Annotated in this window: 70 protein-coding genes, 3 tRNA genes and 1 pseudogene; 33 read left to right on the top strand and 41 right to left on the bottom strand. The window is 45.5% G+C overall.

The annotated features are described in order from the left end of the window. The first annotated feature begins 345 nt into the window (after window positions 1-345). The 3 genes from AACX38_RS06260 to AACX38_RS06250 are packed head-to-tail and all read left to right on the top strand — an operon-like array spanning window position 346 to window position 2,819. Window positions 346-1,683, top strand: a complete 1,338-nt coding sequence (locus tag AACX38_RS06260; RefSeq protein WP_228863785.1) for a cytochrome ubiquinol oxidase subunit I — start codon at window positions 346-348, stop codon at window positions 1,681-1,683. Next, window positions 1,673-2,680, top strand: a complete 1,008-nt coding sequence (gene cydB, locus AACX38_RS06255) for a cytochrome d ubiquinol oxidase subunit II (protein WP_228863784.1) — start codon at window positions 1,673-1,675, stop codon at window positions 2,678-2,680. The genes AACX38_RS06260 and cydB overlap by 11 nt, the downstream gene beginning before the upstream one ends. Then, window positions 2,637-2,819 (top strand): DUF2474 domain-containing protein, encoded by a 183-nt coding sequence (locus AACX38_RS06250; RefSeq protein ID WP_193757190.1) that lies wholly within the window; start codon window positions 2,637-2,639, stop codon window positions 2,817-2,819. Before cydB ends, AACX38_RS06250 begins: the two co-directional genes overlap by 44 nt. A gap of 209 nt (window positions 2,820-3,028) precedes the next feature. Here the strand turns inward: AACX38_RS06250 and phoH are convergent, their stop codons facing one another. Next, window positions 3,029-3,826 (bottom strand): phosphate starvation-inducible protein PhoH, encoded by a 798-nt coding sequence (gene phoH / locus AACX38_RS06245; RefSeq protein WP_228863783.1) that lies wholly within the window; start codon window positions 3,824-3,826, stop codon window positions 3,029-3,031. Window positions 3,827-4,222: 396 nt separating this feature from the next. After that, the gene (locus AACX38_RS06240) at window positions 4,223-5,203 is read right to left on the bottom strand and encodes an endonuclease (protein ID WP_370630605.1); all 981 of its coding nucleotides are present in this window, start codon (window positions 5,201-5,203) and stop codon (window positions 4,223-4,225) included. Between the two features lie 281 nt (window positions 5,204-5,484). On the opposite strand from AACX38_RS06240, the gene AACX38_RS06235 reads away from it, so the two are divergent. Then, entirely contained in the window at window positions 5,485-5,673 is a 189-nt protein-coding gene (locus AACX38_RS06235; protein WP_099111435.1) for a hypothetical protein, read from the top strand. Window positions 5,674-5,814: 141 nt separating this feature from the next. Here AACX38_RS06235 and AACX38_RS06230 read toward each other — a convergent pair whose 3' ends face one another. From AACX38_RS06230 to adiA, 5 genes are all read right to left on the bottom strand, one after another. Beyond that, a complete protein-coding gene (locus AACX38_RS06230) occupies window positions 5,815-6,204 on the bottom strand; it encodes a nuclear transport factor 2 family protein (RefSeq protein ID WP_228863781.1) in 390 nt (129 codons plus the stop codon). Between the two features lie 113 nt (window positions 6,205-6,317). Then, on the bottom strand, window positions 6,318-6,755 hold the full coding sequence (locus AACX38_RS06225; RefSeq protein WP_099111437.1) for a universal stress protein: 438 nt from the start codon (window positions 6,753-6,755) through the stop codon (window positions 6,318-6,320). Window positions 6,756-6,927: 172 nt separating this feature from the next. Beyond that, window positions 6,928-7,356, bottom strand: coding sequence for a universal stress protein (locus tag AACX38_RS06220; RefSeq protein ID WP_099111438.1), 429 nt, complete (start codon window positions 7,354-7,356; stop codon window positions 6,928-6,930). A gap of 271 nt (window positions 7,357-7,627) precedes the next feature. After that, the gene (gene adiC, locus AACX38_RS06215) at window positions 7,628-8,956 is read right to left on the bottom strand and encodes an arginine/agmatine antiporter (protein WP_099121996.1); all 1,329 of its coding nucleotides are present in this window, start codon (window positions 8,954-8,956) and stop codon (window positions 7,628-7,630) included. A gap of 3 nt (window positions 8,957-8,959) precedes the next feature. Then, window positions 8,960-11,242, bottom strand: a complete 2,283-nt coding sequence (gene adiA, locus AACX38_RS06210) for an arginine decarboxylase (protein WP_228863780.1) — start codon at window positions 11,240-11,242, stop codon at window positions 8,960-8,962. Window positions 11,243-11,687: 445 nt separating this feature from the next. Here adiA and AACX38_RS06205 point away from each other — a divergent pair, with 445 nt between their 5' ends. The 11 genes from AACX38_RS06205 (at window position 11,688) to AACX38_RS06155 (ending at window position 19,225) form a co-directional block, all read left to right on the top strand. Further along, window positions 11,688-12,296: a histidine phosphatase family protein gene (locus tag AACX38_RS06205; RefSeq protein WP_228863779.1), complete on the top strand. Its 609-nt coding sequence runs from the start codon at window positions 11,688-11,690 to the stop codon at window positions 12,294-12,296. Window positions 12,297-12,489: 193 nt separating this feature from the next. After that, window positions 12,490-13,275 (top strand): thioesterase II family protein, encoded by a 786-nt coding sequence (locus AACX38_RS06200; protein WP_228863778.1) that lies wholly within the window; start codon window positions 12,490-12,492, stop codon window positions 13,273-13,275. A 110-nt stretch (window positions 13,276-13,385) separates the two neighbouring features. Then, window positions 13,386-13,760 (top strand): hypothetical protein, encoded by a 375-nt coding sequence (locus tag AACX38_RS06195; RefSeq protein WP_228863777.1) that lies wholly within the window; start codon window positions 13,386-13,388, stop codon window positions 13,758-13,760. Between the two features lie 134 nt (window positions 13,761-13,894). Further along, window positions 13,895-14,296, top strand: coding sequence for a GFA family protein (locus AACX38_RS06190; RefSeq protein ID WP_228863776.1), 402 nt, complete (start codon window positions 13,895-13,897; stop codon window positions 14,294-14,296). A gap of 320 nt (window positions 14,297-14,616) precedes the next feature. Then, window positions 14,617-15,258 (top strand): UvrY/SirA/GacA family response regulator transcription factor, encoded by a 642-nt coding sequence (gene uvrY, locus AACX38_RS06185; protein ID WP_228863775.1) that lies wholly within the window; start codon window positions 14,617-14,619, stop codon window positions 15,256-15,258. Between the two features lie 46 nt (window positions 15,259-15,304). Further along, the gene (uvrC, locus tag AACX38_RS06180; protein ID WP_228863774.1) at window positions 15,305-17,137 is read left to right on the top strand and encodes an excinuclease ABC subunit UvrC; all 1,833 of its coding nucleotides are present in this window, start codon (window positions 15,305-15,307) and stop codon (window positions 17,135-17,137) included. Between the two features lie 56 nt (window positions 17,138-17,193). Next, a complete protein-coding gene (gene pgsA, locus AACX38_RS06175; RefSeq protein WP_228863773.1) occupies window positions 17,194-17,742 on the top strand; it encodes a CDP-diacylglycerol--glycerol-3-phosphate 3-phosphatidyltransferase in 549 nt (182 codons plus the stop codon). A 142-nt stretch (window positions 17,743-17,884) separates the two neighbouring features. Beyond that, a tRNA-Gly gene (locus tag AACX38_RS06170) sits at window positions 17,885-17,960 on the top strand. Between the two features lie 4 nt (window positions 17,961-17,964). Then, window positions 17,965-18,038 (top strand) — tRNA-Cys (locus AACX38_RS06165). A gap of 6 nt (window positions 18,039-18,044) precedes the next feature. Continuing rightward, a tRNA-Leu gene (locus AACX38_RS06160) sits at window positions 18,045-18,131 on the top strand. Window positions 18,132-18,526: 395 nt separating this feature from the next. Next, window positions 18,527-19,225: a hypothetical protein gene (locus tag AACX38_RS06155; RefSeq protein WP_228863772.1), complete on the top strand. Its 699-nt coding sequence runs from the start codon at window positions 18,527-18,529 to the stop codon at window positions 19,223-19,225. A gap of 60 nt (window positions 19,226-19,285) precedes the next feature. Here the strand turns inward: AACX38_RS06155 and AACX38_RS06150 are convergent, their stop codons facing one another. Both AACX38_RS06150 and AACX38_RS06145 read right to left on the bottom strand, forming a co-directional pair. Beyond that, complete coding sequence (locus tag AACX38_RS06150; RefSeq protein ID WP_228863771.1) at window positions 19,286-19,537, bottom strand: ogr/Delta-like zinc finger family protein; 252 nt, start codon at window positions 19,535-19,537, stop codon at window positions 19,286-19,288. Between the two features lie 58 nt (window positions 19,538-19,595). Next, window positions 19,596-20,705, bottom strand: a complete 1,110-nt coding sequence (locus AACX38_RS06145; RefSeq protein WP_228863789.1) for a phage late control D family protein — start codon at window positions 20,703-20,705, stop codon at window positions 19,596-19,598. 161 nt (window positions 20,706-20,866) lie between these two features. On the opposite strand from AACX38_RS06145, the gene AACX38_RS06140 reads away from it, so the two are divergent. From AACX38_RS06140 to AACX38_RS06115, 6 genes are read left to right on the top strand one after another with little or no spacing between them, the layout of a single operon-like run. Then, window positions 20,867-22,042, top strand: a complete 1,176-nt coding sequence (locus AACX38_RS06140) for a phage tail sheath subtilisin-like domain-containing protein (protein ID WP_228863770.1) — start codon at window positions 20,867-20,869, stop codon at window positions 22,040-22,042. A gap of 12 nt (window positions 22,043-22,054) precedes the next feature. Further along, entirely contained in the window at window positions 22,055-22,567 is a 513-nt protein-coding gene (locus AACX38_RS06135) for a phage major tail tube protein (RefSeq protein ID WP_228863769.1), read from the top strand. A gap of 43 nt (window positions 22,568-22,610) precedes the next feature. Beyond that, window positions 22,611-22,916, top strand: a complete 306-nt coding sequence (locus AACX38_RS06130; RefSeq protein WP_228863768.1) for a phage tail assembly protein — start codon at window positions 22,611-22,613, stop codon at window positions 22,914-22,916. Further along, window positions 22,916-23,065, top strand: a complete 150-nt coding sequence (locus tag AACX38_RS06125) for a GpE family phage tail protein (RefSeq protein WP_339385663.1) — start codon at window positions 22,916-22,918, stop codon at window positions 23,063-23,065. The genes AACX38_RS06130 and AACX38_RS06125 overlap by 1 nt, the downstream gene beginning before the upstream one ends. Further along, window positions 23,062-26,001 carry a phage tail tape measure protein gene (locus AACX38_RS06120; RefSeq protein WP_228863767.1) on the top strand — a complete coding sequence of 980 codons (2,940 nt, stop codon included), beginning with the start codon at window positions 23,062-23,064 and terminating at the stop codon, window positions 25,999-26,001. Before AACX38_RS06125 ends, AACX38_RS06120 begins: the two co-directional genes overlap by 4 nt. A gap of 4 nt (window positions 26,002-26,005) precedes the next feature. After that, window positions 26,006-26,452 carry a phage tail protein gene (locus AACX38_RS06115; protein WP_228863766.1) on the top strand — a complete coding sequence of 149 codons (447 nt, stop codon included), beginning with the start codon at window positions 26,006-26,008 and terminating at the stop codon, window positions 26,450-26,452. Window positions 26,453-26,471: 19 nt separating this feature from the next. Here the strand turns inward: AACX38_RS06115 and AACX38_RS20735 are convergent. Next, window positions 26,472-26,534 (bottom strand): annotated as a pseudogene (locus AACX38_RS20735) (phage tail protein); the annotation flags it as partial. A 234-nt stretch (window positions 26,535-26,768) separates the two neighbouring features. Here AACX38_RS20735 and AACX38_RS06110 point away from each other — a divergent pair. Then, window positions 26,769-27,494: a Thoeris anti-defense Tad2 family protein gene (locus tag AACX38_RS06110; protein ID WP_228863765.1), complete on the top strand. Its 726-nt coding sequence runs from the start codon at window positions 26,769-26,771 to the stop codon at window positions 27,492-27,494. A 37-nt stretch (window positions 27,495-27,531) separates the two neighbouring features. Here the strand turns inward: AACX38_RS06110 and AACX38_RS06105 are convergent, their stop codons facing one another. From AACX38_RS06105 to AACX38_RS06030, 16 genes are all read right to left on the bottom strand, one after another. Further along, on the bottom strand, window positions 27,532-27,954 hold the full coding sequence (locus tag AACX38_RS06105; protein WP_228863764.1) for a tail fiber assembly protein: 423 nt from the start codon (window positions 27,952-27,954) through the stop codon (window positions 27,532-27,534). A gap of 1 nt (window position 27,955) precedes the next feature. After that, window positions 27,956-29,599 carry a phage tail protein gene (locus tag AACX38_RS06100; RefSeq protein ID WP_228863763.1) on the bottom strand — a complete coding sequence of 548 codons (1,644 nt, stop codon included), beginning with the start codon at window positions 29,597-29,599 and terminating at the stop codon, window positions 27,956-27,958. Continuing rightward, entirely contained in the window at window positions 29,596-30,204 is a 609-nt protein-coding gene (locus tag AACX38_RS06095) for a phage tail protein I (RefSeq protein ID WP_228863762.1), read from the bottom strand. The genes AACX38_RS06100 and AACX38_RS06095 overlap by 4 nt, the downstream gene beginning before the upstream one ends. Beyond that, a complete protein-coding gene (locus tag AACX38_RS06090; protein ID WP_228863761.1) occupies window positions 30,197-31,105 on the bottom strand; it encodes a baseplate assembly protein in 909 nt (302 codons plus the stop codon). Before AACX38_RS06090 ends, AACX38_RS06095 begins: the two co-directional genes overlap by 8 nt. A gap of 4 nt (window positions 31,106-31,109) precedes the next feature. Then, the gene (locus AACX38_RS06085; RefSeq protein ID WP_228863760.1) at window positions 31,110-31,451 is read right to left on the bottom strand and encodes a GPW/gp25 family protein; all 342 of its coding nucleotides are present in this window, start codon (window positions 31,449-31,451) and stop codon (window positions 31,110-31,112) included. Beyond that, window positions 31,451-32,080 carry a phage baseplate assembly protein V gene (locus AACX38_RS06080; RefSeq protein ID WP_228863759.1) on the bottom strand — a complete coding sequence of 210 codons (630 nt, stop codon included), beginning with the start codon at window positions 32,078-32,080 and terminating at the stop codon, window positions 31,451-31,453. Before AACX38_RS06080 ends, AACX38_RS06085 begins: the two co-directional genes overlap by 1 nt. Before the next feature lies 1 nt (window position 32,081). After that, complete coding sequence (locus AACX38_RS06075) at window positions 32,082-32,717, bottom strand: phage virion morphogenesis protein (protein ID WP_228863758.1); 636 nt, start codon at window positions 32,715-32,717, stop codon at window positions 32,082-32,084. Continuing rightward, complete coding sequence (locus tag AACX38_RS06070) at window positions 32,714-33,169, bottom strand: phage tail protein (RefSeq protein ID WP_228863757.1); 456 nt, start codon at window positions 33,167-33,169, stop codon at window positions 32,714-32,716. The genes AACX38_RS06075 and AACX38_RS06070 overlap by 4 nt, the downstream gene beginning before the upstream one ends. Window positions 33,170-33,172: 3 nt before the next feature. Next, window positions 33,173-33,622, bottom strand: coding sequence for a lysis protein (locus AACX38_RS06065; protein WP_228863756.1), 450 nt, complete (start codon window positions 33,620-33,622; stop codon window positions 33,173-33,175). Then, window positions 33,619-34,020: a structural protein gene (locus AACX38_RS06060; RefSeq protein ID WP_228863755.1), complete on the bottom strand. Its 402-nt coding sequence runs from the start codon at window positions 34,018-34,020 to the stop codon at window positions 33,619-33,621. The genes AACX38_RS06065 and AACX38_RS06060 overlap by 4 nt, the downstream gene beginning before the upstream one ends. Beyond that, window positions 34,013-34,336, bottom strand: coding sequence for a phage holin, lambda family (locus tag AACX38_RS06055; RefSeq protein ID WP_209028769.1), 324 nt, complete (start codon window positions 34,334-34,336; stop codon window positions 34,013-34,015). The genes AACX38_RS06060 and AACX38_RS06055 overlap by 8 nt, the downstream gene beginning before the upstream one ends. 8 nt (window positions 34,337-34,344) lie before the next feature. Next, on the bottom strand, window positions 34,345-34,545 hold the full coding sequence (locus tag AACX38_RS06050) for a tail protein X (protein ID WP_228857953.1): 201 nt from the start codon (window positions 34,543-34,545) through the stop codon (window positions 34,345-34,347). After that, window positions 34,545-35,036, bottom strand: a complete 492-nt coding sequence (locus AACX38_RS06045) for a head completion/stabilization protein (RefSeq protein ID WP_228863754.1) — start codon at window positions 35,034-35,036, stop codon at window positions 34,545-34,547. The genes AACX38_RS06050 and AACX38_RS06045 overlap by 1 nt, the downstream gene beginning before the upstream one ends. Before the next feature lie 99 nt (window positions 35,037-35,135). Continuing rightward, a complete protein-coding gene (gpM, locus tag AACX38_RS06040) occupies window positions 35,136-35,894 on the bottom strand; it encodes a phage terminase small subunit (RefSeq protein WP_228863753.1) in 759 nt (252 codons plus the stop codon). Between the two features lie 50 nt (window positions 35,895-35,944). After that, a complete protein-coding gene (locus tag AACX38_RS06035) occupies window positions 35,945-37,000 on the bottom strand; it encodes a phage major capsid protein, P2 family (RefSeq protein WP_228863752.1) in 1,056 nt (351 codons plus the stop codon). 25 nt (window positions 37,001-37,025) lie between these two features. Beyond that, a complete protein-coding gene (locus tag AACX38_RS06030; RefSeq protein WP_228863751.1) occupies window positions 37,026-38,027 on the bottom strand; it encodes a GPO family capsid scaffolding protein in 1,002 nt (333 codons plus the stop codon). Between AACX38_RS06030 and AACX38_RS06025 the strand changes: the two genes are divergently transcribed. Then, a complete protein-coding gene (locus AACX38_RS06025; RefSeq protein WP_228863750.1) occupies window positions 38,012-39,727 on the top strand; it encodes a terminase large subunit domain-containing protein in 1,716 nt (571 codons plus the stop codon). The genes AACX38_RS06030 and AACX38_RS06025 overlap by 16 nt on opposite strands. A gap of 116 nt (window positions 39,728-39,843) precedes the next feature. After that, window positions 39,844-40,788 carry a phage portal protein gene (locus AACX38_RS06020; RefSeq protein WP_370630604.1) on the top strand — a complete coding sequence of 315 codons (945 nt, stop codon included), beginning with the start codon at window positions 39,844-39,846 and terminating at the stop codon, window positions 40,786-40,788. A 391-nt stretch (window positions 40,789-41,179) separates the two neighbouring features. Here the strand turns inward: AACX38_RS06020 and AACX38_RS06015 are convergent, their stop codons facing one another. The 9 genes from AACX38_RS06015 to AACX38_RS05975 all read right to left on the bottom strand — a co-directional run bounded on the left by AACX38_RS06015 (window position 41,180) and on the right by AACX38_RS05975 (window position 47,307). Beyond that, window positions 41,180-41,653 (bottom strand): hypothetical protein, encoded by a 474-nt coding sequence (locus tag AACX38_RS06015; protein WP_228863749.1) that lies wholly within the window; start codon window positions 41,651-41,653, stop codon window positions 41,180-41,182. Window positions 41,654-42,351: 698 nt separating this feature from the next. Beyond that, entirely contained in the window at window positions 42,352-42,555 is a 204-nt protein-coding gene (locus AACX38_RS06010; RefSeq protein WP_228863748.1) for a hypothetical protein, read from the bottom strand. Between the two features lie 18 nt (window positions 42,556-42,573). After that, window positions 42,574-43,518, bottom strand: a complete 945-nt coding sequence (locus AACX38_RS06005) for a terminase large subunit domain-containing protein (RefSeq protein ID WP_228863747.1) — start codon at window positions 43,516-43,518, stop codon at window positions 42,574-42,576. Next, on the bottom strand, window positions 43,515-45,557 hold the full coding sequence (locus tag AACX38_RS06000; protein ID WP_228863788.1) for a replication endonuclease: 2,043 nt from the start codon (window positions 45,555-45,557) through the stop codon (window positions 43,515-43,517). The genes AACX38_RS06005 and AACX38_RS06000 overlap by 4 nt, the downstream gene beginning before the upstream one ends. Window positions 45,558-45,628: 71 nt before the next feature. Continuing rightward, window positions 45,629-46,072, bottom strand: coding sequence for a hypothetical protein (locus tag AACX38_RS05995; protein ID WP_228863746.1), 444 nt, complete (start codon window positions 46,070-46,072; stop codon window positions 45,629-45,631). A gap of 1 nt (window position 46,073) precedes the next feature. Further along, complete coding sequence (locus AACX38_RS05990) at window positions 46,074-46,295, bottom strand: TraR/DksA family transcriptional regulator (protein ID WP_228863745.1); 222 nt, start codon at window positions 46,293-46,295, stop codon at window positions 46,074-46,076. After that, entirely contained in the window at window positions 46,288-46,482 is a 195-nt protein-coding gene (locus AACX38_RS05985) for a DUF2732 family protein (protein ID WP_228863744.1), read from the bottom strand. Before AACX38_RS05985 ends, AACX38_RS05990 begins: the two co-directional genes overlap by 8 nt. A gap of 76 nt (window positions 46,483-46,558) precedes the next feature. Beyond that, window positions 46,559-46,927, bottom strand: coding sequence for a DUF5347 family protein (locus AACX38_RS05980; RefSeq protein ID WP_228863743.1), 369 nt, complete (start codon window positions 46,925-46,927; stop codon window positions 46,559-46,561). Window positions 46,928-47,070: 143 nt separating this feature from the next. Next, window positions 47,071-47,307: a hypothetical protein gene (locus AACX38_RS05975; RefSeq protein WP_228863742.1), complete on the bottom strand. Its 237-nt coding sequence runs from the start codon at window positions 47,305-47,307 to the stop codon at window positions 47,071-47,073. Window positions 47,308-47,450: 143 nt separating this feature from the next. Here AACX38_RS05975 and AACX38_RS05970 point away from each other — a divergent pair, with 143 nt between their 5' ends. After that, on the top strand, window positions 47,451-47,657 hold the full coding sequence (locus AACX38_RS05970; RefSeq protein ID WP_228863741.1) for a hypothetical protein: 207 nt from the start codon (window positions 47,451-47,453) through the stop codon (window positions 47,655-47,657). Here AACX38_RS05970 and AACX38_RS05965 read toward each other — a convergent pair. Both AACX38_RS05965 and AACX38_RS05960 read right to left on the bottom strand, forming a co-directional pair. Beyond that, window positions 47,608-48,129 (bottom strand): hypothetical protein, encoded by a 522-nt coding sequence (locus AACX38_RS05965; protein ID WP_228863740.1) that lies wholly within the window; start codon window positions 48,127-48,129, stop codon window positions 47,608-47,610. The genes AACX38_RS05970 and AACX38_RS05965 overlap by 50 nt on opposite strands. Window positions 48,130-48,159: 30 nt before the next feature. Further along, the gene (locus AACX38_RS05960) at window positions 48,160-48,363 is read right to left on the bottom strand and encodes a DNA-binding protein (RefSeq protein ID WP_228863739.1); all 204 of its coding nucleotides are present in this window, start codon (window positions 48,361-48,363) and stop codon (window positions 48,160-48,162) included. A gap of 288 nt (window positions 48,364-48,651) precedes the next feature. Between AACX38_RS05960 and AACX38_RS05955 the strand changes: the two genes are divergently transcribed. From AACX38_RS05955 to AACX38_RS05940, 4 genes are read left to right on the top strand one after another with little or no spacing between them, the layout of a single operon-like run. After that, window positions 48,652-48,993 carry a helix-turn-helix domain-containing protein gene (locus AACX38_RS05955; protein ID WP_255712015.1) on the top strand — a complete coding sequence of 114 codons (342 nt, stop codon included), beginning with the start codon at window positions 48,652-48,654 and terminating at the stop codon, window positions 48,991-48,993. Beyond that, complete coding sequence (locus AACX38_RS05950; protein WP_228863737.1) at window positions 48,986-49,336, top strand: helix-turn-helix domain-containing protein; 351 nt, start codon at window positions 48,986-48,988, stop codon at window positions 49,334-49,336. The genes AACX38_RS05955 and AACX38_RS05950 overlap by 8 nt, the downstream gene beginning before the upstream one ends. Continuing rightward, the gene (locus AACX38_RS05945; protein WP_228863736.1) at window positions 49,302-49,952 is read left to right on the top strand and encodes a helix-turn-helix domain-containing protein; all 651 of its coding nucleotides are present in this window, start codon (window positions 49,302-49,304) and stop codon (window positions 49,950-49,952) included. The genes AACX38_RS05950 and AACX38_RS05945 overlap by 35 nt, the downstream gene beginning before the upstream one ends. A 42-nt stretch (window positions 49,953-49,994) precedes the next feature. Then, on the top strand, window positions 49,995-50,156 hold the full coding sequence (locus AACX38_RS05940) for a hypothetical protein (RefSeq protein WP_228863735.1): 162 nt from the start codon (window positions 49,995-49,997) through the stop codon (window positions 50,154-50,156). Window positions 50,157-50,211: 55 nt separating this feature from the next. On the opposite strand, the gene AACX38_RS05935 is transcribed toward AACX38_RS05940, so the two are convergent. Both AACX38_RS05935 and AACX38_RS05930 read right to left on the bottom strand, forming a co-directional pair. Next, on the bottom strand, window positions 50,212-50,502 hold the full coding sequence (locus AACX38_RS05935) for a helix-turn-helix domain-containing protein (RefSeq protein ID WP_228863734.1): 291 nt from the start codon (window positions 50,500-50,502) through the stop codon (window positions 50,212-50,214). Between the two features lie 11 nt (window positions 50,503-50,513). Then, window positions 50,514-50,849 (bottom strand): type II toxin-antitoxin system RelE/ParE family toxin, encoded by a 336-nt coding sequence (locus AACX38_RS05930; RefSeq protein WP_228863733.1) that lies wholly within the window; start codon window positions 50,847-50,849, stop codon window positions 50,514-50,516. Between the two features lie 367 nt (window positions 50,850-51,216). Here AACX38_RS05930 and AACX38_RS05925 point away from each other — a divergent pair, with 367 nt between their 5' ends. From AACX38_RS05925 to AACX38_RS05910, 4 genes are all read left to right on the top strand, one after another. Then, window positions 51,217-51,558: a helix-turn-helix domain-containing protein gene (locus AACX38_RS05925; RefSeq protein ID WP_228863732.1), complete on the top strand. Its 342-nt coding sequence runs from the start codon at window positions 51,217-51,219 to the stop codon at window positions 51,556-51,558. Between the two features lie 132 nt (window positions 51,559-51,690). Beyond that, complete coding sequence (locus AACX38_RS05920; RefSeq protein WP_228863731.1) at window positions 51,691-52,722, top strand: phage integrase; 1,032 nt, start codon at window positions 51,691-51,693, stop codon at window positions 52,720-52,722. Between the two features lie 421 nt (window positions 52,723-53,143). Further along, a complete protein-coding gene (locus AACX38_RS05915) occupies window positions 53,144-53,392 on the top strand; it encodes a hypothetical protein (protein WP_228863730.1) in 249 nt (82 codons plus the stop codon). A gap of 6 nt (window positions 53,393-53,398) precedes the next feature. Next, entirely contained in the window at window positions 53,399-53,839 is a 441-nt protein-coding gene (locus tag AACX38_RS05910; RefSeq protein WP_228863729.1) for a hypothetical protein, read from the top strand. Between the two features lie 26 nt (window positions 53,840-53,865). Here the strand turns inward: AACX38_RS05910 and AACX38_RS05905 are convergent, their stop codons facing one another. Continuing rightward, on the bottom strand, window positions 53,866-54,183 hold the full coding sequence (locus AACX38_RS05905) for a phage tail fiber protein (protein WP_228863728.1): 318 nt from the start codon (window positions 54,181-54,183) through the stop codon (window positions 53,866-53,868). Window positions 54,184-54,595: 412 nt separating this feature from the next. Next, a partial coding sequence (locus tag AACX38_RS05900; RefSeq protein WP_304957156.1) for a glycosyltransferase family 8 C-terminal domain-containing protein occupies window positions 54,596-54,915 on the bottom strand: 320 nt, incomplete at its 5' end.

The raw sequence follows: 54,915 nt of genomic DNA, 5'->3' as shown, positions 1-54,915 counted from the left end.
GCTGGTATTACCAGCCTCTTATTCAATAAAGTATCAGGTCAGGTAGCTCTGTGGATTGTTTGGGTATTCTTCAATAGTTTTTCTCTTTAAATCCTTTTTTATCATTGATATAGGATACAGTTATCGCCCTAAATATAAGTATCAATAGTAAAATATTTATTTTCATATCATTGCTTCTACAAGCTCAATGTTTCTATATTGTATTCAATATGTTAATCAATTGATTCTATTAAACTGTTATATTAAATATATAAAAAATTGTTACTGTTATATGTTAAATATCCATGCTTTACTCATTCGTACTTTTTCATTGGTTTTCCTTATAACAAATAGAATGAGGTAACTATGTTCGGGTTAACTGCCCTTGAACTTGCAAGGATACAATTCGCATTTACCGTTTCTTTTCATATTATCTTTCCCGCTATTACGATAGGTTTAGCCAGTTTTCTTGCTTTGTTAGAAGGCTTATGGCTGAAAACACGTAATACAGACTACAAAACGCTATACCACTTCTGGGCAAAAATATTTGGCATTAATTTTGGTATGGGCGTGGTTTCCGGTTTAGTCATGGCCTATCAATTCGGCACTAACTGGAGTTTTTTCTCTGATTTTGCCGGAAGCATCACTGGCCCGTTATTAGTTTATGAAGTGCTTACCGCGTTTTTCCTTGAGGCCGGGTTTCTTGGCGTTATGCTATTCGGCTGGAATCGGGTGGGTGAAAAACTCCATTTTTTCGCCACCTGCATGGTGGCACTCGGTACAATTATCTCTACATTTTGGATACTGGCATCCAATAGCTGGATGCAGACGCCACAAGGCCATGAAATTATTGATAATCAGATTGTCCCGGTTGATTGGCTGGCCGTTATCTTCAACCCTTCTTTTCCTTATCGTTTGCTGCATATGGGAACAGCAGCATTTCTCGCTTCAGCATTTTTTATTGCTGCCTCCGCAGCCTGGCATTTGCTGAAAGGCCATGATTCGTCAGCCATGAAAAAAATGCTGTCAATGGCGATGTGGCTGATTCTGATCATTGCTCCATTACAGGCATTTATCGGTGATTTACATGGCCTGAATACCCTGAAACATCAGCCTGCCAAAGTTGCTGCAATGGAAGGCCATTGGGAAAATCATCCCGGCGAAGCCACGCCACTGATTATATTCGGTATTCCCGATCAGGAAGCAGAAGAGACTCGTTATGCCGTCAAAATTCCCTACCTTGCCAGCATTATCCTGACACACAGCATTGATAAACAGGTTCCGGCACTGAAAGAGTTTCCACCAGAAGATCGTCCTAATGCTTTTATGGTGTTCTGGTCATTCCGGGTTATGGTCGGACTGGGATTATTAATGATTCTGGCAGGAGTCTGGGGATTGTGGCTGCGCTATAAAAAACGTTTGTATCAGAGCCGGACGTTTCTCCGCTTTATGCTCCTGATGGCACCTTCTGGCCTGATTGCCATACTAGCCGGATGGTTCACCACGGAAATCGGCCGTCAACCGTGGGTTGTCTATGGATTGATGCGTACGAAAGATGCGGTCTCTGCTCATGGTGAATTCCATATGAGTATCAGTCTGCTTATCTTCTTTGTCGTCTACGGCGCTGTTTTCGGTGCTGGTTATGCTTATATGATGAAACTTATCCGTAAAGGGCCCAATAAGGAGTTAACAAATGGGTATTGACCTTCCTCTAATCTGGTTCCTGATTATCATCTTCAGTACCATGATGTATATCGTGATGGACGGCTTTGATCTTGGTATTGGTATCTTATATCCCATGGTTAAGGGGCAGGCAGATCGTGATTTAATGATGAATTCTGTTGCCCCCGTCTGGGATGGTAACGAAACCTGGCTGGTGTTGGGTGGCGCAGGTTTATTTGGCGCTTTTCCTCTGGCCTATGCGGTGATTCTGGATGCGCTAGCAATCCCATTAACACTTATGTTATTAGGGCTGATATTCCGCGGCGTAGCGTTCGAGTTCCGTTTCAAATCAGCGCCGAAACATCAGCCGATTTGGGATAAGGCATTTATTGCCGGTTCAATCATTGCGACTTTTATACAGGGTGTCGTCGTCGGTGCTGTTATTGAAGGTTTTCCTGTAGAGAATCGTACCTATATTGGCGGGAGTTTTGACTGGCTTTCACCCTTTCCATTATTTTGCGGTGTTGGTCTGCTTATCGCTTATGGGCTACTGGGATGTGGCTGGCTGGTGATGAAAACCGAAGGGCATTTGCAGCAAAAAATGCTCAGACTTCTGCGTCCATTAACTTTACTGATGCTGATAGTCATCACTATCGTCAGTGTCTGGACACCGCTTTCTCAGCCAGCTATTGCTGAGCGCTGGTTTAGTCTTCCTAACCTGTTTTTCTTTCTGCCTGTGCCATTACTGGTCTTATGGTCAGGCTGGAAACTGCTGGTTGCGAGCCAAAATAGCAGTCATTACACGCCGTTTTTGGCAGCATTATTACTCGTATTCATGGGGTTCAGCGGATTAGGGATCAGCATCTGGCCAAATATCATTCCTCCTTTTATCAGTTATGAAGAGGCTGCATCTCCCCCTGAGTCTCTGGGTTTTATGCTTGTCGGTGCACTATTTATCATCCCAATAATATTGACTTATACCTATTGGAGTTATTATGTCTTCCGAGGAAAAATCACCCATGAACAAGGCTACCATTAACACAGAACATTCACATTCTCCGCTATGGAAACGATTGGGCTGGATGATAACTATTTGGTGTTGTAGTGTATTAACGCTTTATGCCGTTTCGACTTTATTCCGTTTCTTAATGACAGCGGCGGGAATGAAAGTGAAGTAATTATTCATTTTCTGCCTGATTTTATTAGAACATAATCAATAGCAATATTTTTATATTAGATATTTGATTTAGTTATTCGGGTTCTTTCTACAAATATTTAACGGCTTCATAATTGCAACATAATATAGAAAGCAATAAATGAAGCCGTTCTGTTGAGCTACATATCCTTCACCCTTTCAATTACTCTTCTGAGCAATCTTTATTCTCAATCAGACTGGAGAACTATAAGCCTGTAATGCTTTTTGACATAACTTAGAGCGCACACAATCTTCCTGAGAAAAATGAATTACACCAATTGCTTCATCATTAAAAAAACGTTCCAGAGCATCTGCCAGCCCTGATTTGCTACAATCCGGTAAATCGCACTGGCTGATATCTCCATTCACAATAACAGTTACGTTTTCTCCCAACCGGGTTAAAAACATTTTCATTTGATTAATCGTCACATTTTGTGCTTCATCAAGGATCACAAACGCATTTTCAAATGTCCTGCCACGCATATAAGCAAAAGGAGCTATTTCGACTTTTCCAATTTCAGGACGAAGACAGTATTGCAAAAACGATGCGCCCATACGTTTTAATAACACCTCATAAACTGGGCGGAAATATGGCGCAAACTTTTCTGCCACATCGCCCGGCAGATAACCCAAGTCTTCTTCCGCCTGCAATACCGGGCGTGTCACGATAATTTTATCAACTTCTTTATTAATCAGTGCATCTGCTGCCATTGCTGTACTGATAAACGTTTTGCCACAACCCGCTTCACCATCAGCAATAACCAATTGTTTATTCTTGATAGCGCGCATGTAACGGTACTGCACTTCATTGCGTGGGCGAATTTCAGAGGTATCCCTGTTTTCACGTGCCATTCCAATCGCTTCTACTCCGCCAATCTGTACTAATGAGGTAACGTTATTATCATTGCGATAACGAGACTGACGCATATCTTTTTTTAGCATTCTCCTGACTTCGCGGCGAGATTTCATCACTGCTTTTTGTCTACTCATAGTCGCACACCTTATCGTTGGCTTCACACTTGCGGTGTTCTATCACCGATATAGAATAACTGCGTTATATTGAATAGAAGTGAGCTCCCTTTTCAGCTCATTAAGGCCCATAAAAAAACCGGTGATGAGACAACCGCCTTTCTGTTGGCAGTTCGGTCTTCATCACCGGTTCACTTCCTGACTGAATTGTAATTGTTTCAGTATCTGTCATCGGCATTCCTCGCATATCCGCTTTACCGTAACCAGACTAAATTTAGCGGACTATGATGTCAGTATAATGACAATCTTTTATTTATGACAAGGTAACAATTTAAATTTTACTGAAACATTTTTTAACTTTTGATTGATAAATCACAAAGCAACAAAAACATAAAATAACAACTCAGCCAGTGTTAATTATTTTTTACAATTAGCGGCTAAATGATACCCGGCTTTCTGAGCTTCAGATTCTGAACGAAAATAAACTGCATTTTTCTCTGAAGTGGTTTTATACCCTGAGCAATGAGAAAGATGATATATCATGCTATTTTTATTCCCTTTAATCGCTTCATTTGCAGTTGATTTAGTCACTGAAACCGGTTCGGATATTGACCGTACAGCATTTACATTTCGGCTATCAGCTTGCCCGGTAACCCCCTGACCTGAATTTTTATGCCCTAACTGCCACTTTTTGCTTCCAGTAACGAATGGATTGTGGTGCCCCATAATCCGGGCGATACGATTATCTCTTTCACGCTCCCAGGCTTCCACAGGATATTGCCGATCCCAGGCCATCATTAACTGCTGCTGCTGACGCGACATTGTCAGGTTATAGCGATCATGCATATAGAAATAGACTCTGGCAACCATGCCTTTCACTTTGTCACGCGGTTCAAACAAACGTGATTTAAAATCAACTTTACTACTACAGGCACCATACATATTGGGCAGATTTTTGGCAGCCATTCCATACCCTAAATTGCTGCGATCCCCATTTACTTCGCCAATAGAAGGGGCCAGATTATGCAGATCCGATTCTATTACACGAAATGCCGGGTCACTATCAACACAGTTTTTTCTCCCGCCATTCTGCCAGCATTGTCTCTGATGACCGAATACCCATGCTGGTACAATATGCTCCCACTCGATGCGTTCAGCTCGGTTTTGCTGCGACCTTACATGATAGTTACATGAAGGCAAGTCAACGCGTCCGCCACTTTTACCAACCCATTGCCAGTCACAGCCACAATACAAAGTACCAACACCTGACTTTTCCAGCCCTGCATAAACATATTTTCGTGATTCGACTTTAGCCTGTTCAAAGTTGGCCGGAGCACTCCATGCGTTAAAAGATACAATTAATCCAAAAAATAAAAGATAATTTGCCCAAAGGCGAATATTATTGCTCAAAATAATACCTATTTACTTGTTGTATAATACCAATCTGTTATCCTGCCTGAATAGACAAATAAATGACACATTTTTTATGTTTCGAATCTTACTTAATTTTTATTATAGAGTCAGTTTGTTATTTTAGTTTATCAAAACCAATATCACTTAATTCATCGAATAAGTTAACTTATTACAACTTTAAAGGCTCAAATACCTTGTTTATTAAGCTATTGCACTCAATTTATTTGGGTAAAATTAAATCAACTTTAGAATATTTAATACCATAAATGACAATTAACACTAAAATTGAACAGCTTGAACACGAGCTACTGGATGTTGTAAAAAAATATTCAGGAAATGAAGAAGTTACAATTAACACGATTAATACTTCAGAAAACAACTTACAAATTCAGGTTATCATCGCAGGTAAAAATCAGTTAGATATTACTTTAAATTCATTTTCTGATGAACAATGACTACATTACATGTCTGAAAAATAAGCAAAGGGAACCATCGTTAAATTAATGGCTCCCTTTATTGCTAATCTGTTAAAATTAATTAATACTTAAAACTGACATAATAAAAGTTAAGCAATATTAAAGTTACAATAACTAATATTATTTTCTATACCCCAAATCATCATCCTGTTCATCACCGATGATCTTTCTGGTCAGTTCATAACAATGGGTAATTTTGCCTTCGCTAAGCTGGAACCTGGCAAACACTTCAAATTCCGCATTAGCTCCATCTTTTTTAACTACCTTGACTCGATGATGGGTATGAACATTATTTCCATTTTCCGCTACGGATAAGATATTAATATTCGTACTTATTAAAGCTTCTTTTAATACGTTAATATGTGAAACAAAATCATCGAAGAGAAGCTCATTGCCATTGGCTACCTGAATATAATCATGAGAAAAATAGCTTTCAATATCTGAAGTAGTAACATTATCTGTTTCAAGCATATATTTTAAAGCACTTACCACAACAGTAGAATAAGACATAGTATACCCTTCCATAAACATAAGGAAAAATAATATTTACTGCCATTTACTATTAACCCCGCCAGATAAAAATATCTGCCGGGGTTAATGAATAAATATTCGTGCAACTTAGCTTAACGAACAACTAATACGGAAATATTCGCGTACCCCACGATCCCCGATGCATTAGAACCCAATAGATGAGTTGAAATATCAGGCCTGCGTGAACCGACAATAATCAGATCAGCCCCGATTTCACGGGCAGTAGAGAGTACTTTATCTCTTGGTGAGCCAAAGGCGACAGAAAACGATACTTTATCCTTCGGTAAGTTGATTTTTTCTACAACTTTTTTGAGTTCCTCTTCGGAATTTGCAATGGCTTTTTTCGCAAAGGCGCTCAGTAAATCATAATGATAGCTATAGCTTACAGAAAATCTCGAAATATCAGGCACCGAGTGAAACAGATGAACCTTTGCATCAGAAATTTTTGCCAAAAACTCCGCATGCTTGAGTGCATTGTCAGTCAGGTGATCTTCAGCAATATCTATTGGAACCAAAATCGTTTTATACATATTTACTCCCCTGTAATCGAATATTTCCCATCGTTTTCCAAGCCGTAGACTTTTTCTGACTACATTTTGGAATGCGTGGGGTATAGCCGCTATACCATTACGTTTTTACAATTAGTGAAACCACAACAAAAACCACTAATAGCCGCTAAGCTGCAACAGTTAATTCAGATAACTACCTCACAACCAATACGGACGTCTTCGCATATCTGACGACTGCCGCAGAGTTGGACCCCAGTAAATGAGTGGTAATATTCGGCCGCCTTGAACCAATCACAATAAGATCAGCGCCCAGCTCATCGGCCGTGGCAGTGATTTCATCTCTTGGTGAACCAAAAGCAATAGAGTAACTAATACGCTCAGCAGGTAGATCAATGGAAGCAACCAGCTTACCCAGATCCTTCTCAGCAGTAATAGTCGCTTTATCTTTAATTTCCATATAGCCTAATGCGTAAGCATTAATAATCGCGGATGAAATGGGCAATACATGTAAAATATGTAATTTAGCACCTGTTTCTCTGGCTATGTTAAGCGCGCAGTGAACAGCTTTGCTTGTCAGTTCATCCTCAGAGATATCTACCGGTAATAAAATAGTTCTGTACATAATGCACGCTCCTATTAACTCAACTACCTAAATTAGCTGATTCTACGAGTATATTAAGATCCGGTACTACTTACTGTGAGTTGTCTAACAACTCAACATCTTAGGGTTAAACCAGGCTAATAAACAAATAGTTATATTCAGTGGATTTCAATATGAATTGGGGTTCTATATCCCCCAGCCTGCAATATATTGTATTAGCGAAATCAGTTTAGCCTAAAAAATAAAACAAAAAAGGTGCTGATATGCAGCACCTTTTTAAATATAAATTAGGTTAATCTTTTTTCTCTAACGGAAAAGGAGCCGGGTGTTTCGTATTGTAGTTAAAAGTATACATAGCTGTGATGACCATCATAGCCACCAGCGTCCAGACGACTTCTTTTGCACCTGTACCCACTACAGCCCAGATACAGTAAACAAAGGCGATAAATGTAATCACAATATAACGCCCTTTTTCCTGACCAAAATGGCCGTGACCAAGTAACAATAACGCAGCACAGGTATACAGATAAGGTATCAGGGTAAAAATCACTGAAACAGATGAAACCAGACTGAATTCTTTTGCCGCATTAGGCGAGATACTGCTGAATTGGACAACGGTCATTAAAACACCCAGTATCAACAGACCTACTACCGGTGTTCCGGCTTTGTTCACTTTGGCAAAGACTTTAGGAAATAAACCATCATCAGCTGCGGCTTTTGCCGTCTGACCAGCAAGCAATGTCCATCCCCCCAGTGAACCCAAACAGCCTGCTGCCGCACAGAATGCCACGATTGCGCCGGCTGTATCCCCCAGCGCCAGACGGGCAGCATCACCAAATGGCGAAGATGAAATAACCAGACTCGCATTCGGGATCATTCCCATAATCACACTACTGGATAAGACATAACACACAGCAGCAATTAATACGCCACCAATCGTGGCAATCGGTACATTTCGCTTGGGATTTTTAACGACACCAGCAGCAACTGAGGCACTTTCAACACCGATAAAAGACCATAACGTTACGTTTAAGGTACTTTGAATGGCGCTAAATGTGTTCATACCGCTGACGTTCCAGGCATCCATATAGGTTGAACCGTTGAACCAGAACCAGCCAAATACAGCAACGGCGACAATCGGGATCAGAGCCAGAGTTGTCGCAACCGCCTGAACTCGGGTAATGACATGAGGCCCAATAATATTCAGGAAAACAAATATCCACAGTATTGCTATACAGGTAAATGTTGAAATAACCGGATCTTTCAGAATGGGGAAAAAGTAGCTGATATAACCTACTCCAATCACAACCATCGCGATATTACCAATCCAGCAGGCCAGCCAGTAAAGGACGTTAGTCTGATAGCCTAAAAATGGTCCGAAAGCCCTCCTCGCATAAGCATAAGAACCTCCGGGGCTATCATCCAGTGAAGAGATCTTGGCATAGACAATGGATAACCCGACGGCACCAATGATAGTAACCAGCCATCCAAGAATTGCTATTCCTCCTGTTGCCGCCAGACTCGCCGGCAGCAGAAAAACGCCCGATCCCATGATATTTCCCGCTACCATCAATGTAACGGGAATCAAACCCACTTTTGTTGATTCCGCAACTGTAGCCATAATTTATTTTCCCTTACGCTTTACGCACATAACGTGGTAGATACCATTAATGATTTCCGTCCCTTCCGTTTCATGCTCAAAGCCGGGAAATTCATGATCCCATTTTTGCAATGCATGCAGATAGCTAATCTGCGGACTGTTTTTATCACCGAAGTTTTCCCCTGACATCAACATAGGAATACCGGGTGGATAAGGAATAATTGAGTTCGCGGCAATACGATGAGGAAGTTTATCGAGCGCGACCAATTCCACATCATTGGTCACAATCGCCTGATAGGCTGCTCTGGGTATCATGTCAACTTCAGGCAGCATCGCGTATGCCTGATTCAGTTTTTCACCCGGATTATTTTTGTGTAAGTAAGCGAACATTTTATCGCCCAAATCTCTTACCCCTGACGCACTATAGACATCCGGATAGTCATGGACTAAATCAGGCAATACCTTACTCAAAGGTGTATTAGCATCATAATGATGTTTAAATGAAAGCAGAGTATTAAGTAATGTGCCCCATTTCCCTTTGGTAATTCCCATTGAAAACAGGAACATGATCTGAAAATCTGTAGTACGCGTCGGAACTATGCCATGCTGGCTTAACCATGCTGTCACCAGTGCTGCCGGCACCCCCTGTTTCAATAGCTTGCCGTTGTCTCCCATACCCGGCGTGAGGATACTGACTTTAATGGGATCAAGCATACTCCAGTCATTCGGCAAATCTTCAAACCCGTGCCAACTGTCACCGGGGTTCATCGTCCAGCAACTTTGTTTTGTGGCCAGTAAATCCCGCGGAGCATCTGCAAAAAGCATTTTCTTACCTGTAGCAGGATCTGTCACTTGTTCCTGATTCCACGGTTTAAAGAACCAGTCACCTTTTTTACTGAAATCCCGATACAAGCGTGCTAATGCCTGACGAAAGTCGACCGCTTCTTCAATAACTTCCTGAGTAAGCGAATAACCACTGTTGCCATCCATCATTGAGGTAGCAATATCATTTGAAGCACAGATCGCATACAGAGGTGACGTTGTCGCATGCATCATATAGGCTTGGTTAAATCTTGAAAAATCAATCGGATTACGACCATCACGCACATGGATAAAAGAGGCCTGCGATAGTGCATTCAGGAGCTTATGGGATGAATGTGTGGCAAAAACGGTTGGTCCTTTATGCGTTTTGGGGTCACCCCGCATAGCATAATGATCATGATAGATAGGATTAAAACGGGCATAACCGTACCATGCTTCATCAAAATGAATTCTATCAACGCTTTTATCCAGCAGGTTTTGTACATGTTTGGCGTTATAGCAAACACCATCATAAGTACAGTTTGTCACCACCGTGTAGACAGGCTTTTTCTTCACCATATCTTTGGTCAGCGGGTTCTGTTTCAGCTTTTTCTGGAGTGTTTTTGTCTCCATTTCCTGCGGATAAATCGGGCCGATAATACCGTATCGATTACGGCTCGGTAACATATAAACCGGCTTTGCGCCTGTCAGAATAAGCCCTTGCTCAATGGATTTATGACAGTTACGGTCAATAATAACGATATCATCTTCTGTCATACAGGCCTGCATAATAGTTCGGTTAGAACCTGATGTTCCGACTACAACAGAATACGAATGATCGGCACCAAACACTCTGGCTGTATTTCTTTCACTCTTGCCGAACGCTCCTGTGTGATCCAGCAATGATCCCAAAGAAGATCGTTCAATTCCCATATCAGAGCGAAAAAGATTTTCTCCATAATAATCATGGTAAATACGACCAACAGGCGTTTTATTAAACCCTACTCCTCCCTGATGCCCGGGTGCCGCCCATGAATATTCATAGATTTTTCTGTAATTCATCAAAGCTGACATTAATGGCGGCAATAATTGCTGACGATAACGGTGCATCGCGGCAATAGCCCTGCCCGTAATAAAATCTGAGGAATCTTCAAGTATCCATGCGAATTCAGTTAATTGTTCCAGCATCACATGATCCAGTAAAAAGACCGCCTTTTCCCGATCACTTAATAAGAATACCGGTACATCTTCCTGACGCTCAAATAACTTATTCAGTAATTTTTGAATTTGCTGATATAAATCATCATCCATCAATGCACAACTGACCATTAAGCAATCAATGGGTTCATTAGCAGCAATTATCGTATAGCTATCATCAAAAGAATCCGCAATAACAACTTCAACATCCCGTTCAATTAATTTATCTGCCAAGCGATGTATTGCGTTTTCAATATAATGACTATGATGCTTTGTACCCACCTCATTTTTTGCTATCAATACCTTCATGACGTTTTTCCTTATTCTATCTTTACACGAAATAAAAAATAGACTTAGTATTCTCTGGCAGTTGCCCATAGGATGGTTGACACAATCAGGAAAATTAAACGGCTGTTATCACTTATGGTCTTGCGTCAATTTTTTCACAGTGCTGTATGAACCGTAACATCAATATTGATGAGTTAATCACATTAGATAACTATTTGTGAGCATATAAGCTTTTGAGTTTAAAATTACTTTGATTAAATATAGTGGCTATTTTTTATAGTGCAATTCAGCAAATCCTATCCAACTAATCACCATTAATAATATAAAAAGTGAAAATATAAACAAAAATCTGGTAATGTTTATCTTTTAAGAGCTATATGAAATTAGTTATTTTCCTAATTTCTTACAGTATTAATTCATTTTATTTATAGATAAATTTAGTGATATTGAATGTAAGGAAGAAATAATGCGCATCATTGCAATACGGCATGCAGAAACTCAATGGAATATAGAAAGAATTCTTCAGGGACGTCTTGATAGCCCTGTGACTGAAAATGGTTTCCGACAGATAAATTCATTATTATCAGCAATAAAAGATTTTCCCATCAGCAAAGTGATTTCATCTTCTTCCGGTCGAGCCTGTACGACAGGTCAGGTTTTAGCAGATTATTTCGGCTGCGGGATGGAAATTAATGAAAATTTATGTGAACAAAATTTTGGGATATTAGAAGGATTACCCTTTGAACAGGCGGATTATCACTATCCCGACATTACATCACGGCTTTTTGCCGGAGATCCAACGGTAACTATACCTGAAGGCGAATCTACAATTGAAGTAGCACAAAGAGCCATCAGTTACATACAAAATCTGGCAACAAATAATAGTAATGATACGGTATGCTTGGTTACACATGGCCGTACTCTGCAATCCCTGTTATGGCAACTAAAAGGCGGTAATTTACAAGAGGAAACAACACGATATAGCCACCAAAATTGTAGTTACTCTGTTATTGATGTTAAAAAGGAGAGAATTCATGTGGTGCACTGGGGTGTTGCAACGCATTTATTAAAATAAAAACATAATTGTAGAAACATCTTCGCTGCCCTGTTTCATAAAACCTCAGGACTATAACAAAAAACCCTAAAAGCATTGTATTTTAATATTCGATAGTATGTTCCAAAGACAGTAGCTTTCTGTTAATGAAAATACAGAAATAATGAAAGTCCTTTATTTTAAGATATCTAAAAAATAACAATGGGATTCTATTGTGCACAACGAATACTCGCCATACTTTATCAATCTCAGTCAGGTTTTTAACCCGGAAATCAGAATATTTTGCTTCCCTTATGCTGGGGGTAGTAACTCAACTTTTGTGCCTTTTGCCAGAAAAATCACAGAAAATGTTGAGTTTTTAGTCAGCCAGCCTCCGGGTAAAGGGGCTAGGTTCAAAGAAAAACCTTATGACAATATGCAAAACCTGGTTGAGGATATATATACCAACATCAAGCCTCTGTTAGATAAGCCATATATATTTTTAGGGCATAGCTTAGGAAGCCGGGTAGCCTTTGAGCTGCTAAGAAAAATCGCTGCAGAATCATTGCCATTACCCATTGAATTTATTGCTTCCGGCAGCAGAGGGCCACAGGTTTCTGCCATTCGCAAACCAATAAGTTCATTAAACGACAAAGAATTTGCAATTGCATTGAAGGATTTCGGCCGCGTAAATCAGCAAATTCTTGAGAACGATGAGTTACTCTCGCTGATCTTACCTGCCATAAAAGCAGATTTTAAGATTTCAGAAGAGTATTACTATATCGGAACAGAATCTTTCGCTTGCCCCTTGACAGTATTTGGCGGAACAGATGACCCGCTGGTAGCTGAGCATGAACTTTATTCCTGGTTTGATTTATTCGAACAGGATAAAAATGTTATTTTATTTCAGGGCCGTCATTTCTTTATTGATGATAATCATGATCTGGTTATTGATGCTCTATCAAAGATAATTCATTCCAAAATATCCAGACGACCATTTAAAACCTTATCAGGTAATTAAAACGATACAAAAATTACGGGCTTCACATTATCTGTGTGGCCCGTAAATTAATATTGATAAAAATAAAAACCAACGTACAATTATAAAAATTTATTGGTGGAGGCCCCGGCATGGAAAAATTTACTGATAAATTAATTAGTCTGGATCGCTTTCTTCTGCGAATACTTCGTTTCCTTTTACATGCGCTAGCTATTTTTTTAATTGGCATTATTCCCGGTGTATTAGGTTTTTTCCTCATTGAAAGCCATGCAATTCCTGATGCACTGTTAAATTCTGTTTCAATGATTGGCACACAGACCCTGCATATACAACCAACCAGCACACTGGGGAAATATTTCGCTGCTATTTATGGGTTATTTCTACAGGCTATCTTTTTTATTGCCGTCGGATTAGTAGTGACACCATTCGTTCACCGTATTCTTCACAATTGGCATATTGATGATGGTGATGAAAACGATAATAAAGAAAAGGAAAATAATCCCTAATACTTTCTCTTTATGATTTAATATCAATAATTGTGATAAATATGACATATTCAACAAAATAAATAATTAAACAACAGCTGTATTTGATATAGAATTTTATTACTAATATTTATCTAAAGCACATAGGTAATACAATGAATAAAGGTCGCTGTTTGTGTGGTGCAGTAGAAGTAAAAACCAATGATCCTATTGATACTATCAATGCATGCCACTGTAAAACATGCCAGAATTGGGGCGGGGGACCATTTCTCTCTGTAGAGTGTAAAAATAATTTACAGATAACAGGAGATGAAAACATTGCAACTTACCCCTCTTCAGAGTGGGCAGAACGCGCTTTCTGTAAAAAATGTGGAACTCATCTTTTTTATCACCTGCATCATCCCAGTACTTATTATGTCCCAGTAGCTCTATTTGAAAATAGTGATTCGGGAAAATTATCCAATCAAGTATTTATCGATAGCAAGCCCAGCTATTACAATTTCGTTGAAAAAACACCAATGCTAACTAAACAAGATATTCTGAAATTGTTTAGTTAATTTATATGAGGGGACACTCCCCTCATACTATTTATCAACATAAATACTCACATACAATCCATATTTTCCCTTCCCTGCTGAAATCAATATATATAGTTTTCATCACAAACAAATTTTGTGTAAATAATTATTTCTATATTTATTTTGTTGATATGTAACAATTTCTTTCTGTTTCTTGCTAATACCAGTATAATGTTGCCCTTATTAGGCAAAATGTTTTATACCCGATGGATTCCAAGCGATGGCAGTCATGTTGCAACTTGGAAAACAGTGGGTGACTTGAAAATCGAAAGTAGGTGTTACGTTGGTGGAGAAGTTGTTTGATTAATGTTTTGTTAGTTGATGATCACGAACTGGTTCGCATTGGCGTGAAAGGCATACTTGATGATGTACGGGGAATTAAAGTTATAGGTGAGGCCGGTAGCGGAGAAGATGCTATTAAATGGTGCAGATCCAATAGCACAGATGTTGTTATGATGGATATGGGAATGCCCGGCATAGGAGGCCTTGAAGCTGCGAAAAAAATAATTCGCTATTCACCTGATACCCGGATCATTATGTTGACCATCCATACCGAAAGCTCTCTACCCACAAAAGTTATGCAGGCCGGTGTCAGGGGTTATTTAAGTAAAGCCGCTACACCTCAGGATATGATCAACGCTATCCGGAGTGTTTATGCCGGGCAACGCTACATTTCTCCTGATATCGCCCAACAAATGGCCCTCGATCAGCTATCTCCACAAAAAGAGAATCCATTGGATGATCTCTCTGAACGAGAGTTACAGATCATGACAATGATCACTCAGGGCAAGAAAGTGAATGAAATATCAGCACTCCTTAACCTGAGCCCGAAAACCGTTAATAGCTATCGCTATAGAATGTTCAACAAATTAAATATCAAGGGTGATGTAGAATTAACCCATATAGCAATACGCTGTGGTTTACTTGATACCCCAATATGATAAATCATAGTGGATGATAAAATGAGTCAGTGATGGGTGGTAAATCGTGGCAGAGCAATTTGATTCAAAAACATTTTTAAAAACAGTAACCAGCCAACCCGGTGTTTATAGGATGTATGATGCAACCGGGACTGTGATTTATGTCGGCAAAGCTAAGGATTTAAAAAAACGGCTTTCCAGCTATTTTAGGGTGCAGGTTAGCAGCCGAAAAACAGAATCTTTGGTGAAAAATATCTCTCAGATTGATGTCACTATCACCCATACAGAAACAGAAGCTCTGCTGCTTGAACATAACTACATCAAGCTTTACCAGCCTCGCTATAACGTATTGCTCCGGGACGATAAATCTTATCCTTATATTTTCTTAAGTGGTGATACCCATCCTCGCCTGACTCTATATCGTGGAGCCAAACATGCTAAGGGAGAGTACTTTGGTCCATTCCCAAACTCCCACGCAGTACGTGACGCATTAGCACTTCTGCAAAAATTATTTCCCATTCGTCAGTGTGAAAATAGCGTATATCGCAATCGTTCCAGGCCTTGCCTGCAATACCAGATTGGTCGCTGCCTTGCTCCGTGCGTCAAAGGATTTGTCACAGATGAAGAGTATCAGCAACAAGTAGAATACGTTCGTTTATTTCTGTCTGGTAAAGATCAACAGGTACTGTCTGAACTCGTTAAAAGAATGGAAAACGCAAGCAAACAGCTTCACTTTGAAGATGCAGCACGCTACCGCGACCAGATTCAGGCTGTACGACAAGTCACAGAACGGCAATCTGTCTCCGGTGAAGGAGATGATTTGGATGCTATCAGTGTTGCCTTTGAAGCAGGCATGGCATGCGTTCATGTTCTATTTATCCGGCAAGGTAAAATTCTTGGGAGCCGGAGTTACTATCCTAAAATTCCTACAGATACCAAATTAGATGAAGTCGTACAGACTTTTCTCGGGCAATTTTATCTTCAGGGTAGCCAGAACAGAACATTACCAACCGCAATCTTACTGGACTTCTCACTACCGGAAAAAGAGTTGCTGGAAGACTCTCTTTCTGAATTATCCGGCAGAAAAGTACATATCCAGCCCCGCCCCAGAGGGGACAGGGCTCGTTACCTCAAACTGGCACGCACCAACGCTGCTACTGCATTAACAACCAGACTTTCCCAGCAATCGACAATTCATCAGCGTCTGGCAGCACTTGCTGAATTTGCAGGTATAGGAAAAATCCGCCGGATGGAATGCTTCGACATCAGCCATACTATGGGAGACCAGACAGTTGCATCCTGTGTTGTATTCGACAGTAATGGCCCTTTACGCTCGGAGTATCGGCGCTATAACATAAGTGGAATCACAGCAGGAGATGACTATGCTGCAATGAATCAGGTATTACGCCGTCGATACAGTAAAGCTATTGATTCAGCGAAAATCCCTGACATCATCTTTATTGATGGTGGTAAAGGTCAGTTAAAACAGGCAATAGAAGTCTTTCACTCGTTAGACGTTGAATGGGATAAAAGGCATCCTAAACTTATTGGCGTAGCCAAAGGCAGTGACCGCAAAGCCGGGCTGGAAACGCTATTTTTCTCCATAGAAGATGAAGGAGTAGCACTTCCTCCTGACTCACCTGCTTTACATGTTATTCAACATATACGTGATGAGTCTCACAATCACGCAATTACAGGTCATCGCCAGCGTAGGGAAAAAGCAAAAAAGACCAGTACACTGGAATCTATCGAAGGAATCGGACCAAAACGTCGGCAAATGCTGTTAAAATATATGGGAGGGTTACAACCTTTACGTAATGCAAGTGTTGAAGAGATCGCAAAAGTACCGTCTATCTCTTATTCACTGGCAGAAAAAATTTATAATGCGTTGAAACACTAAGATTCTTGATGCACCATACCGATAAACTTCACTTGGCCAGATAGTTACTAAGCATTATGCAATTAAATATTCCAACATGGCTTACTCTATTTCGTATTGCCTTAATCCCATTCTTTGTTTTGGCTTTTTACCTGCCTTTCCAATGGGCGCCGATGTTATGTGCCATCATCTTTGTGATCGCTGCGGCGACAGATTGGTTTGATGGCTTTCTTGCCCGTTTATGGAAACAGACAACGCGCTTTGGCGCATTTCTGGATCCTGTTGCTGATAAAGTCATGGTAGGCACTGCATTAGTACTGGTGGCAGAGCATTATCATACTTGGTGGATAACATTACCGACAGCAACCATGATTGCGCGAGAGATTATCATCTCATCCCTTCGGGAATGGATGGCGGAATTAGGAAAACGTAGCAGTGTCGCTGTCTCATGGATGGGTAAAGTAAAAACAACGGCACAAATGGCAGCATTGGTTGCTTTGCTATGGCGTCCAAACGCTGAAGTTGAAATCGGTGGTTTCATCTTATTATACGCTGCGACAATCCTGACATTCTGGTCAATGTTTCAATATTTGAGCGCTGCATGGACTGATTTGCGCGAAAGTTGATCCGAATGATGCAAAAACCATCGAACGAACGAGTTTTATAAATAATTGTGTTGACTCATTTCGGGAAATAAGTAGAATGCAACGCATCGAACGGCACATGAGGTTTACGAAATAAGTTAAGTAAATCAAGCGGTTTGAAAAGGCGGGAATAGCTCAGTTGGTAGAGCACAACCTTGCCAAGGTTGGGGTCGCGAGTTCGAGTCTCGTTTCCCGCTCCAAAAAGGCGCGTTGGCAGAGTGGCCATGCAGCGGATTGCAAATCCGTCAACCTCGGTTCGACTCCGGGACGCGCCTCCAAATTTAGCCCAGGTGGTGAAATCGGTAGACACAAGGGATTTAAAATCCCTCGGCTGTAAGGCTGTGCGGGTTCAAGTCCCGCCCTGGGCACCAAATTAAAAACCACTGATAAAACAGTGAGTTCGGGAATAAAAAAGGCCACCGCACGGTGGCTTTTTTCTTTGGTTTTTATTGTACGAAAATAGCAAAGTGGCGACGAAATGGCGACAGAGTGGCGACGCAGTTTTTCTCTTATCGCCAGATACCCTTCAATTAACCGCTTTTTCACCGTGACGTATCTCACGAATCGAAATTAAAAAATCCGCTGTACGAATGCAAAAATGCCCTTCTATTTTCGAAAGGTTTTCTACTTCATCGCTATCAATCTATTAGATAAATCTCACATCTATACAGACACCTCCTTGACCAAACATGCTCATTTGTCATATTTGTCCCATTAATGTGATTGAAATGGATAACCAAACAAAATTTGATAGGGATTGATGGCTATGAAACGCGTAAATTGTAAAAAATGTCAGGGGGAGATAACACCGAATGAACAAACATGCCCACACTGTGGAGAAAAAAGATCAAGCGGATTAAAGCCACAAACCATCATAGCCATAACCGTTGGTATTATGGCTTGTGCCGCTACCTTCCATATCGTCAGTAATGCTGATTTGATCCGCAATGATGACCAGCAAGCAGCGTCCAACAATAAAAGCCATTTTCCTTTCAAGAACATACATAAGATGGTGACGGGGCCTTTCTACACCTGCTTAACTCAACGCTATTCTGCAAAACCGGGCAAGCTAAAACCTGATGAAATTCTTGCGTGTGATGATGATTTCAGAAAATATTTAAGTACACCTGATGACTCCATCAATCTGGATAACTTTATTGCAAACTTTAGCCGCACCAATAATGCTTACAAACCGTTAGAAAAAGCCATTAATCGCAATATGTTTGATGTTTCCAGTTATCAGCATATTGAAACAACCTACCAATTAGCCCTCAACCAACAACAACAACCTTACGCTGTCGTACACACCGTATTCAAAGGCAGAAGTATATTCGAAAGGATAGAAGAAGATTATCGTACGGCGAAAGTAGATATAAAAACGGGCGAAATTATAGCGTACATACCGAAAGTGACCGTATCAGAGGAAGGACAGGTTTTCGTGATAACGGACATGCTCCCTGAGTAATAAATTTTCTGCATAACCAATACAGAATAAGCCCCGATTTTTATTCGGGGCTGCCTTCAATCAGAATCCAAATCCAATTTGTTCATCACCATAATGGCTGGCCGGGAACGCCAGTTTCGGGACGGTAAAATCAGTCGGTAATGGCTGGGGTGTCGGAAGTGTCAAATATCGCTCAATGCTGGTGATCGTGGTAAACGTGCAGCCACACAAAATATTCTGGCATTGGTGGTAACTGCGCCGTGTTTCTTCACTCATCATTTCGCTGGTTCGCGTCTTTGCCACAGCGCCGCATTGGGGACAGGTAAACGCCATGAAAAAACCCTCCATCATTGGGGGTGTGCCTGCCGCGATTATACCGCATTGTTTATGATTATTGGTCACTTTCTGCCATGTCCGTCTCCTTAATTTTTAATTCCAGCTCTAGCTGAGTGGTAAAGCCATTTTCATTAATCACATGAACCACCCGCGATAGCGTCCATTGGTGGCTGTCAATGGTGGCCTTAAATCCCACCACAGCCGCCGTCAGATCGGGATACAGTTCTGCCCTGCCCCGTGCCAGAGTGATAGCAAACTCCGCCGCCCCGCGTTGCAGACGCGACCACTTTGACGCCGCCGCGCGCCGGGCAGCCTGCTCGGTCTTGAACGTCTGGCGCATGACATAGACGTTTCCGTCTGCGCCTTCCAGATATTCCCCTTCACGGCGGCTCGACCGGGCTTTTTTTTCTTTACTTTGTTTCCTTTTACGCTTCAGGGTGGTGGCGGGTTGTTTACCAAAATTCAGATCCAGCCAGCAGGCTTTCACCCCGGTATAGGCCGCCCGGTCAGCCACCCGGAAGCTGTGCCGGTCGCCACTGTCACGATGAAGGGTGATAACCGGTAGCGGGCTGCTACTCTGTGACACGCCCTGTCCCGGCACGATAAACAACAGGCGGCCATTCTTGATCGTCGCCACCGCACCTACCATCTCGGCCATGCGGGACAAGAAGCTGATATCACTTTCATTGGTCTGGTCGGCATGGTCAATTTCAACGCCCATCAATTGACGACTCACGCCCGGTTGCAGGTCATAGCGCCCGGCAATGGCACTCACCACATCGCCAATGGTGACATCATGCCAGCTATACTCCCGTTTGATGTTGAACTCTTCCCGAAAATCTGCGCTGCGGGCGGTGATTTCCAGTCGGTCAGGGGGCCCACTGTGGCTGATTTCATCCACCACAAACAACCCCTTGTTAATCAGGGATTCCCCCTGCCAGCCCAGCCTGACGGCAATTTCTGCGCCACGCGGTGGCAATGCCACTTTACCGTCCGTGTCATCAATCGCCAGTTCCAGTGTATCGGCCTCAAAGCCGCGGTTATCGGTCAGTGACAGGGACAGCAGGCGATCATTCAGGGAAGTGATTTTTTCTCCGCCAATACGCAGGTCAAAAGCGGGTTGTTTCACGTAATCCGTGCTGGTCAGAATATCAATCGGGTTCATGGGGCTCTCATCTGTTGCGAAGTTATTCCATGATTGCCCCGCGCGGGCGCGCGAACAATGCCTGTCCGGTGTCAGCGCTCCGCGAGAAGCCGCTCCGCGTGATTTGCCTGTCAAAAGACCGCAACATAGCGTTATCGACAATCTGATGAGGCAACAAGGTTATGTCATTTCATCATGGCGTATCGGTCAGGGAAACCACCGAACTCAGCACGCTGATACGCGATATTAATACCGCCGTGATTGCGGTTATTTGTACGGCGGATGATGCCGACGCCGAGACATTCCCGCTGGATATGCCGGTCTTAGTCACCCGTATCAACAGTGTCATCGGCAAGGCGGGGAAAACCGGCACGTTATACACCACACTGAAAGCCATTTCTGACCAGTGCAGCCCGAAAGTGATTGTGATCCGCGTTGCTGACGCCACCAACCAGAAAGGGGACGGCGAGAAGAAAACACAGGATCAGTTGGTTATTGGCGGACTCAGTGCAACGGGACGCTACACCGGGTTATATGCGTTACTGGCCGCCGAAATCAACACCGGCGAACACCCGCGTTTGCTGGCTGTCCCCCAACTGGACACACAACCTGTTGCCCTGCAACTGGCGATTTTTGCCGAAAAATTGCGGGCATTCGCTTATATCAGCGCCCATAACTGCAAAACGCTGTCTGAGGTGAAGACATACCGTAAGAATTTCAGTCAGCGTGAAATCATGATGATTTATCCGGATTTCATCACCTATAACAGCCAGTCCGGGCAGAATGAAACCGTACCGGCGACCGCGTTTGCACTGGGTTTGCGTGCCCGCATTGATGCTGAACAGGGCTGGCATAAGTCGCTGTCTAACGTGCCGATTAATGGTGTGCTGGGGATTTCCGCCGATATCTACTGGACATTACAGGGCACGGATACCGATGCGGACGACCTGAACAGTAAAGGGGTCACCACGTTGATTAAACGGGATGGCTTCCGGTTCTGGGGTAACCGCACCTGTGATGCCCAGACCTACTTCTTCGAAGTGTACACCCGCACGGCACAGATACTGGCCGACATGATCGCCGAAGCGCATTTCGCCTATGTGGATAAACCGCTGTTACCGTCACTGGTAAAAGACGTGGTAGACGGGATTAACCGCAAAGGCGCACAACTGGTCACTGAGGGGCGTTTGCTGGGGTTTGAATGTTGGTTTGATCCGACCGACAACCCGAAAGAAATGCTGCGCGATGGGACGGCGACGATCCACTATAAATACACGCCTGTCCCCCCGCTGGAAAACCTGCAACTGGTGCAGACGTTTACCGATGAATATTTTGCTGTGTTCAATCAGTTAGGTTAAGGGAAAATTCGCATGGGGATGCCGAAAAAACTCTTTATGTTTGACGTCTTTATTGATGGTCAGACATATCTGGGACAGGTTGAGGAAGTCACAACGCCCAAGTTGACTCTCAAGACCGAAGATTATCAGGGGGCGGGGATGCCCGGCTCCGTGGCGGTTCTGATGGGCATGGATAGCGGTGCGCTGGATATGGAAGTCACCATGGGTGGACTGGAAGCCAGCCTGCTCAAAACATGGGGCGGCCGGATTGACAGCCTGCAACTGCGTTTTGCCGGGTCGTACTACGACGATGCCACCGGGGAAACCGTCGCCTGTGAGATCCAGACCCGCGGGCGCTTTACCGAGGTGGACTGGGGCAGCGCCAAAGCCGGGGAAAATACCCAGCATAAGTACACGCTGAAAAATACCTACTGTAAGATCACGCTGAACAATGAAGAACTGCATGAAGTCGATATGCTCAATCTGGTCTGGCGGGTGAACGGTCAGGATTTGCTTGAAAAACACCGGGCCAATATTGGTCATTAACATGAACGGCGGGTTTTTTACCCGTCCACCAAAGGATCACATGATGTCAAAGACAATTACTTTTTCTGAAGCACTGAAACTGACTAACGGCAAAACCATTACTGAGGTGGAGATCACCGACACCATGAAACAGGTTGGTGCCCTGCGTGGCCTGAAACTCTGGGATGTGATGAGCAGTGATGTGAACACCCTGATCACCCTGTTACCCCGCGTCACTCACCCACGTCTCAGTGAGGCGGATATTACTACCATGCCGATTCAGGATTTTACCCAGTTGGCAGAGGGCATCGCGAATTTTTTAGCGCCCACCTCGCCAGCGAACGAGACGAACGAACCGGCCGACAGGTAATTCCCTGCCCGGCGGTCGATACCGACGAGATTATTGCCGATATTGCCACGGTTTTTCACTGGTCGCCGTCAGAGTGCAATGGCATGACGGTAAGTGAATTACTGAAATGGCACGAACGCGCGGCGGCCCGTAACGGAAACGAATCATGACCGATCGTAACTTAAACATTCGGGTTTCACTAAGCGCCGCAAACCGACTCTCCGGCCCCCTGAATGCTGCCAACCGGGCAGCGGCGGGGCTGTCTTCACAAATCCGCAATACCCAGAACAGCGCCCGTCATCTGCAAAATCAGGCGCGAACCTTTGAACGGCTGACCGACTCCGTTAGCAAAACCAATAACGCCTACGAAGAAGCCAAAGCCAAAGTTAAGGCGCTGAATGCCGAATATCCGCGTTTCAGGGATCAAACGGATGAACAACGCCGGGCATTACTGGCTGCCCGACAAGAGCGGGATCGCTACGCCCGCACGCTGGACAGAGAAAAACAACGTCTGCGCGGCGTCGCTGCCGAACTCTATCGCCACGGCATTTCAGCCCGCAGTAGCAGTGATGTGACCGGGCAGGTTACCCGACGTACCGAAACCTATAACCGCCAACTGGCTGAACAGCAACGACGTTTAACCGCTGTCACTCAGGCACAGGCACGTTATACCGCCGCCAAAGAAACCCGTAGCAAACTGGCAACATCGGGCGCCGCTGCAATGGCAACGGGGATCGGTACGCTCTATGGCATGTCACGCGTGATGGCGCCGGGGCTGGATTTTGATGAGGGCATGTCCACGGTTCAGGCCCTGACCCGGCTGAACAAAGACGATCCCAGACTCAACATGCTGCGTGAGCAGGCCCGACAACTGGGGGCAACAACCGCTTACACCGCCACTGATGCCGCGGCGGGTCAGAAGTTTCTGGCGATGGCCGGCTTTACCCCGGAATCGGTCAAAGCAGCGCTGCCCGGCGTACTTAATATGGGGCTGGCCGGTGAGGTCGAACTCGGCGAGGCGGCGGATATTGGCTCCAATGTCCTGACGCAATTCAGCCTGAATGCAGATCAGATGGACAGGGTGTCTGATGTGTTGACCGCCACCTTCACCCGCAGTAATACCGACTTACGCCAACTGGGTGAAACCATGACGTATGCCGGCCCTATTGCGGCAGAAGTGGGGGTCAGTCTGGAAAGCATGGCAGCGATGGCCGGACTGATGGCCGATCAGGGTATTCGCGGCAGCATGGCGGGCACGTCATTGCGGGCGGGGCTTTCCCGTATGGTGGCACCGACCGGCGGGGCCGCGGATGCCATGGCCGCTTTGGGCGTGAAAATCAAAAAATCCAACGGTGAGCTACGGGACGCTGACGACATTCTGAAGGATATGGCCATCAGCCTGCGCAAGTATGATCAGGCCAGTCAGATCCGCATGAAAAAAGACATCTTCGGCGAAGAAGCGATGGTCGGCATGAATGCAGTGATAAAAGGCACCCTGAACGGCAAATATGATGAGAAAAAGACCGCCAACGTTAACGCGAAAGGGGAATCGGCCAAAAACGCCAAGGTGAAAATCGATAACCTTAAGGGGGATATCAAACAGCTCAAATCCGCATGGGAAGATTTGGGCATTCAGGTAGAAGAAAGTGTCGATTCACCCCTGCGTAATGTGACGCAAAGTCTCACCGGTTTGCTCGGTAAAATCGGCACATGGATGAAAGCCCATCCACAGCTCACCTCGGCATTGGCAAAAGGCGCTATTGCCATCGGCGTGACAGTCACTGCCCTCGGCGCTCTGGCACTGGCGGCGGCAGCCGTTATCGTCCCCTTTGCGGCACTGCGTCTGAGTTTATTTATGCTAACTCGGGGCGGCGGACTGACTGCATTATTTCCCTCACTGGGCCGATTATCGTCCGGGTTGATGACCGTCTTCACCAGCCCAATGACGGCACTTTCCATGCTGTCAAACGGATTAAAAAGTCTGGCGACCGGCGGATTTGGTGCGCTGCGTATGGCCGGACAACTGGCAGTATCGGCTATCGGTGGTGGGTTTGCCCTGTTATTCAGCCCGTTGGGGTTACTAATTGCTGTCATTGTCACCGCAGCTGTGCTGATCTGGAAATACTGGGAACCCATCAAAGCCTGGTTCTCAGGTTTTTTCAGTGGGCTGATGGAAGCGATTGCGCCCGTTCGCGATACCCTCGCAGCCGCCTTTGCTCCGTTCGCGCCGATTTTTGATGCAATCGGCAATGCCATCAAAAAAGTCTGGGACTGGTTTAAGTCATTGTTCGAGCCGGTCAACACCTCCGCAGAAGGCTTGAAAGCCGCCACTGAAGCCGGCCAAACGTTCGGCCGGCTGGTCGGTAAGGCCATTGCCAGCGTGGTGAATGTGATTGCCATGGTGGCAAAAGGCGTAGGCTGGTTGCTGGAAAAACTGGGTATGATCCCGGATGCCACTCAAGCCGCGCTTGAAGCCACGAATGCCATGGGACCGGTGAACCTGCCCGAAGTGAAAAAATCGGTGAAGTGGGTCTGGGATGACAACGCGAAAAAGATGGTGCCGCAGGAATGGACTCCCACCCCGCCGGACAATGCCATCGCGAAAGCCGCCGAAAAAGCCGGGGACACTAAGCCGAAAGCAGAACCCCCGAAAATCGATCTGCCTGCATTCGGTCCCAAAGTCTACAATCCCGGCGATAAAAAGGATAAACAAACCACCGGCGCACTGGCCGCCGCAGGCAATGCCGCTCCACAAACCGATCCCAATAGACTGGGCGAGATTGTCTTTAAAAACCGCCCACCGGTGATCCCGGTTGACGGGCTGTATCAGGAACCCCGTTTACAGCAACCCTCACTGCTCAGCCGCCTGACGGAAGCTCTGCAACCCCGCCAACCGGTATTGGATGGCGTGCCGGTGCCCATGACGCCCGCTCGCGCCGGCAATAACCCTGCCCCACGGGATGAGCGTTACTCATTTAACCTGCATTTTCACGGCGTGGACATGAAAGACAGCCGGTCAATCAGTTCGCTGGTGAAAGCGGAAATTGACAAAATCATGCAGCAACAGGGCGTGCGCCGCCGTTCCAGTCTGTACGATGAGGATTAATACCATGATGATGATTTATGGCATGTTTGTTTTTATGCTCAAGACCACACCTTACCAGTCACTTAATCGCAATATGGACTGGCGGCATGTGAAAAATGATCGCATCGGCAAGTCAGCCAAATGGCAGTATGTCGGCCCCGGCGAAGACAGCATTACCTTAAACGGGATGTTGTACCCGGAAGTCACCGGCGGGGATATTTCACTGGAAGTGCTGCGAACAATGGCGTTCTCCGCCAAACCGTGGCCGTTAATTGAAGGCACCGGCATGATTTACGGCATGTTTGTCATTGACAGCCTGACTGAAAACCGCACGGAATTTTTCGCCAATGGCAAGGCCAGACGGATTGAATTCACGTTATCGCTTAAGCGGGTGAGTGAAGATATCCGGGAGGGATTGAGCAGGGTTACGGCTGATGATTTGCTGGATTTAGCAGGATCGATGTTCTCGTAGAGAAAGCACGGGCAATAATAATAGTGTGGGTGCCTTCGTTGATTTCCTGCACGCGCACGCCATGATGATAGTCCTGGGCCATAGCCATCTGCTCCGGTAAAGGGGATAGCGCTATGGTGGTCGGTGTGACAATAAAATGCCCGTGATGGGGGGTGTGTGAGGACTGGTACAAAGGGAACAGAGGTAAGAAAAATAGTCTGTTACGGAAATAATTTTCCGTCGCACTGTCTCCTTTGTCCTACAATTCCGGTCAATATCATCAAACACGCTGGGCCGCTATGCTGTCACTGTCTTTTCATCTACAAGGAATAAAAACATGAGTGATTTAATGGCGAAAGCAGGTTCTTATGCGTGGGCACTGCTGCAACTGCAAAACGGCCAACGCGTCAGTAAAAAAACTTGGGCCAATCAGGAGGAATACCTGCTGCGCCGTCTGGGACGGGCTGACCAGCCAGTCAATGCCGGTGATTATCCGGCACAGGCCGGCGTGAAAGTGGGGACCCGCTTTCATTACCTGCCTTACCTTGAACGTCATACCGCATCGGGGAATGTGATGCCCTGGTTAGCCTCTGTGGCGGAGATGGACGCGCTGGACTGGGAAGTGGTTGTCAGAACACCAGAGGTTCCTAAACGGGTTGAATATCGGCTGGTGTTGGACAAATACACGAGTTCCCGGAGCAGCCATACTGACCCGGCCTATGACAAATGGACCGTGTCTGAACCGCATCAGCTCATGTTGATTGACACGACTTTTGGTTTTGGTGTTCCCCGTTTTGACTGGGTGGATAATAATGCCGCCAAACCCAATGAATTCAGCGTTCATTTTAGCAATCAATTGCCTAAAGACAGGGAAAAGGTGAGCGCCATCACCGATAAAAAACTGACGATCACCGTCAAAGGGATCGAATATCCACTGGGACACCGCACACCCGACTCGGCGTATCACCGTCCTTGCTATCAAGGCAGCGAGGCTGAAAAAATCGGTGAGCTGGTGAAAACCATGATGGGCACTGTCCGTTTCCACTTTAAATGGCATGACTGATGTGAAAATAGTGTCAGGGGCATTTTCGCCCCTGTGATCATTTCGGCTGCGTGGGCCAATGGATATCGGGAGCCGCCGAACAATCGACCCGGTTGAGCAGGACCCGATACTTGCGCCATGCCATCAGTGTTGTTTTTTCGATAGGGGTCGCCATCCCTAAATCCACCGCATCCTGCAAAGGCGCAATCGCCTTTGAAGCCTGCGCCATCAGACGCTGCTTATCCTGCTCTGCCCAGCGTTGCCGGGCTTCCGGTGTCGGGGGAGGAATATCACCCCAGGCAGGCAAGCCATCCGCCCCGGCAATCCGCATTTTACCCATCGGAGGCATATTTCCCGCAAACTTGTTAAACACCGCCTCACTCACATCTATACCGTCATCCGGCCATGTTTCACATTCGATATAACGTTGCTTTAATCCGTTCAGATAAAAGGCATTTGTTTTCGCGCTGTATGTGTACATATCAATACCCCACCGCAAACCAGTTAAACCTGACCTGCGTCCCTGCCAGTGCATAGCTGAACGATTCTTTGGACAGCTGATTTAAATCCAGTTGCATCACGGTCGCATTGCCATAAACATCAGACCCCGATAATGTCATCTGCACAAAGGCTGTCGTTTCGGGGAAATGTAACGGCAGGACAACCCGCCCTTCTCCCGATGCATTCATGACCCGTCCCCATTGCAGAATGACACCGGTATCACCGCATCGCCACCAACCGGTCGCCGACTTATTCGCTGTGTTTCGGGTAATGTTTGCAATATGGCTGAGTAAATCCCCCACGGTCGCCAGCGTGCCATTTTTTTCCGGTAAATTCAGCGTGTAACGCCGCTGCTTATCCGGTGTATCAGCAAAAATCGTCAGGTATTTCCCGTAGGTAGCTTCGATACCAACGGTATGGGCATCCGCCGACACAAAACGCATGCCCGGTAAATTATCCCCACTGCTGAGTGTCAGATAACCGATAGAAGCATGTTTTGCACTGGAAACCGGCAGGGCATTTTGCGCCTGACTGACGGTATCCCCTAACCCGAGATTATTGATAAACGTTGACTTATTGGGAATATCTGCCCCGTTCTTCGCTTTTTCAAGGCGCTGGTTAACGTGCGTATTGACACTGGCAATATTGCCCAGTAAATCCCCGATAGTCGCCAGCGTACCATTTTTTTCCGGTAATTCCAGTGTGTAACGCCGTTGATTGCCGGGAGCATCAGAAAAAATTGTCAGGTGTTTCCCGTGGGTGGCCTCGATACCAACGGTATGCGCATCACTGGCAATAAAACGCATGCCCGGTAAATTATCCCCACTGCTGAGTGTCAGATAACCGATAGAAGCATGTTTTGCACTGGAAACCGGCAGGGCATTTTGCGCCTGACTGATGGTATCGCGTAATCCCAGATTGTTGATGAAGGCGGTTTTATCCGGGATATCCGCCCCGTTCTGTCTCTTTTCAAGGCGGCTATTAGCATGGCTGTTGGCAGTATTCGCTAAATCATACGCTACCTTCACGGCTTTCGGCGTCGCTGCCTGTGTTTCACTATTACTATCAATAGCATTACTCAATACCACAAAGCCTTTTTCGCTCAATGTCGCATCCGGATGGCGACGACTCTGCTCATGCGCCCGGATAGCCTGAGCAACAGACGCATCCGCATACTCCCGTGTCGCCAGCACCACCGACGGGTCAATTTTCAGTGTTACCGCATTCGTGTGACTGACAATCAGCACCATGCGGATGGTCTGGGTACGCCCGGAGCCTTCCTGTAGCTGGGGTTTGTAGGTTTCGGCGCAGTTGCCGACCGCTATCAGTACGCCATCTTTATCAAACAGGCCGATTTCCCGTATCCACCAACCGCCCTCACTTTCCGGTATCACCTGCTCAGCGATAATCTGGTTGGTATTCTTCGGGTCAACACTGAGCACATTAATGGCTGCCCGGCGTTTTTCGTTCACCAGCTTTTGCTGGTTGGTATCTGGTGTCGGCAAACTCCCACCACCATCGCCCACCGCCATATGCGTGATTTCAATTTTGGTGCCCAGTGCGGCGGCATTGGCCAGCCGGTCAGCCCCGAGTTTTGTTAATAAAGCAAAGTATTTGGTACTCATGCGCTAATCCTTAGTGTGTCAATCAGGTGAATACAGCCCCCCACCACATCCGCCCCGATGGTGGTAATACATTCAGTCACATAGGGGTAAACCGTCAGGATATCGCCGTCATAGCAGGTCGCGGCACAGTACGCCGTACCGCCGGTTTCCAGTTGAATGGACAGGCCAATCAGGTGACGCGAGGCGGGTTTGGCATCAAAAATGAGGCGTTCCAATTCGTGATAGGTGGCTTCGGTAATACCGGTGTCCATCACGCCGATATCAAGACGAAAGGTTCCGGGCGCATCCCCGTTCTGCCACCACTCAATAATACGGATCAGATAGCCGAACGGTTCCACCACCCGGCGAATGGCCCCAATCGTGCCTTTGTGTTTATGGACAAACATGGCTACTTTAATCGACTCGCGCTTGGTCTTTTCCGACCAGTCCATATCCCAGCGGTCCACCGACCATGCCCACGCCAGATAGGGCAATAATCTGACCGGACAACGGTCGGGCTGCCACAAGTCACGGATAGGCACGGGAACAGCGGCCAGATTCGATAAAGCTTCGGCAGCCGCCACTTCCAGCGGAGACGAGCCGGCCGGTAACAGACGGTTATTCATCGGAACCCCCGAGGGTAATGCGGGCGGAAGTGCAGTAACTGGCCTGTGTTTTATCTAAAATCATATCCCTGACCGGTGCTTTCAGCTCGACCCGCTGCACACCGGGCACATGCAGGGCCGCAAAGATGGCACTGCGCACAATGTCGCGGCCAATGCGGTGCTGCTCTGCGGTGTAGCGCGCCAGCCGTGCCCGGGCATCCTGCAATATCGGCTCATATTCCGGCGTTGGGTACAGGTACAGCACCGCGTCGATGGCATAGTTCACAATCTTGGCCGACTGTACCGTCAGGCGGTCGGCCACCGGGCGGACATCTTCATCATTCAGGGCATGGCTAACGATATCGACCAGCTCACCACTGGCTGCGCCGTTTCCGTCACGGGATAAAATACTGACCGTCACACAAGCCGGTGATGGGCTGATAACGGACGCATCCGCAACTCGGCCATCGGCACTGCGGGCATGGTATTCATAAGACGCTATCGGCCCGGCGACACTTAATCCCTCAAACGCCTGTGGGATACGCACGCGAAAATCCGCGTCCGCTTCTAACACAGCGGGTACGGGCGGCACAGCGGCGTTATCAGCCGGTTGTAAGACCAGTCGGCTGACATTGTTATTGGCCCCCAACTGATCTAAATCCGATCCTCTGGCAAACGCCACCATTGCGGCCCGCGAGGCTTCATTGATACGCTGGCGCAACAACAACTCCCGGTAGGCATTTTCTTGTAACAGCTTGGTCAAGGGTTCGGATTCCAGCGCCAGTGTACGGGCGATGCTGTCCCGTTGCTCCGGCGGGTACAGCGCAATCAATTTTTCCCGGCGTTCAGTAAATAGCGTTTCAAAATCCAGCGATTCCACCACATCAGGCGGCGGTAACAGGCTTAAATCAATCGTTGGCATAGAGTCACCTCACCGGAATGGAAAGCGAAAAAGGCAGATTATTCTGGATATTCACCCCGTTGATCTCGACCGACAATTCCCCCTGCTCTGCCCGCAGATAATTGATCGCTTCTAAACGAATGCGGGGTTCCCAGCGCAGCAGGGATAGATAACACGCACTCATGATCTGGAGACGCAAGGCCGGATTTTGCGGACGGTCAATCAGATCAGGCAGCAGTGAACCATAGTCCCGGCGCATCACCCGTGAGCCGATCGGCGTCATCAGAATATCAGCGATACTCTGGCGAATATGCTCGCTGTCTGACAGTGTGTGGCCGGTGTACCTGTCCATGCCCATAAACTGCATCAGACCGGCCCTCCTGAGGTACTGTCACCTGACCAGACGCCACTGTGCCGGTGTGAATCAACCACAATGCCGTTGGAGCTGAACTGACCGTCGGTATGGGTGATATTACCGTGCATCGTGCCACCCTGACGGATCGCCAGACTGCCGGTGGTCAGGTGATTAGTACACATCACGACCGGAGTCGCTAACGTGATCTGCTCACTGGCAGTACAGGTAATTTGTGGGGCTGTCACCTGTACCGACACGGAGGCCGTGACACTGGCTGTTTTAATTCCGCTGACGGTTAAGGCACTGCTTTTCGGTTCATATTCGATGACGGCCCCGTCCGGGAACGCGATATGCACGGCATCGGCTGACGCGGAAGGCGCGACATGCGCAGCAGAATAAAGAGATCCCGCCACAAACGCGGTGGTCAGTTCACCGCCCATCGCCAGTACCAATACCTGCTCACCAATACTCGGTGCCCACCATGTCCGGGATGAACCCGCGCGCTGGGCTGTCCAGCGCAACCAGTCGGTCTGCAATCCGCTGATACGGACGCGGCAACGCTGGTTACTCAGATCCACTGCGGATACTGTTCCTACCCGCACGATATTCATTAACAATCGGTAAAGTTCTGCCGGTGTCATGTCATGCCTCCGCCAAATCGTGATAAATCAGTTCAATCAGTTTGACTTTTTCGTGCTCACTGAGTCCCAGCAGTTCACGGCGTGGGTATTTCACCTGTGCCAGTGCGTTAATACTGCCGGTCAGTCCGTACTGATGCTGCCGGGCAATCGCCGCCGCTTTCCCCTGAAAACCGACCACAGCCGAATCCGCTGACGTACGCATTTTTAACAGCCGGGCCGTTCTCAGGCGTGGAAACATCGGGTCACGCCGGGCGGTTGTTTTGCGGGTCTCACTGCGGTTAATTTCCAGATAGCGATCTATGTTCCCGCGATAAAATGACCGTACCGCGCCTTTATCTTCATCAAAACCCGCAATCATGCGCCCACGGCGACCACGGGTTGAACGCCAGTTTTTCAGGGAGCGGACATTACCCCGGTAAATAAAGCGAATCCCCTTCTGTGAGCGCAGAATACGGCGGCGGCGGGGTTCATAGCCGGAACCGTCGGTATTTTTCTGGCTGCGGATACGTTTTTGCTGGTCAGTACGAATAGCGGTGGCTAACTGCCGGGCCAGCCGGCTGCGATAACCGGGGGTCGTCGTAGACAACAACCGCTGTAATTCATTTTCCAGTGAAAGCAACAGATTGTTCTGGCTCATACTGCCCCCGTTGTATCTAGCAGGACATCCCATGCTGCCAGTGACCGGGCATCCGGTAACGGCTCATCAAGATGAGTCGGCATCAATTGCCCTTCTTCCCGGTGCACCACGACCCGCTCAGAAACCGGCAACGTAAACAGAATGTCGGCGGTGTCGTTATTGAGTAAATCGACCTCAAAGCGAAAACCGTCTTTGCGGCGTTCCGGGTTAAACAGTAAATCTGGCTGATGCAGTCGCGCCCATGCCAGTATCGGAATGCTGAGATTGTCGAGCGGGTTCGGGTAATCCAGCGCCAGCACTTCCAACTGATACTGATAGAGAAAAGACGCCGACTGTGTGCCCGTAGCCATCAGGTTGCCTTTAGTGACAAACACTTCCAGTCGATCCGGATTCTGGTTGAAAAACGGCTCATGCCTGACAATCATTTCCCGCAGTAAATTAGGCTTTAACATGGCTCACCTGCATTGTGTCTGAATGTATGCCTGCAACCCCTGGATCATTTGTGCTGAGGTGGCAATGCGCTCTCGGAGTAACCAATAATTTCGGACAGCGGCGTCTGTAGGTCGGGCACCGGTTGCATTAACCACGCCGGCGGAGGCAGTGGTTTGAGGCACAGGGCACTCGGCTTTGATGTACACCCGCTCAGGGTGAGCCACAGCAGCAGCGTGCAACCGGTCAATTTCAGCTTTGGCATGAGTCAGTTCCTGTAACCGTTTCATATCCTGTTCATGCAGTATCTGGAGGCTTTCCTGTTGCTTAATGTTGATAGCCACTTGCGCTGACAGGGATTGATTAAGTGACTGGTTTTCATTTCGCAGCGCCATATTGCTGTTAATCAGGTAATGGCAGAAGAGACCGATCAACCCAATACCAACAAGGGAGAAAACCGGCAATTTCCAACTCATAGCAGCGCAAACGCTTTTTCAAACGTCGCCTCGGGATACGGTTGTTGACCGTTCTCATGCCGGATGATGGATTTAGCCAGTGCCATCAATGTCACTTTATCCACGCTAATCACCTGATGCGGATCAACCCCCAAGGCATTGGCAACACCGCGAATATACGCCGACGTGTTGTTTTCATGGGTGGGTGCCCAGCGGTCTATCATTCTGGCAACACTTTGATAGCCGTTTTTGTGGTAATTACACAGCAGTTTCATCAGTGCCCGAATACCATATTCCGCCGACTCAAACCGGCAGAACCGCGCTTCAATCTTCGGATCATGGGATAATAGTCCCTGCCAGCGGTTAGTCGGGTGATAATCGATGTTGCCGGGATTATGATTCCGAATACCTCTACTCATGCGGTTTATCTCCCAAACGTTTGTTAATGGCACGGGTTGCAAATTCACGCAGCTTTTCCACACCGATAAAACCCACGGCTCCACCCAGTGCCGGTGACACCGTGCCGGGAATACCGAACAGCTCCAGTCCGCTGGAAATGCCCCATGACAGCGCCCCGCATAGCAGCGGTTCAACCCAACGGTTGCGGCGTTCTACACCGTCATAAATCAGGCGGCCATAACAGATCAGGACAGCCAGCAGGGAGCCGGATATCTGCGGCCATGAATTCTTCAGGCCATTGATCATCTCGACCCATAAATCCGGTTGGTCTTTCATTGTCAGTGTCAGTCCCATAGTTGAATGATGTCCTGATTGGGCGGTGGGGTAATATCCGGCAGCTCCACCCATTGACCGGCGGCCAGTTGCGTGATGAGACAGAGATCCGGGTTTGCTTCCAGTACCTGCTCAACCACGCCCTGTGTGCGGCCATAGTGACGCCAGCACAGTAAATCCACCGAATCCCCCTGCAACGCCCTGACCCGCATCAGACCAACTCCGCGACCATGCGATGTTTGCCGAGCATATCCCGTATGGCGTTCTGTCCGTCCCGGCGCAGGTCATCAATTTGTGTGCTCAAGGCTTCCGCGTGCTTTTCGCCATCGCGCGTGGTGTCGATATCACGATAGTTTTCAATCAGCAGCGCTTTGGTGAAGCTGTACACCGCATGGCGATAACGGAACACATGCGCCGTGGTGTCATTGATGATCGGTGATGGCACCGCTGCCAGTGACATCACACCGTAGCTTTCCTGCTCATGCTGCCATGTCGCCAGTTGCTGATTAACTGACAGTACCGCTTCACTCGTCATGTGCATCAGGCGCGCTGTTGTCACGGCCCCACTCAGACGCATGGAATTGCGCAAATCAGCCAGCATGATCACCGGCCAGAATTCGCCAGACGCCACTTTTGCGCCGCCATCGTTGAACTCCTGCGGGTTATCCATCGGTCGGGGCTGTTTGGTTGCCACTAAGCTCATCAGTTCCACCTGTTAAAAGGTCGGCGGTGGACGGAAAAACGGACAAGGCGTAAAAGCTGTTCGGTTCACCGTGCCGCCGGGCACGCGGGGTGCATTCGGTTAGCGGGAAGCGATTTTCTTCGCCGCTGTGGTCTTGGTTTTGGGCGGTTTCTTATCTGTCGCGCCGGGCTTCGGCGGTGCCGTGTTATCCTCGGCCTTTTTCAGTTCCCGCGTCAGGGTTTCGATATCTTTCTTGACCCCGATATTGGCGAACAACAACAACGCCTGTTGCATCAGTGACAACGCCCGTTCTTTATCAGCCTGCTGCGAACTTTTTCGCAGGGTATACGCCAGCGTTTTAAGCAGTTTGGCTCTGACCTGATTCGGCATATCCAGCGGCTCAACCAAGACAAAGAGCCATTCCAGAATAGTCAGCGATATCGGTGCAATAGCCTCATTACCGGCGGCAAAAATGGTCAGGGCTTTATCGCAAATCTCATCCACCAATAACGGCCCCACCGTCCGGTGATAGCGATCGGGCAGTGGCAGGTTGTGACGAATAACATATTCAGCCAGTGTCAATGCTCTCTCATAGTGGCCGATATCAATTTGCCAGATCATGATATGCGTCAGCACTTCATCAGCCTGCCCGGTATCGGCCTTTAATACGCCATCAATCCAACTGTCATAGGCGGCTATCACCTCGCCTTTATAGGCAATTTTTCGCTCTGTGCCTTGCAGGCCAGACAGCCGCGTCTGATCAATGCGTAAGCGGTGCAATATCTGTTCATAGGCCGTCAGCGTGGCCGATGACATCTGTTCATCGCCACGGCGGGCCGCCATTGTTCGCTGCCAGTGTTCTTGTGCCGGTGTCAGCATCCTTCCCCCTTGACCCGATGCCGGAAAGACCCGACACCGGAAACTGTGGTTTAGTCCGCGCTGCCTTCGGCACCCGCAAACGAAATCCCTTCAATCAGGCAACTCAGGCCGTAATCTTCAATGACATACCCGTCATTACTCTGGGCATAGGTGGCAATACGGTTATATTCCGGCTCATTTTTGATGTAGCGGTTGTATTTGCCTTTCTGCCAGTAAAGCGACAGGTTTTTAAAGGTGGTGATCAGGATTGCCCCGTCCGGGAAGAACGGCGCACGGAAGACCGGCAAACCGCCTAATGTACTGAGTTTCATCAGCTCATTGCCTGCCAACAGTTCCATATTCGGGTTATGCTGGCTGTGCTGATTCAGGATGCGGAAGTTCTTCTGTGTGGTCAGGCGTGAACCGGTGATGGCGATCAGGCCGGGCGCACTCTGATGCCACGGATCTAACAGCGAGGTCACCGCGTCATACACCACCGAATCATAGTTACCGTAGTCCCCTTTCTGGAGGATTTTTCCGTCCTCATCACGACGGGTCAGCGTGATACCGCTCATCACTCTCTGCGGCGCATGATTGCGCAGGCGCTGCAACCAACCGATATTGACATCCTGTAACAGCGGGTTTTTCTCCCGATCGGATTTCACCGCCACGGACGTGCCGTTAAAACCAATCATCAGACGGTCATTGGCCTCTTGCTGGACAATCTGCTGACTGATGAGCTTCTGAAATTCCGGGTGACCGGCCCACGCATCCAGTTGGGTATAACCAATGTAGGTGTCAAAGTTAGTCTGTTCGCAGCGATAGCGATTTCCGACCAAATCATGGACGCTGACCGGCTCGCGGCGATCGGTGGTCGACGTATTGCGGCTGGCAATGGTGCGATGAACACCGACACCAATTTTCTCTGCTTCCTGTTCAATCACGCCATAGGAGTTGATTTCTTTCAGAAAGGGGCTACTTTCCATCTTGGCCGCTTCCAGTTTCTGCTGGACAGCCGGCGCCACCGTCAACTGAATATGGTCGCCCTCACGCTTAACCCCGTTCAATTTGCCTTGCTGGTCAAGGTAGGACAGATATTCCTGACGCCCTTCGTTACTGAGTGACATAGATAAAATTCCTGTAAGCAATCAATTAATATTCAGCCAACACGTGGGTTGAACCGCTCGCGCCCGGTCGATGTACCGAAGAATCATCCTGCTGGCTGAGCTGGTTTTTCAGCGTGCTGAGTTCAGTGGTCAGTTGCGTGAGTTGTTCTGACTGACTGGCGCAGGTTGCTTCTAACGCTGACAATTTCTGCCCCTGATTTAAGGCCTCACCGCATTTCTCTGCGGTTAACTGCACCATTTCACGTAACGTACTGATCTCAGCGTTACTGTGTTCACGGTGCAGCCCCAGTGCCTTTTTCACCGATAAAACAAACTTTTCGCCGATGGATTTATCCTCGGTCGGGTTCGGTTCGGTGTTTGCCAGAGATTCGACCATCGTTTCCAGTGATGCCGATAAATAGCGATCATCACTGCTCGGCAGGCCGCGTTCCTGCACACTCAGCCTGATTAATTCCGTCCCGACAGCGGCAGGGGTATCGGTCAGCGCAATGCCGGTCAGATAAGCGCTTTGGGTCTGGGGAAAACGTGAATAAAACTCAATGCTGGAAAAAATCTTCTGCCCGCTCTGGTTCAGCCTGATAAGCGGCGCATCTTTCTCTTCATCCAGTTCAACCGTCGCTTCCAATGCCAGCTTGCCCTGTAACGGGCCGTCTTTAATTTCGTAGGCACGGGCAGACTGCACCAGCGCAAACTGGCGGAACGTGCTGTCAGGGTACGGGCTTTTGATGTGTTCCAGATTCAGACGCGCGGCATACAAACGCGGGTTATAGCTTTCTGCCATCTGCTGGATCTGTTCGCGGGAGACGGCAAACCCGTTCAGCGTCATTCCCTCGGTACAGACCGTTAATTTAATGGTTTTTGGCATGGTTGCTTTCTCCAACAAGCCATTTTCGGTTGATAGGACTATGTTGGCAGTCAGCGGCGTTTTACTCAAAGCCTTCGCCGTGTCACGGCTCGGTGACAGAGGGCAGGTATGGCAGTCCGCGCGCGGGTTGTGGGAAAGTAAGCACCATGAAAACGACAGCACACGATCCCAGACAAGAAGCCAAAAATTTATACTGGCAAGCCTACAGCGTGGCGCAGATTGCGAAGCGCCTCGGCGTCAGTGTGAACACCCTTTATTCCTGGCGGCGGCGGGATAAATGGGATGACGCGCACCCCATTGAGCGGGTGAGTGATGATCTGCATGTCAAAATCTTACGGATGCAGGCAAAAGATGCCCTGACCCCGCACGACTTTAAGACACTGGATTTTTTCTACCGCCAGTTACAACGCTTTGATCGCCATGAAGAGAAAAAAGAGAGTACGAAAAAGGCGAAGACGCCGAAGAATCATTTCACTGAAGAGCAAATCACGGAACTGCGCGCGATGGTGTATGAATCCCTGTTTGAATACCAGAAACGCTGGTACAAGCAGAAAGAGCGACGCAACCGCATGATATTAAAATCGCGCCAGATTGGGGCGACGTGGTACTTTGCCCGCGAAGCATTGATCACGGCTCTGGAAACCGGCAATAACCAGATATTCCTGTCCGCCAGCCGCGCACAAGCGTTCCAGTTCAAAAAGTTCATCCAGATTGTCGCCCGTCAGGTTGGGGTTGAACTCAAGGGCGGGGACGAGATTATTTTATCCAATGGCGCTACGCTCTATTTTCTCGGTACGTCAGCGGCATCGGCGCAATCCTATACCGGTGATCTCTATTTCGATGAGTTCTTCTGGGTCAGTAATTTTCTTAACCTGCGTAAAGTAGCTGCCGGGATGGCGACCCATATCGGACTAAGGCGGACTTATTTCTCCACGCCGTCCAGTGAAGAGCACAAAGCCTACCCGTTCTGGACAGGCGATTTTTTCAATCAATCCCGACCCAATAAGAAACAGATTTCGATTGATACCCGACACGCCACTTTACAACCCGGCGTGCTGTGCGGAGATAACATCTGGCGGCAGATTGTTACCATCCATGATGCTATCGCGCTGGGGCTGGATCGGGTTGATTTGGATGAAATCGAGAGTGAAAACAGCCCGGCTGATTTTGACAACCTGTATCGCTGTATCTTTGTCAGAGCGGGCGAACGGGCCTTTGACTATAACGAGGTCATTAAATGCGGGGTTGACGGTTACAGCAAGGAAGTCTGGCCGGACTGGCAACCTTACGCCCCGCGCCCGTTGGGACACAAAGGCATCTATATCGGTGCAGACCCGACCGGCACCGGCGGCAACGGTGACGGGCTGGGGTTGGTGGTTATGTCACCGCCTGCTGTTAGTGGCGGTAAGTGGCGGGTGATTGAGGCTTTGCAATTTCGCGGGATGGCGTTTGAGAAACAGGCCGATGAAATACGCAGACTGACCGCACGCTACCATGTGCTGGGCATCGTCATTGATGGCACCGGCGGAACGGGGGAAGCAGTACATGAGCTGGTATGTAAGTTCTTCCCCGCCGCCACCTTACTGAAATATTCCGCGCCGCTGAAACGGATGCTGGTCATGAAAGCCCAGATGCTGATCCGCTCCGGCCGGTTTGAATATGATGCGGGTATGAAACAGGTCGCCACCTCGTTTATGTCCATCAAGAAAATTATTACTCAGGGCGGTGTAGTGACTTACGACGCTGACCGGACACGCGGCATTGATCACGGTGATATTGCGTGGGCCGTCATGAATGTGCTGCATGGAGAGCCGATATCAAGCGACTCCGGCGGGTATACCTCTTTTGTTACGGAGTTTTAACCATGAAGACTTTTCTGCCGGCTGAAACCCGGCCTGACACAGCGAACGACCCCAGAGCGAACCTACCTGACGGCGCAGCCCAATGCGCCGCATTTACCTTTGATACCCCCACGCCGATGACGTCCGCCGGAGACTTACTGGATTGCATGGAGTGTGCCAAAAATGGCCGCTGGTATGAAACCCCGATTGATTTTTACGGGCTGGCGCGGGCGTTCTCATCGGCGGTCTATCACCAGTCCCCGTTGTATTTTAAACGTAATGTGATCATGAGTTGTTTTGTCCCGCACCCGTGTTTGTCCCGACAGGATATGGCCGCGTATGTGCTGGATTATCTGGTGTTCGGGAATGCGTATCTGGAACGGCGCACTCACCGGCTGGGCGGATTGTTAACGCTGAAACACGCGCCGGCCAAATATACCCGCCGGGGCGAAAAAGCCGGCCGGTACTGGTTTGCGGAAAGCTGGAACAAAGAATTTGAATTCCGGCCAGACAGTTTGTTCCACCTGATGAACCCGGATATTCATCAGGAAATTTACGGGCTGCCGGAATATCTGGCGGGATTGCTGTCGGCTAACCTGAACCGTTCCGCCACCACCTTTCGCATGAACTATTACGAAAACGGCAGTCATGCTGGGGTAATTGTCTACCTGACCGACCCACTGGCCGATCCGAAAGGTGTCGATAACCTGAAAGCCTCCCTGCAAAAATCCCGGCGGGATGGCGCTTTCAAGAACCTGTTCGTATATGCGGCCAACGGCAAGAAAGACGGCCTGCAAATCCTGCCCTTCAGCCAGATCAGCGCTAAGGATGAGTTTACTAATATCAAGGAAGCGACCCGCGATGATCTGCTTGCCATGCACCGCGTTCCGCCACAACTGATGGGCTTTTCCCCGTCAAACGGCGGTAACTTCGGTGATGTGGAGAAAGCCGCAAAAGTGTTTGCTATCAATGAACTCACGCCCATTATGGAGAGCCTGAAATCGGTTAACGATTGGGTGGGGCAGGAAGTGGTACGCTTTGCGCCTTATGCGTTACTGGATGCCCTGACGGGCAAGTCATAATCATCCCAACTTATTCTATTTACGCACACGGCGCTGAGTATCCTCACTCAATCGCCCTGTGTGCGTTTTTCTTTATTTTCCATCGCATTACCTGACTGACAAGCCCAATGCGCTGTAGTGGCGCATGGATGCAATGTCATGGCACTGTTTCTGATTGTCACGCTTCCTGAGAAAATGAGTCTCTCCACCCCCTTTGCACGCGCTGGTTCCCCCGCCTCGCCCGCACACAAAAAGGGCGTGTTTTTGTGCAGTTGTGCATCGGCGGGGAGATCTTACCGGGACAGGTCTTGTGTGGGGTTGGAATGGCAAGAAAAATTGTGCAATTTTGTGAAGAATTGTAAGACAAATTTCAAGCGGAGAAATCCACTTAATTGACAGCGTCCAATTAACCTCATTCTTTAAATAAATGTTGTGGTAAAAGTCGACGAATATAAGGTATAAAATTTCTAGATAAATCAGAGTCAGGCCGATAGTGACCGCTATAATTATCCCACCACTCCAACACACCATGTTCAAATCTAGCAGTACCTGCATAATAGACCGCTATATTTTCAACAGTCCTAATCTCCTGCCTATTTAGATAACGATGGTAAGTTAACGATGTGTGTCCGTGATCTGGACATTTTGCCATACGAATAATTCCGGGCTCATCTATACGATTGACAAAAACATATAGCCTATGTGGTATGGTTTCTGTTTGATCTGACATATTTATTAATACGTACTTACCACTATCGGTTAAACTAAACCGTAGCTCATACATTTCATTGTCTGCGGCTTCTGGATGAGGCTCTTCTTTGTTGGGCTCAATTACTAAGCTAGCAAGTTCTCTAATTAATTTACTAATAGCCATATTACTATTCACGATACTACTCCTTAACAGATTGTATTAAGAATCGTTTATTCATGAACTAAATTGCGAGTAATAAGCATATACTTCTAATTCAATCAGATAAGTGCTCTCTTTGCCTAGAAATCGTACATTCGTTTATACTTCTGATATCATATGCCATATCAAGAAATCACACTTTCACCTCATACCAGCCTATCAACAGACAAAAGAAAGGCTGAACACGGCAGCCGATTTCCCCACCTCTTCGGAAAAGCGTTACAACCGTTACACGTAACCACAAAGTAACCCCTTTGTAACCTTGCCATTCCACTACAGAAGAATAAATAACACACTTCAATTAAAAGCCGCTCAATCAGCGACATTCAGCTATTTAGAAGATAGTTGTCCAAATCAATGCTGATAGAAAAGACATTATACTAATGTGCATTGAACGTCACAAAAAAAAACCGAATCTTAGCTTAAAATATAAACAAAAATTATACATATTAACTCACAATAATCAGGATTTATTATGTATCATACATCTGTAGATAATTTTTGTTTCTGCGAAAGGCGAGAAGGAAGAGATTGGGATTGGCCTCATGATTCAGGTAATGACCTTTATTTTTCAGCGAGCCAAAATAGTTCAAGTCATAGAAGTACACTTCCGCATTTACACCTATCTTATAATTATGATGGAACTTTGAGTTATGTAGGATTGACACCTCCATCTAGGCAACATATTTATTTGTTTCAATATGATAGATGGATTGATGATAACCAAGCTCATTTTTCCAAATATGATGCAATACTTTTGTGGGCATTTGCCGGCATTTCAAGATATTGGAGATATGGGCAACGGCCCTAGCAAGTAACGCCAGCGGGAAGCTGGCATTGATAGTGGCGACTTTGTGTTCTACGAGGGATTTAGCCATTGTGTTCATTCTCTCTGATTACCAGCGTGGATGAGGCAGGCGACACAAATACAGCTCTTCAAATTCCTGTTGTGACCGATTCTGACGAAGTTGTTCTTCATTCCAGCGGCTTTCAGCAAAATCAAACAACGTCACTGTATCGAAAAAAGCGGGCTCACTAAAAACGCGATTCAGGGTAAAAAAGCGCTTATAAGTCTCCTCGCCGTTATCCCCTGAACATCGGGAAGAATAAAACGTTTTATGCCATTTTTCATGCATTGACAGACTCAGGGCTAATAGCACCAACTGAACGGGATTATCCGACCAAGCCCACTCTGACACATACACATCGCCACACAAAGCAGTAACATGGCTATTTTCATGCACAAAGCGGATTTCAGTGCCATTGCTGAGCCTTACCCCATGAATATCTTCGGCATTTTCGATTAAATAGGTTTGTTGATTTGGGAAATACTGCGCAAGGTAGCGAACAAAAAACGGCAAAAATTCCTTGTTGGACAGAAAAAACTTATTCCGCCCTGTCCGACAAGCATCATTTAACGCTTCCAGTACGAAATAATAATCAGCACCTATCTGGCGGCATTTATGCAAAAAGCGATTGCGATGATGCTGATTGGCTTTCCAGCGTTGCTGCCAGACAAACAAACCTGACTCAAATTGATGATTGATGTTATTAACGATTTCTGGGGTTAAATTTAAAGTGATCATTGCGCTATCCTCGCTGCCAGATTTTCCGCTATTTTTCTCAATTAGTTCACTGAGTTGCTGTAAGATTTTTATTTCATTGCCCTCTACGCCCCTTCTCATCACATCAGGGATTAAATCCGATAACTGGGTGTAATAATGCAATGGAGTCAGCGATTCCTGACCAGCGTTTTTCCCCATTTTGATGATGCTTTTTTTATTCAACGTTAATAAACGTCTATCGGATGTGATCACGTATTTACCTAAATCGAGTTTCATAGTTTCCTCATTTCTCTAAGAGTTGTTACCCGTGTTAATAACCCATCGTGGCGCGCCGTTTTCTGCCGTTCCGACTCCATAGGAATAAAACTGCCATTAGTCCATAACTTAAATGGCTGTTCTCCTATGCTAATTTTTCCGCTACTGATTAATGACTGCGCCATCAATCGGCTAAAATCCATGCCGATTGAATCCGCATAATCGATAACTTTTTCCACTAAACCTTTATCCTCGTTAATCGTCCTTCGTGCCTCCGTACAGTTATTGACAGAACTCCAAGAGGAAGAAAAAACAGGGTCAAAAGCCAAACCCTCGCCCGCAGATGCGGAGCTGGATTTAGGAACAATCTTCCATTTCACTGTACGGGTAATAAAAGAAGAGCACTCGCCCAGACGGGGCGAGTAAATACCAGAGATACGTTGAACATCTTCACCGTAGACATTGCCTTGTTCAGTCACTTCATAGGCAAGGCGAACAGTGAGATCTTTACGGGCAACCAATGCCCCGCCCTGAAATTCGGTATAGGCTGACCAGTTGCCGATATCTGCCGCAAAACGGACGTTATCCATATCCTCATCAGGTAAAATCTGCTCATCACCACTTAGGCGACGCAGCTCACGCCAGACTGAAACCGGCGCACCGCCAATCTGCTGGAACTGACGAATGCGCCAGCGGCTCGCCCAGGCGGAAACCGAGCGTGACATATCTTTCAGGCTTTCCCCTGATTCGCTATCTACTTCATTATCCAATGCATAACCATCAATGTTCTTTGAGATATATTTTGCAATGTAACCTGTGGCACTACCCTTTTCTGGATCAATCGGTTTCACCAGAAAACGGGCATTACGTGCATCCTCGCTGTTTAATTCGTGGGCGTCTTCCTGCGTTGCATATTCCCGTATAATCTCGCGCATTTCTTCGACATGCTCAGGCTGCATAAACAGCAATAGGTGCCAGTGTGGTGTGCCATCATGATGGGGCTCAACCACACGAAAACCGAAAGTACTAATTCCTGCACGAGAATAAGCAGCACGAATTTTCGCCCAAACACTGCATAAATATTTTTGCGTATCGCGTGGACTTGCTCCGTTCCAGTTCTTCACAAAACCACCGCCACTGTGTGCCGAGTGATATTTAGAAGGGGCAGTGATAGTGTAAAAATCACCAACACAGCCCATTTCATTGGCTAAATCTTCAAAGCCACGCATACGGATCATCAGTTCACAACGGCGAACGGCGGGGTTTGCAATACTGCCCAAAACTTTATCGGTTAATGAAACCCGTTCACCTTCTTCATTTTCCAGCTCGAATTCTTGCAGGAATTCCCAGTTACGGCGTTTTTGTTCTGTCCACTCCTGTAGCGTCTTGCGAGAGACATATGAGGAAGCCACCTTTTGTACCTGACCGACGGCAATGGCCATATGTTCAGCCCGAATATCACGCATACGCTTTAAGCGGGCATACCACCATTGATCAGACATCATGCGTAACAAGCCCGCACATAACTGATCGTCGATGGGTAAAGAGCGGCCTTTGGAAAATTGCTGTGAATAAGGTGCGGTAGTTCCGACCTGCTGAGTTAATTTTGCCAGTCGGGTATAAACATGAATTAACTGGCTGCGCCCATCTTCTTCATTGTCGGGCGTCGGTAATTGACTGACATATTGTTCATAGCTGTCAGATATATAGCGTGAAACATCCTGTGCCAGTGACCGTATCTCTTTACGGCCGAATGTGGAAAGACGGTCGAGTTGTTCAATAAAAGGAAAAGGCGTAGCACCGACGGCCAGACTTTGAAACTGATACTGTTCGTTGACCAGATTGAACCGTGGTAATACGTTCTTACTAAACTGTCGTAAAAACGTATTAGCACGGCGACGACCTTCGTGGCCAGACTGCTTGAAAATGTTGGCATAACGTTTAGCGAAATAAATTGCCAACGAATCTGGCAGGTGCCCTAAGTATTGCTGACACCATGTGTAATCATCAGGGTTTACTTCCCATATAACGCGCTCAGCCAGAGTGGCTATATTTGGCATCTCTGGCTGGAATTTGCTGTATTGGCGGCGCGGTTTGGATTGTGCGCCGCTGGATACTGGTGCGGGGTTCACTAACAAACCCCTGCAGATACTGAACTGCATGCCTGATGTGCATTCTCATTAGCACCCTCATAAAAAAAATATTCAGGCGTTAATAATGAATATTCATAAAATGAAATATTAATTTCACTGAGACTATCTAACCCACTCTGAAAATAATGAACTTCATCAATTATTACAGTAATTCTGCGTTCGAGATCATCAAGCCAATCATATCCGCCCTCTTGAGAAAGTACGACATAGTCCCCTTTTTTGCAGTTGGTCGGTATATTTTGATTATCAAAAATATTCTCGATACCCACGCATCTGACAATAAAGAGTTTGTTTAATCTATCGAGTGTTTCGACCTCAATTTCTTCGCAACAACTATCTAACACACCAAGACAATGGTTTTTATTACTTATAATGGTGGAGAAATCAGTTTCATTAAGATTAACAAAGTGAATATTCGCCATTTCACACACTCCGATAATGTTTCTGTTTCAGTTCGAACACTTCCTGACAAGGCGCACAACGAGTCACACCTGCAATCACTTTGCGGCGCTGTTCAGGGATAGACCGATCACACTCTTCACAATGAAAAGCTGAAATGCCAACCGGACGGTTTACATGCTCTGCGATTTTACGTTCCAGCATTTCATCAGCGTATTGGCTAGCGCGATCGATAACATCAAACATATTCCAGCTCCTGTGCTTCGTGTTCGATTTTGTCCGCTTCACCGACCAGCAATTCACAGACGGAGACATAATCCAGTTGCTTTGCCCGTACATGAGATGAAATTGTCCGCAGACGTGAAGCAGAACGTTCGGCTAATGCCTTACGCTCATCTGCCCTATTTATTTTTATCAATTGTTCTATTTCCATTTTTCTGTTTCCTTTTTTTAGGTAATAAAAAATCCTGTGCGTTGGCACATAAATATAAGTAAGTTGAATCGATAAATTAATGCGATATTAATTCAGGCATTATTAATTTATCTGGCAATTCAGCAGCAACCGCTTTAAATTGATGAATAGCAGAAATTAATGAACGCTGTTCTTCAATAGTGAAATCTTTAAGTTTGTTATTAAACTGCGATTTATCAAATCCTGCCAAATGGAATATTAAATGTAATACCCGTTCATTATTTCGGACTCTGTTATTACTGCGATCGCGCATCATGTCGATAAAATCAGCCAGTTGACCGTTTAACTCGCCATTTTTTTTAGACAACTTAAAGATAATGGCATGGGCTTTAGCTGTATGATTCATGCCGTCAATTCTTTCATCGACTGTCTGTGATACAGTGCGGAACGGTTCAGTATTAGCCATAGCATCACCTTTACAATATGGATAATAATGGGGTTAATATTGTTGTCGCTAACCCAATTGAAACAAATGTCATCATCAATGGGCTTTCTTTTTTATAATTACTGCTTTTGACTTTGATATTAAAAAAGTCTTTACTACTAACTTTATATTTGTGCTGCACCCTCTTTAATTCGTTCATGAAATTTTATCCTGTATAATTGCCAACAATATCTTAAGGCTTCACTACGAGAATCAAATTGGCCGTGACAATGTTCGCCATCTTCAACCTGATAACGTGGGCACAATGAAACAACGCTCGTTCGTAATGGACGAACTAATAATGTACCGAATTTGATTCTGCCCTTATTTAATTCCACTGGTGTTGGCATCACATTTCGCATATTGATTACCTCTTAGTTATTATTATGTTGCCGACTTTTACCCCTGTTCGGCTCAGGGTATTGTGGTATTATTTTTACGCCTGCTGTTTCTATGAGAGGAGACTCAGGCAAAAGCATCAACCACCCTATAAAAAGGAACTAAAATGTCTGATAAAAAAATTCCTGTTATTTTTGCTGATGGCCTTACATGCGGTAAATTTGGAGAAGATAATCACGCACATCTGAACATCAAACTTGCCAAAGACTTGCACTTTCCTAACGTTAGTGAACTCAGCCTGAATATTTCCCTCGAACAAGCAGCTAAACTTCACAACTTCCTATCTGAAGTTCTCCAGAAAGAGAATAATTAATCTTTTTATTATTAAATTTAAAAGTGGCATCTATATGGGTGCCATCTCTACCAACTTTGCCGATGAAAGCTTTATCCTTATAAGATGCTTTCAACTGACTAAACTCTTCAGCAATTATTCTTTCTAGTGATTCAATGGTATTTGTGGCAGCACCCATTGCATATTCAGATTCTGAGGTGCGATAACGCAAAGGATACTCAGACGTTGTTGATTTTGCGTGATTGAGAGCTTTGTTTACCGAACCTACAAAAGATTCAGCTTGATCCTGCCCCAACTCCCCAAATCTAACATTGATAGGTTCGGCAATATGATAATTACTCCCCGTTGCCATCTGCATAAACTGCGCCAGCGTATCCCGAATAAACTCAGGCGTGATTTCAACTTCATTTTTGACATCGCCGAATACATCATGAAGGCGGGCCATCATATTTAATTGCAGTTTTGAGCGTTCCAGAGATGTTAATGCTTTCATTTTATTACCCTCTGATTTTGGATAAATACTTCAACTATTTTCGATTGCATTTTGCAGCATGGCGATCATATTGACCTGAATTTTCTCTTTAGCCCCTCGCTTTGGACGGATGATTATTTCGCCTCTGTTAACCATTGCACGACAAGTATTTTCTGGAATACCACTAAGCTCAGCATACTTACCAATCGAAACGTAAGGTGAAACAACGTAATAATTGATAATGATGTTTTTCATTAGCGACTTATTCCACCTGAACTTGGGAGGATTTTTTCCCAGCCAAATAATAAATACGAGCTAAACTTGATTTAGAACGGATTTCTTTGAGCGATAAGGCTTCCAATTCTTCGTACTCTTCTAAAGACAACCGTATTACAACTTGCTTTCCAGAGGCTACACCCCTCGGCGTTCGTGACCGTTGAATATGTTTATCGTGTGACATAATGTTATATTGTGATCCACTAAGTTTAAGTTTTGATTATTATTGACCAACATGTTGGTCATGTCAACACAGAGAATGAATTTATGACATCTATTGGGGAAAGGCTAAAGGAAATACGCTCAAACATGGGACTGAATCAAACAGACTTTGGTGCTTTAGTTGGGTACTCAAGAAATGCCCAAGCCTATTATGAACGTAATGAAAGATCACCTGACGCTAAGTATTTGGCAGCACTAGCTAATCTTGGAATTGATGTTATGTATGTTCTTACTGGCATTAAGTCAGATCTTCCCAAAATAACTGTTGAAGAACAAAAATTGATTGAACACTATCGTGCAATGAGCGAGGAATCACGTGTAAACATGCAAGCGGTAGGCACCGCTTTCGCACAATCATCACCTGATAAAAAAGTAAAAAATGGATGATATAAATAAATTAACGATAGGCAGCAGAATAAAAGAAGAAAGAAAAAAATTGAGGCTGACTCAAGTGCAATTTGCCAGTGTTGGAGGAGTTCAACCTACAACACAGGTAAACTATGAAAAAGGAACTAGAACTCCTGATGCTGAGTATCTAGAAAAGATTGCAGTCGCTGGGTGTGATGTCCTTTACATACTGACAGGAAATAGAACACCACAAACAGAAATATCACGCGAAGAACAAAAATTAATTGAACATTATCGCGCTATGAATGAAGAATCACGTTTAAACATGCAAGCTGTAGGAGCTTCTTTTGCGCAATCAGCACCTAGTAAAAAAGCACAGTGACACGATATTAAAGAAAAAAACAAACCAGATTATTAGTGAAGAACAAATAAACCGATTTGGTGAACGCTTGAAAATAGCGATGAATGGCATGTCTAACAATGCATTTGCTAAACAATGTTGTTGGTCAGAAAAAATGATACGTAACTATTTGAATGGCGAAAGCTACCCATCTCTTGATCGATTAGCAGTTATAGCGAATGTTAGCGGTTGTTCTATAGGATGGCTAGCAACAGGAGAAAATGATAACAGCATTGATCATGAAGACATTAGTGATCAAAAAAACCATGAAGTGTCAACAATTGGAGCCAGATTAAAAGAAGTACGCTCTCACAGAAAGCTAAATCAAACTGAGTTCGCAGCCTTAATAGGATGCTCAAGAGGTACTCAGGCATATTATGAACGCGACGAAAGAGTACCTGATGCCAACTATCTGGCTGCATTAGTTAATCTTGGAATTGATGTTATGTATGTTCTTACTGGCATTAAATCAGACCTGCCCAAAATAACTGTTGAAGAACAAAAATTGATTGAACACTATCGCACTATGAATGAAAAATATCGTGAAAATCTGCAAGTCGTAAGTTCTGCTTTTGCACAGCTATCCGTTGATAAATAATTATCTATGTTCAATTTATGGGTAATCTATAAGGAATAAGCTATGAGTCGTTTAACTATCGATATAACTGATAGCAATCAGGCATGGCAAGAATTAAAAGCCTTGTTGAATACCCGGATCAATGAAGGGATAGAAGGCAAAGTATCTGCAAAAAGTATTGACGATATTCTTGATGAAGAGCTTGCAGAGAACAAACATGGTTAATGAACTATGCACTAATGAGACGGGAGTTTAACCCGCCTTTCGGAAAGAAAAGGAATTATAAAGATATATGAATATCGTTAACACCACAGGCTCGCGCATAACGCCTGAGTGTATCGATGGATGCATTAACGATATTTTTTTCTATTTTTGATACAGTCGGTGGTTTGATCCCCATTTTTTCAGCTACCTGAGCACTGGTCAGTCCGGCGTTTTTTCTCCATTCAGCCAACATATCCTGCATCTCAATCGCTAATTCAAGCTCTTTCTCTTCTTCCGCTAACGCGGCTTGAAACCGGGGATTTTCTTTTTTTCTTTCTTCAATGTAGAGATCTAAATCATCACGCATCGTATTTCCTCTTAATCTCTTGAGGCTTCTGTCATTTCATTTCTCCGCACAATTGCTATTCTAAGTTCATTCAGGGGAATAGCATTGTTTTTTTTCACAAAGCATCGTAACAGATAGATTTTCTTCCCGGCGGTATAACAAAAAAAACTTCTGGCTATTCCGTCTTTGGCTTTTGCTCTCAGCTCAAACAATCCTTTGATTCGCCCTATTGGCTTTGAATGCGGTTCTCTCAGGCTGGTCGGATCTTTCCTTAATCGCTTAATTAACGCTATCATGCGTAGTTCCAGAGAATCAGGTAGTGATTTTAATTCTTCCTTAAAAGCATCATGAAACTTGATTTCAAACATTCTAAAACCCCTTCTTGACATTCAAGATATTAGACTACAGTGCAAGTTAACTCAAGAGCTAACTTGCACTATAATGCAAATTAGCCCAAAAACTAAATTAGCCAATAAGCTAATTATTCATTTTATCAGTATAGTGAAGCTTTTACGATTTATTGATAAAAAATATATGATAATCACCTTACCATTAGTACAAAATTCAACCATCCTGATAAATAACGACATATAAAATAACAAACATAATAATAACTATTTGCAATTGTGATCAGTGAATAAGTTTCAATTGTGTATCAATGCTACATTAACAATCACTAATTGATTGTTTTTACATCATTAGTAATACACATCCAAATATGTCGGAGACACTTTAATGAGCACAATGGGAAGTAGAATAAAAGAGGAACGTGAACGTTTAGGATTAAGCCAGGATGAGTTTGCAAGTTTGGTTGGATATGCGCTTATCCAGCAAATCTGTTATGAACGTGACGAAGTTCCTTTGGGTGGGGTGTATTTACAGGCATTAACAAAACACGGCATTGATACACTTTACATTATTACAGGGAACAGGCTTCGACCTATAAATATATCGGCAGAGGAACAGGAAATAATAGAAAACTATCGCGCCATGAATACGGCGTCGCGCTTAAAGTTACCAGCAGTTAGCCATGATTTGGCATACAAAAGACATATCCAAAGCATAGGGAATAAATAACTACAGTCCTTAGTTGATCTATATTTATCAATTAAGGCTGTAAATATTTATTTCCTATTTTGTTTTTCCATATGGTCAACCCCGTTATTGGCCGTTTAATTCACTTTCAAAAAATGAGCAATAAAATCAACTATGGCCGTTAGAAAATTATCATCTGGTAAATGGATTTGTGAATGCTATCCCAATGGCAAAACTGGCCCACGAATCAGAAAACAGTTCGCAACCAAAGGCGAAGCAATGGCTTTTGAGCGGAAACTCGCACCTAAAGAGATATCAGCAGATAACATCAAGCAGGCTGTAAAACTAAGTGATTTGGTTAATCGCTGGTATGAAATGCACGGCAAAATGCTTAACTCTGGTGACTCACGAAAATCTAAGCTGGATGCGATTTGCCTACGAATGGGTGATCCTTACGTTACCGAATTCGATAAAAATATGTTTGCGGTCTACCGTGAGCACCGTCTTAATGGAAAATGGAACGCGAAAGGCAAAGCCGCACCAAAACAAGCGACACTTAACCGGGAACAATCTTACCTGCATTCCGTTTTTGCTGAATTAAAAAGGTTAGGTGAATGGGAAGGAGAAAACCCGCTTGATGGCGTTCGTCAGTTTAAAGAAGGCGATCAGGAATTGGCCTTTCTTTATGAAGATGACATAAAGCGACTTCTTGCCGCGTGTGATGAATCGAAAAATAAAGATCTGGGATATGTCGCGCGCATCTGTCTTGCTACTGGGGCAAGATGGGGAGAGGCGCAGTCATTATCTCAATCTCAGGTCATGCCTTACAAGGTCACATTCACTCAAACCAAAGGCAAGAAAAATAGAACCGTCCCTATTTCAAAAGAGCTGTATGAATTACTGCCTAAAAAACGTGGTGCTTTATTTTCAAATTGCTATGACGCATTTGAAGGCGCATTAAAAAAAGCAGCTATCGATTTACCAACCGGGCAGCGAACACACGTCCTCAGACATACGTTTGCATCACATTTTATGATGAATGGCGGTAATATTTTGGTGCTACAGCAAATCTTGGGCCATACTACTATTATGATGACAATGCGTTACGCACACTTCGCACCAGATCACTTGGATGCAGCAGTCACATTGAACCCCTACGACAAGCTTAAAATTTCCCGAAAAACCCCAAAAAAAGTGGCGACGTAGACACACATTTATTTTTATTGATATACATTTGTTATGATTAATTTGATATTTTTCAATAAGTTATTGATTTCAAAATAACTCATAAACTTTAAAATCCCTCGGCTGTAAGGCTGTGCGGGTTCAAGTCCCGCCCTGGCACCAAATTAAAAACCACTGATAAAACAGTGAGTTCGGGAATAAAAAAGGCCACCGCAAGGTGGCTTTTTTCTTTGATCAAAATCACATTCCTAATATTATCCTAATATCCATTCCTAATATTTTGGCAGCAAAATTGGCAGCAGTGGTTTTTTCTTCTCGCTCGCAGATTGACAAAAAACAGTCAAAATTTATTTTTGATTGAATAGTCAACGTTGAAAACATAACAACGATATTGATGTTTTGAGTTGTAGGTATTATTTTAAATAACGCAGAGATTTGATTGATGGACGAAGAAAAATTAGAACTGGCATACGTTCCTGCCTTGATCTTACTCCTTGTACATGCTCAGAATAAAAAAGGGACTCCTTTGACCAGAGAGGAAGTCGAAGATATTCGTGATAATGGTACATGTATAGTTTGCCCTGTTTCGGTAAACCAAGCTATGGATGAAAAAAGAGGCTACTCGGATATTAACCCGGATTATGCGTGGGAAGAGTGGCAAGAGTACTTGAAGCAAACACAGGATGAGTGAGGATTTATGGGCTTTAACGTACACATAACCCGCGTTGATCTGAATGATTATTACGATGACCCTGACCGATATTCTGACGAAGCAGCCAATATTTCCATGCAAGAATGGATTGATTATATTAATCAGGATGACGAAATGAGACTCGATGGTTATGCTGAAGCGCTTTTCTCTAATGGCGAAACACTTATTTGTGTGGATGAAAGTATGGCTGTTTGGACTCAACATCCAGATCCGTCGATAACAAGCTGGTTTTGGCTGGATGACGGAATGATTACCGCCAAGAATCCTGACAGCCATATGATAAAAAAAATGCACTCTATTGCCAGAACGCTAAATGCAAAAGTTCAAGGAGAGGACTGCTATGATATCGATAAGGAGGGAAAGCCTATTATTCCACCTGAAGGGCTTTCTTTCAGAGAGTCAAAACCGTGGTGGAAATTTTGGTAATGGCACACCGCTATTGCTCCCCATCCCTACTCAGCTAATTCAATATTCGCCACCTCCCTCTGCCTCAAATTCCACACCGAATTCTCTGGCATCTGGACACGGACATCCAAACGACAGCCTTCGGGAATATCACACGGCTCACCGTCCTCATAGTACGCCTTTTCCCCGTTAACAATGCCTTTTATCCGCTGGTTCTGAAAGCGTTCCGGTAAGTGACTATGCTGGCGGTGGAAGGTTTCAATCGTGATACTGTCGTCCTTATTCACCCTGTCATCAATGTAGATAAGTTCTAGCCCGTTGTTGTTCTTTGCACCACATACCCTATCAGCGTTATAGCCCAGCACGCCAGTGACCTGATAGTAACCGAAGCCGAGTCTGGAAACTACTGACCTACAGCCTTATCGTTGGTGGTCAATTTGCCTGTTGGGTAGATTTGCATGATAGGGGGAGGCTTTTTTCAGATATCTTTCTATACACCACTCTTAGAACAAAGATGAAACAGAAAATATCCATGACAATAACCTATGTATAAACTAGTCCTATTGAAATGAGTCAAGTTCTGGGAAAAGCAATAAGTTCTCAGGCAGTATAAACAATGATCATACGTTGGAAGATTGGCAGAAATATTTGAGGTAAGCGAAAGATTAATTCCCTACCTCAAGTTCTAAATAGTATTTTTCAGGATTATAGGTCTCACTGTCAGACATTAGCTAAAAGCGGTCATTAGTACCATTTTTTATGCTAGTTCAGCCATTCTTACTGGAATATTTTACCAAAAAAATATTTACCAAACCAAAATATACCACAAAAATACTCTTTATTTTTGAATAAAACTTTAGCATATTTTTTAGCTTCTTTATAACCAATAGGTTTTTTTAATTTAATAACCCCCCATGGAGAGTTATTATAATATCTCAAATAGAGCTCATTACTATGTGCAATTCCACTCCATGGTTTAGGATTACTAGCGAAATGTAACAGTATCGGATCTTCTATTAACGAGTTTGCAGTATTAAAAAAACAATTATACTTCTTAGGTAAAAATTTCACAGAATTATTTAATATGACATTTAGTA

Source organism: Xenorhabdus sp. PB30.3 (genome assembly GCF_963895965.1).
Taxonomy (GTDB): Bacteria; Pseudomonadota; Gammaproteobacteria; order Enterobacterales; family Enterobacteriaceae; genus Xenorhabdus; species Xenorhabdus stockiae.
This window is presented reverse-complemented; position numbering and strand designations above follow the sequence as displayed.

Bases quoted from the DNA above. Each gene is read 5' to 3' on its own strand.
- AACX38_RS06260 (WP_228863785.1), top strand. From the start codon at position 346: ATGTTCGGGTTAACTGCCCTTGAACTTGCAAGGATACAATTCGCATTT.
- cydB (WP_228863784.1), top strand. From the start codon at position 1,673: ATGGGTATTGACCTTCCTCTAATCTGGTTCCTGATTATCATCTTCAGT.
- AACX38_RS06250 (WP_193757190.1), top strand. From the start codon at position 2,637: ATGTCTTCCGAGGAAAAATCACCCATGAACAAGGCTACCATTAACACA.
- phoH (WP_228863783.1), bottom strand. From the start codon at position 3,826: ATGAGTAGACAAAAAGCAGTGATGAAATCTCGCCGCGAAGTCAGGAGA.
- AACX38_RS06235 (WP_099111435.1), top strand. From the start codon at position 5,485: ATGACAATTAACACTAAAATTGAACAGCTTGAACACGAGCTACTGGAT.
- AACX38_RS06230 (WP_228863781.1), bottom strand. From the start codon at position 6,204: ATGTCTTATTCTACTGTTGTGGTAAGTGCTTTAAAATATATGCTTGAA.
- AACX38_RS06225 (WP_099111437.1), bottom strand. From the start codon at position 6,755: ATGTATAAAACGATTTTGGTTCCAATAGATATTGCTGAAGATCACCTG.
- AACX38_RS06220 (WP_099111438.1), bottom strand. From the start codon at position 7,356: ATGTACAGAACTATTTTATTACCGGTAGATATCTCTGAGGATGAACTG.
- adiC (WP_099121996.1), bottom strand. From the start codon at position 8,956: ATGGCTACAGTTGCGGAATCAACAAAAGTGGGTTTGATTCCCGTTACA.
- adiA (WP_228863780.1), bottom strand. From the start codon at position 11,242: ATGAAGGTATTGATAGCAAAAAATGAGGTGGGTACAAAGCATCATAGT.
- AACX38_RS06205 (WP_228863779.1), top strand. From the start codon at position 11,688: ATGCGCATCATTGCAATACGGCATGCAGAAACTCAATGGAATATAGAA.
- AACX38_RS06195 (WP_228863777.1), top strand. From the start codon at position 13,386: ATGGAAAAATTTACTGATAAATTAATTAGTCTGGATCGCTTTCTTCTG.
- AACX38_RS06190 (WP_228863776.1), top strand. From the start codon at position 13,895: ATGAATAAAGGTCGCTGTTTGTGTGGTGCAGTAGAAGTAAAAACCAAT.
- pgsA (WP_228863773.1), top strand. From the start codon at position 17,194: ATGCAATTAAATATTCCAACATGGCTTACTCTATTTCGTATTGCCTTA.
- AACX38_RS06155 (WP_228863772.1), top strand. From the start codon at position 18,527: ATGAAACGCGTAAATTGTAAAAAATGTCAGGGGGAGATAACACCGAAT.
- AACX38_RS06150 (WP_228863771.1), bottom strand. From the start codon at position 19,537: ATGGCGTTTACCTGTCCCCAATGCGGCGCTGTGGCAAAGACGCGAACC.
- AACX38_RS06145 (WP_228863789.1), bottom strand. From the start codon at position 20,705: ATGAACCCGATTGATATTCTGACCAGCACGGATTACGTGAAACAACCC.
- AACX38_RS06140 (WP_228863770.1), top strand. From the start codon at position 20,867: ATGTCATTTCATCATGGCGTATCGGTCAGGGAAACCACCGAACTCAGC.
- AACX38_RS06135 (WP_228863769.1), top strand. From the start codon at position 22,055: ATGGGGATGCCGAAAAAACTCTTTATGTTTGACGTCTTTATTGATGGT.
- AACX38_RS06130 (WP_228863768.1), top strand. From the start codon at position 22,611: ATGTCAAAGACAATTACTTTTTCTGAAGCACTGAAACTGACTAACGGC.
- AACX38_RS06120 (WP_228863767.1), top strand. From the start codon at position 23,062: ATGACCGATCGTAACTTAAACATTCGGGTTTCACTAAGCGCCGCAAAC.
- AACX38_RS06115 (WP_228863766.1), top strand. From the start codon at position 26,006: ATGATGATGATTTATGGCATGTTTGTTTTTATGCTCAAGACCACACCT.
- AACX38_RS06110 (WP_228863765.1), top strand. From the start codon at position 26,769: ATGAGTGATTTAATGGCGAAAGCAGGTTCTTATGCGTGGGCACTGCTG.
- AACX38_RS06105 (WP_228863764.1), bottom strand. From the start codon at position 27,954: ATGTACACATACAGCGCGAAAACAAATGCCTTTTATCTGAACGGATTA.
- AACX38_RS06100 (WP_228863763.1), bottom strand. From the start codon at position 29,599: ATGAGTACCAAATACTTTGCTTTATTAACAAAACTCGGGGCTGACCGG.
- AACX38_RS06095 (WP_228863762.1), bottom strand. From the start codon at position 30,204: ATGAATAACCGTCTGTTACCGGCCGGCTCGTCTCCGCTGGAAGTGGCG.
- AACX38_RS06090 (WP_228863761.1), bottom strand. From the start codon at position 31,105: ATGCCAACGATTGATTTAAGCCTGTTACCGCCGCCTGATGTGGTGGAA.
- AACX38_RS06085 (WP_228863760.1), bottom strand. From the start codon at position 31,451: ATGCAGTTTATGGGCATGGACAGGTACACCGGCCACACACTGTCAGAC.
- AACX38_RS06080 (WP_228863759.1), bottom strand. From the start codon at position 32,080: ATGACACCGGCAGAACTTTACCGATTGTTAATGAATATCGTGCGGGTA.
- AACX38_RS06075 (WP_228863758.1), bottom strand. From the start codon at position 32,717: ATGAGCCAGAACAATCTGTTGCTTTCACTGGAAAATGAATTACAGCGG.
- AACX38_RS06070 (WP_228863757.1), bottom strand. From the start codon at position 33,169: ATGTTAAAGCCTAATTTACTGCGGGAAATGATTGTCAGGCATGAGCCG.
- AACX38_RS06065 (WP_228863756.1), bottom strand. From the start codon at position 33,622: ATGAGTTGGAAATTGCCGGTTTTCTCCCTTGTTGGTATTGGGTTGATC.
- AACX38_RS06060 (WP_228863755.1), bottom strand. From the start codon at position 34,020: ATGAGTAGAGGTATTCGGAATCATAATCCCGGCAACATCGATTATCAC.
- AACX38_RS06055 (WP_209028769.1), bottom strand. From the start codon at position 34,336: ATGAAAGACCAACCGGATTTATGGGTCGAGATGATCAATGGCCTGAAG.
- AACX38_RS06050 (WP_228857953.1), bottom strand. From the start codon at position 34,545: ATGCGGGTCAGGGCGTTGCAGGGGGATTCGGTGGATTTACTGTGCTGG.
- AACX38_RS06045 (WP_228863754.1), bottom strand. From the start codon at position 35,036: ATGAGCTTAGTGGCAACCAAACAGCCCCGACCGATGGATAACCCGCAG.
- gpM (WP_228863753.1), bottom strand. From the start codon at position 35,894: ATGCTGACACCGGCACAAGAACACTGGCAGCGAACAATGGCGGCCCGC.
- AACX38_RS06035 (WP_228863752.1), bottom strand. From the start codon at position 37,000: ATGTCACTCAGTAACGAAGGGCGTCAGGAATATCTGTCCTACCTTGAC.
- AACX38_RS06025 (WP_228863750.1), top strand. From the start codon at position 38,012: ATGAAAACGACAGCACACGATCCCAGACAAGAAGCCAAAAATTTATAC.
- AACX38_RS06020 (WP_370630604.1), top strand. From the start codon at position 39,844: ATGACGTCCGCCGGAGACTTACTGGATTGCATGGAGTGTGCCAAAAAT.
- AACX38_RS06010 (WP_228863748.1), bottom strand. From the start codon at position 42,555: ATGGCTAAATCCCTCGTAGAACACAAAGTCGCCACTATCAATGCCAGC.
- AACX38_RS06005 (WP_228863747.1), bottom strand. From the start codon at position 43,518: ATGAAACTCGATTTAGGTAAATACGTGATCACATCCGATAGACGTTTA.
- AACX38_RS06000 (WP_228863788.1), bottom strand. From the start codon at position 45,557: ATGCCAAATATAGCCACTCTGGCTGAGCGCGTTATATGGGAAGTAAAC.
- AACX38_RS05995 (WP_228863746.1), bottom strand. From the start codon at position 46,072: ATGGCGAATATTCACTTTGTTAATCTTAATGAAACTGATTTCTCCACC.
- AACX38_RS05990 (WP_228863745.1), bottom strand. From the start codon at position 46,295: ATGTTTGATGTTATCGATCGCGCTAGCCAATACGCTGATGAAATGCTG.
- AACX38_RS05985 (WP_228863744.1), bottom strand. From the start codon at position 46,482: ATGGAAATAGAACAATTGATAAAAATAAATAGGGCAGATGAGCGTAAG.
- AACX38_RS05980 (WP_228863743.1), bottom strand. From the start codon at position 46,927: ATGGCTAATACTGAACCGTTCCGCACTGTATCACAGACAGTCGATGAA.
- AACX38_RS05975 (WP_228863742.1), bottom strand. From the start codon at position 47,307: ATGCGAAATGTGATGCCAACACCAGTGGAATTAAATAAGGGCAGAATC.
- AACX38_RS05970 (WP_228863741.1), top strand. From the start codon at position 47,451: ATGTCTGATAAAAAAATTCCTGTTATTTTTGCTGATGGCCTTACATGC.
- AACX38_RS05965 (WP_228863740.1), bottom strand. From the start codon at position 48,129: ATGAAAGCATTAACATCTCTGGAACGCTCAAAACTGCAATTAAATATG.
- AACX38_RS05960 (WP_228863739.1), bottom strand. From the start codon at position 48,363: ATGAAAAACATCATTATCAATTATTACGTTGTTTCACCTTACGTTTCG.
- AACX38_RS05955 (WP_255712015.1), top strand. From the start codon at position 48,652: ATGACATCTATTGGGGAAAGGCTAAAGGAAATACGCTCAAACATGGGA.
- AACX38_RS05950 (WP_228863737.1), top strand. From the start codon at position 48,986: ATGGATGATATAAATAAATTAACGATAGGCAGCAGAATAAAAGAAGAA.
- AACX38_RS05940 (WP_228863735.1), top strand. From the start codon at position 49,995: ATGAGTCGTTTAACTATCGATATAACTGATAGCAATCAGGCATGGCAA.
- AACX38_RS05935 (WP_228863734.1), bottom strand. From the start codon at position 50,502: ATGCGTGATGATTTAGATCTCTACATTGAAGAAAGAAAAAAAGAAAAT.
- AACX38_RS05930 (WP_228863733.1), bottom strand. From the start codon at position 50,849: ATGTTTGAAATCAAGTTTCATGATGCTTTTAAGGAAGAATTAAAATCA.
- AACX38_RS05925 (WP_228863732.1), top strand. From the start codon at position 51,217: ATGAGCACAATGGGAAGTAGAATAAAAGAGGAACGTGAACGTTTAGGA.
- AACX38_RS05920 (WP_228863731.1), top strand. From the start codon at position 51,691: ATGGCCGTTAGAAAATTATCATCTGGTAAATGGATTTGTGAATGCTAT.
- AACX38_RS05915 (WP_228863730.1), top strand. From the start codon at position 53,144: ATGGACGAAGAAAAATTAGAACTGGCATACGTTCCTGCCTTGATCTTA.
- AACX38_RS05910 (WP_228863729.1), top strand. From the start codon at position 53,399: ATGGGCTTTAACGTACACATAACCCGCGTTGATCTGAATGATTATTAC.